The organism is Pseudomonas sp. MDV22-iso1, assembly GCF_058145095.1.
The window spans coordinates 1-57,047 of record NZ_JBYVMF010000003.1 but is presented as its reverse complement, the minus strand read 5'-3'; the positions used below and the strand labels follow the sequence as shown (position 1 = coordinate 57,047).

Genomic DNA, 57,047 nt, shown 5'->3' with positions numbered 1-57,047 from the left:
GTGTAGGAGCTGTCGAGTGAAACGAGGCTGCGATCTTTTGATCTTGTCTTGTGTGCATATCCATTCTTTCGGTAACGGCTTCCATAGGTTCCGCTCTGACAGCGGGTCACTTGGAAAAGCGCCAAGTAACCAAGCGCTTCCTGCCCCACCACTTGGCACCTCGCCTGGGCTCGGTGTACCCGAACGCAGGTATTGCCCCGCGTCTAAACCGGCATCCTTGCCGGTTTACCCGCTGCGCAATACCTGCCATAGCCCCAAATTCCAAAGCCAACACACGATCACTGTGGGAGCTGGCTTGCCAGCGATGGCGGTGTGTCAGTCACCGTAACTTTGGATGTGCCGGCCTCATCGCGAGCAGGCTCACTCCCACAGTGAACCGCAGTGACTACAAAATCTGTGTTCGACCAAAAATCCCCTGTGGGAGTGGGGTTGCTCACGATTGGGCCGGCATATTCAACAAGGATCTCACCCGATATCCCTTTCCCCGATAGATCAGATGCTTAGTCTCAACGGACGATGATGCAGTTGCCCCTCCTCAGCACAATGAAGACCAATAAAGGTCCAGTCATTGAGGAGCAGGGCATGATGGATATTCGGGGGCTGAGTTACTTCGTCGCTCAAATCGAAAATCTCAGTCAGTGGCAACGTTATGCCGAAGACGTGTTGGGCATGATGGTGCTGCCCGCGCCCGGTGGCGGATTGCACGTGAAGATGGATGAACGACCGTTTCGCATGCTGATCGTCGAAGGGGCGGGGGCGGGTTACCTGGCGTCTGGCTGGGAGCTGGCCAGCGAACGGGCTTTCAACGCCGCGTTGAAAACGCTGGATCAGAACGCGGTGCGCTGGGAGCCGGGCACGGCTGTCGAGATCGAGCAGCGTGGCGTGCAGGCTCTGGTCAGTGTTCTTGATCCGTCCGGCAATCGTCACGAGCTGAGCTGGGGCCATCGTTCTGACTGCCTGCCCTTTGTCTCGCCACAAGGCGTGCCGCGTTTTATCACCGGTGACATGGGCCTGGGGCACACCGTGCTGCCAGCGCCGAACTTCGACGCCACCCTGGCATTCGCCAAGGAGGTGCTGGGGTTCGAACTGTCGGACATCTTCAATTTCCGCCCCGATCCGTCAGCCCCGCCGATTCGTATCCATTTCCTGCATTGCCGCAACAGTCGCCATCACTCGCTGGCGCTGGCGGAGTTCGCGGTGCCTTCGGGTTGCGTGCACGTGATGGTGGAAGTGGACTCGATGACCGAAGTGGGGCGCGCCCATGACCGGCGCCTGGCCCATCAGGTGCCGCTCTCGGCCACCCTCGGCCAGCACCTCAATGACCTGATGACCTCGTTTTACATGAAGACCCCGTCCGGTTTCGACCTCGAGTACGGCTACGGCGGCCTGCAAGTGGACTGGGCTGAGCACTCGGCCTTCGAATTCACCCGCGTGAGCCTGTGGGGGCATGACTTTTCCGTCGGCCAGCAACAAGGAGATGAGCAATGAACAAGCAAATGACGGCCGCTGATGCGGTAGCGCAACTGCGCGATGGCATGACCATCGGCTTCGGTGGTTGGGGCCCGCGGCGCAAACCGATGGCGGTGGTCCGCGAGATTCTGCGATCCGATGTGAAGGACCTGACAGTGGTCGCTTACGGTGGACCGGAAGTCGGCATGCTCTGCGCGGCCGGCAAGGTCAAGAAGCTGGTGTTCGGCTTTGCCACCCTCGACGCCATCCCGCTGGAACCCTACTACCGCAAAGCGCGCGAAGCCGGTGGGCTGGAGTTGATGGAGGTCGATGAGGGCATGTTCCAGTGGGGGCTGCGTGCAGCGGCCATGCGCTTGCCGTTTTTGCCGACCCGCTGTGGCCTGGCCACCGATGTCACGCGCCTGAACCCCGAACTCAAGACCATTCAATCGCCCTATGCCGACGGCGAGGTGCTGCTGGCAATGCCGGCGCTGAACCTGGACGTGGCCTTTGTTCACGTCAACGTAGCCGACCGCTTGGGCAACACCTTGGTCACCGGCCCGGACCCGTACTTCGATCATCTGTTCGCACGCGCTGCCCAGCAGTGTTTCGTGTCTTGCGAACAGCTGCACGAGCGCCTGGAACTGAGCGCCGAGCAGGCCCGTTGCAACACCTTCGAACGCTACCTGGTCAGCGGGGTGATTCACGCACCGTTTGGCGCCCATCCGACTGCCTGCCAGCCCGAATATGGCTGGGACCTGAGTCATCTCAAACGCTATGCCGCCAGTGCCGCTGAAGAGGGCGGCTGGCAAGCCTATGTCGAGGAGTATGTGGCGGCGGGCGAGCGGGCCTATCTGGATAAAAACGGCGGTGCCGAACGCATGGGCTCCCTGGCCCTGCCGGTGTTCTGAGGAGGATGAAAATGTCGACTACCTGTGAATTTACCCTCGCCGAATTGATGATCGTCGCGGCCAGCGAAGCCTGGCGCGACAACGGCGAATTGATCGCTTCGGGGTTGGGCGTGATCCCGCGTCTGGGCGCGAGTCTGGCCAAGCTCAGCCACAGTCCGCAATTGCTGATGACCGACAGCGAGGCCTACCTGGTCGAAGAGCCGATCCCGTTGGGGCCACGGGGCGATTTCGTGCCCAAGTACTCCGGTTCGCTGAACTTCGAGCGGGTGTTCGAGTGCGTCTGGGGTGGCCGTCGCCACGCCATGATCGGCCCGACCCAGATCGACCGCTGGGGCCAGAGCAACCTGTCTTGCGTGGGCGATTACCACAAGCCCAAAGCCGCCATGCTCGGTGTGCGCGGCTTGCCCGGCAACAGCATCAACCACATCAACTCGTTCTTTGTGCCCAACCATAACGCCCGCGTGTTTGTCAGCGGTGAAGTGGACATGGTCTCCGGCGTTGGCTTCAAGGCCGAGCGCTGGCCAGAAGGGGTGCGGCGCGACCTGATGGATATCCGCTTGATCATCACCAACTTATGCGTGATGGATTTCGACGGCCCGGACCGTGCTGTCCAGGTGCGCAGCCTGCACCCTGGCGTGACCTTTGAAGAGGTGCAGGAAAGCACCGGCTTCCCGTTGCTCAAGTCGCCATCGCTCAAGGAAACCGTGCACCCGACGCCCGAGCAACTGGCACTGATCCGTCGACTCGATCCCCATGATTACCGCAGTGCGGCGATCAAGGGCAATCCAGCCGGCATTCGCGCGGCCTAAGGCGAGGGACATGAGCATGAACAGCCCTGACAGTGAATTCGTCCAGCGTGAAGACCATTCAGTCTACGAAACGCAGGAACCGGTGTTGTACGCCGTGGCGGACGGTATCGCCACACTGACCATGAACCGGCCAGGCTTCAACAATGCGCAGAACTCGCAGATGACCTATGCACTGGACGCTGCGTTTCGCCAGGCGGTCAACGATGACGCGGTCAAAGTCATTATGCTGCGCGGGGCAGGCAAGCACTTTTCCGCCGGCCACGACATCGGCACGCCGGGGCGGGACATCAACAAACCGTTCGAGCGCGCGCACCTGTGGTGGGACCACACCAACAAGCCCGGTGGCGAGCAACTCTATGCCCGCGAGCAGGAGGTTTACCTGGGCATGTGTCGGCGTTGGCGTGAACTGCCCAAGCCTACCATTGCCATGGTCCAGGGTGCCTGTGTCGCCGGAGGGTTGATGCTGGCCTGGGTCTGCGACCTGATCGTGGCGAGCGACGATGCGTTTTTCCAGGACCCGGTGGTGCGCATGGGCATTCCGGGGGTGGAGTATTTTGCCCATCCCTATGAGCTCAATCCGCGTATCGCCAAGGAGTTCCTGTTCACTGGCGATCGCATGAGCGCCGAGCGCGCTTACCAGATGGGCATGGTCAATCGGGTCATGTCTCGCGAGGCGCTTGAAGAGGGCACTTATGCGCTGGCGGCCAACATTGCGCGACAACCGCGCATGGGTCTGGCCCTGACCAAGCAGGCGATCAACCACGTTGAAGACCTGCAGGGCAAGCGCACCGCCATGGACGCCGCCTTCGCCTGGCACCACTTCGCCCACGCGCACAACGAGTTGCTGTCGGGTGACAAGCTCGGCGGTTTCGATGCCAAGGCCATGGCTCAGGCCAATAAGGCCGCCGCCAGTGGAGAGCAGGCATGAGCCGCTGGATGTCCACGCCGCTGACTGAAGCCCTGGGGTGCCGCTACCCGATTGTGCAGACCGCCATGGGCTGGGTCGCTGACGCCAACCTGGTGATCGCGACGACCCGGGCGGGTGGTTTCGGTTTTCTCGCCGGGGCGACGATTGCCGCCGATGCGCTGGAGCGCGAAATCAACAAGGTGATTGCCGCCACCGGTGGCAGCAATTTTGGCCTGAACTTCCACATGTTCCAGGAAAACGCCGCGCAGTGCGTTGACCTTGCGATCCGCTATCGCTTGCGCGCGGTCAGCTATGGCCGTGGTCCGGACAAACAGACCATTGCCCGTTTCAAGGCAGCCGGCGTGTTGTGCATCCCGACGGTTGGGGCGCTCAAGCATGCCCTCAAGGCCGTGGAACTGGGCGCTGACATGATCACCATCCAGGGCGGTGAGGGCGGTGGTCATACCGGTGGTGTGCCCAGTTCGATCCTCCTGCCCCAGGTGCTCGATGCGGTGTCGGTTCCGGTGATTGCTGCCGGGGGTTATTCCACCGGTCGTGGTCTCGCTGGAGCACTGGCGGCCGGCGCCGTGGGCATCGCCATGGGTACGCGGTTCCTGATGACCCGTGACTCACCGACGCCTTCGGCGACCCTGGTGCATTACCTCAAGGTCAGCGACCCGCAGTTGGTGCGGGTGACCACGGCGGTCGATGGCATGCGCCACCGCATGATCGAGAACCCGTTCATCAATCGTCTGGAGCAGGCCGGCCCCATTGGGCGCCTGCGCATCGCCTTGCGCAGTGCCTGGAAGTGGAAACAGCAGACCGGCATGAGTCTGGGCCATCTGTTCGGCGTGCTGCGCCAGGCCTTCAAGGAAGACCCCGGCGCGGTGTCGCAAACCGTCATGGCCGCCAACCAGCCGGTGCTGCTGCAGCGCTCGATGATCGATGGCGTGCCGGACGAGGGCATCTTGCCCAGCGGTCAGGTGGCCGCCGCCATTGGTGAACTGAAAAGTTGCCAGCAAGTGATCGAAGAAATAGCCGAGCAGGCCGAGCGCTGCCTGGATGCCCTGGTGGCTCGCCATTGCGAGCACACGCCTGCACGGGCGCAGGAAAACTGAAGCCCACCTTGAATTGAACAGGCCCGCTGAGCACTGGAGAAGACACGCATGAGTCAAGCATTTACGACACAGATCGACGCGGGCATTGCCGAGTTGGTCATTGCCAAACCGCCGGTCAACGCCCTGGCCAGCCAGGAATGGATGGACCTGGCCGAACAGATCGAAGCGCTGGGCGCCGACCCGGATGTCCGGGTGATTGTGATTCGAGCCGAGGGGCGCGGTTTCTGCGCCGGTGTCGACATCAAGGAACTGGACGCCCACCCCGACAAAATCGTGGCAGTCAACGCCGGTAACTATGCGGCGTTCAAGGCCGTGCACCGCACCCCGGTGCCGGTGATTGTCGCCGTGCATGGCTTTGTCCTCGGCGGTGGAATCGGCATTACCGGCGCAGCCGACATTGTCGTGGCCTCTGAGTGCGCCACCTTCGCCTTGCCTGAAGTGGATCGCGGGGCCATGGGCGGCGGTGCGCATCTGCAGCGTTTGTTCCCGGTGCAAAAGGTCCGTTATCTGTTCTTCACCGGCGACAAGATCGGCGCCGCCGAAGCTGCGCAGTACGGCTTTATCGAACGTGTGGTGCCCAAGGAACAACTGCGCGAAACCGCCCTTGAAATCGCCGCCAAAATTGCGGCCAAGAGTCCGGCGATGATCCGGCTGGCCAAGGAAGCCCTCAACGGTATCGAAGACGGCAACCTGGAAGACAAGTACCGCTGGGAGCAGGGCTTCACCCTGCAGGCCTACACCAGTCCGGATTCTGCTGAAACCCGCCGCGCCTTCGTCGAAAAACGCGACGCGAAGTTCTGAGAGGCTGCCATGGAACTAGCTTATACCCCGAAGCAAAAGGCCTTCCGTCAGGAGGTCCGCGAGTGGCTGGCGGCCAATCAGCCGACGACGCCCCTGGCCAACTACGACACCCGTGAAGGGTTCGAGCAGCATCGCGCCTGGGAGGCGAAGTTGTTCGAACAACGCCTGTCGATGGTCATGTGGCCCAAGGAATATGGCGGCCGTGGTTGCGACCTGATCGAGTGGCTGATTTTCGAAGAGGAGTACTACGGTGCCGATGCGCCGATGCGCATCAACCAGAACGGCCAGTTGCTGCTCGGACCGACCCTGATGGAATTCGGCACCACGGCACAGAAGCAGCGCTTTTTGCCGCGCATGGCGTCCAGTGTCGACATGTGGGCCCAGGGCTGGTCAGAACCGAATGCCGGCTCAGACATGGCCGCGATCACCAGCAAGGCTATTCGCGATGGCGATCACTATGTGCTCAACGGCCAGAAAACCTGGTCCAGCCGCGCCTTGTTTGCCGACTGGCTGTTCGGCCTGTTTCGCAGCGACCCGACCTCGACCCGGCACAACGGTTTGTCGTTCTTAATGGTGCCGCTCGATACACCTGGAGTGACCATTCGACCGATCCGGGCACTCAACGGCAAGAATACCTTCGCTGAAGTGTTCTTCGACGATGTGCGCGTACCGGTCGAGAACTGCATCGGCGCCGAAGGCCAGGGTTGGCATGTGGCAATGGCCACCGCCGGTTTTGAGCGGGGTTTGCTGTTGCGCTCGCCCGCACGTTTCCAGGCCACGGCGCGCAAGTTGGTGGAGCTTTACAAGGCCCACCGCGAGAGCGCCGATCGCGACCCGAGCATTCGCGAGGCGGTCGTCGATGCCTGGCTCGGCGCCGAAGGTTATGCGCTGTCGTCCTATCACACCGTCGGACGCATGAGTCGTGGTGCGCAGATCGGCGCCGAGTCGAGCATCAACAAAATCATCTGGTCGGAACTCGACCTGAAGATGCATGACACCGCCATGCGCATCCTCGGCGCGCACGGCGAGTTGTTGAACAGCGCGCCGCAAGCGCCGGGCGGTGCCTGGCTTGACGGTTTCCTGTTCGCGCAAGCCGGGCCGATCTACGCCGGCACCAACGAAATCCAGCGCAACATCATCGCCGAGCGAATGCTCGGTCTGCCGAAATAGGAGCCGGCCATGGACTTTACCTTTACCGATGATCAGCTCACGTTTCGTGAGGCCATCAGTCGTTTCCTGATGACCGAGGCTGCCCCCGAGATGCTGCGCGAAATCTGGGAAACCGACGTCGGGCGCTCGGCGGAATTGCGCGGCAAGATCGCCGAGCAAGGCCTGACAGCGTTGTCGGTGCCCGAGCAGTTCGGCGGCTTGGGCATGGACGATGTGGCTTGGTCGTTGATGACCCAGGAACTGGGTTACTACGCCATCCCCGACTCGCTGGCCGATACCGCCTATGTGGTGACCGGCCTGCTCAATGGCCTTCCGGCTGACAACCCGGTGAAGGCCAGTCTGTTGCCGCGCATCGCCGATGGCAGCGTGCGCGTGGCCATCGGGCATCCGATCAACCCGCTGGTGGCCGACGCGGCCCTGGCCGAGTGGCTGATCCTGGCCCACGGCGATGAAGTGCATGCGGTGCCGCGGGCGCAGGTCGATGTGCAGGCTAATGCCAGTATCGATGCGTCCCGCCGCCTTGGTCGGGTGACCTGGCAGCCTGGCCGCGACACCTTGTTGATCGACGGCGAGCAGGGGCGTGCGGTGTGGGCCGACACCTTGAATCGAGGCGCCTTGTCGGTGGCCGGTCAACTGTTGGGACTGGCTCAACGCATCCTCGATCTGTCGGTGGACTACGTGGCTCAGCGTAAACAATTCGGCAAGCCGATCGGCAGTTTCCAGGCGGTCAAGCACCACCTTGCGGATGTCGCCAGCAAGATCGAGTTCGCCAAGCCCGTGCTCTATCGCGCGGCCCACGCACTGGCCAGGGGCGAGCGCAATGTCGACGTCTATGTCTCGCAAGCCCGGCTGGCCTGCTGCGACGCCAGTTGGCTGGCGGCGCGGCATGGCATTCAGGTGCATGGCGCCATGGGTTACACCTGGGAAGTCGATCTGCAGATGTTCATGAAACGTGCCTGGTCCCTGGACCCGTCCTGGGGCGACCGCGCCACCCACAAATCCCGCGTCGCTGCCTATGTGTTCAGCGACGAAGCCCGGCTTGGGCCGGGTGCCACTTTCGAGGACTGAGCCATGCCCCAAGCTTATATAGTCGATGCCCTGCGCAGTCCCACGGGCAAGCGCAAGGGCGGTCTGGCCCATGTGCATGCCATCGATCTGGGCGCCCATGTGTTGAAAGCGCTGGTCGAACGCAATGGCATTCCCGCCGAAGACTATGACGACGTCATTTTCGGGTGTGTCGACGCCATCGGATCGCAAGCAGGCGACATTGCCCGCACCAGTTGGCTAGCCGCCGGCCTGCCGTTGAATGTGCCGGGCACCACCGTTGACCGTCAGTGCGGCTCGTCCCAGCAGGCGCTGCACTTTGCAGCCCAGGCGGTCATGAGTGGCATGCAGGATGTGGTGGCGGTCGGCGGTGTGCAGACCATGACCCGGATACCGATTTCATCGGCGATGCTCGCGGGTCAGCCCCTGGGTTTCAGCGACCCGTTTTCCGGCAGCAAAGGCTGGCAGGCGCGTTTCGGCAATCAGCCGGTGAATCAGTTCTACGCCGCACAGCGCATCGCCGATCACTGGAAAATCAGCCGCGCGGACATGGAAGTGTTCGCGCTGGAAAGCCATCGACGTGCTCTCGCGGCCGCTGATGCCGGTTACTTCGCCAGCGAGATCGTGGCCTGCGAAGGCCTGGATTTTGATGAGACGCCGCGCATCAGCAGCCTGGAAAAAATGGCCAGCCTGGAGCCGGTGAGCGCGGAATTTCCGTCGATCACCGCGGCCGTATCGAGCCAGACTTGTGACGCCTCGGCGGCGTTGCTGGTGGTTTCGGAAGCGGCGCTCAAACGCTACAACCTGACACCCCGGGCGCGCATTCATCATTTGTCGGTGCTCGGTGATGATCCGATCTGGCACCTCACGGCACCGATTGCGGCGACCCGTGCGGCGCTGAATAAGGCCGGCATGCGCATGGCTGACATCGACCTGGTGGAAATCAACGAAGCCTTCGCCTCAGTGGTTATGGCCTGGGCCAAGGAGCTCGATTACGACCCGGCCAGTACCAACGTCAATGGCGGCGCCATTGCTCTTGGGCATCCACTGGGGGCCACCGGTGCGCGATTGATGACCACCCTGCTGCACTCGCTGGAGCGCACGGGCGGGCGTTATGGGCTGCAAACCATGTGCGAAGGCGGCGGCCAGGCCAACGTCAGCATTATCGAACGGCTCTGAAGCCGCCCACACTCTAGAACAGGACAACACCCTATGGGAATCAGTGCAGGTCGTAATGTGATAATCACCGGTGCCGGTGGCGGGTTGGGCCGCGCTTATGCACTGGCGTTCGCTGCCGAAGGCGCTAACGTGGTGGTCAATGATATCCGGCGTGAGGCGGCCGAGGCCGTGGTCGACGAGATCTGCTCGAGCGGTGGCCAGGCGATCGCCAACGATGGCGATATCACCACCCTGAGCAGCGCTCAAGGCATCGTCGATGCAGCGCTCGCGGCGTTCGGTGAAGTCCATGTACTGGTCAACAACGCCGGGGTCCTGCGTGACCGGATGTTCATCAGCCTCTCGGAGGAGGACTGGGACATGGTGATGCGCGTCCACCTCAAGGGGCATTTCTGCCTGGCCAATATTCTCGGTCGGCGCTGGCGTGATTTGGCCAAGGCCGGGACACCGGTGGCGGCGCGCATTATCAATACCAGCTCCGGGGCCGGCCTGCAGGGCTCGATCGGGCAATCCAACTACGCGGCGGCCAAAGGGGGCATCGCTTCCTTGACCTTGGTGCAGGCGGCGGAGCTGGCACGCTATGGCGTCACGGCCAACGCGTTGGCTCCGGCGGCGCGCACGGCGATGACCGAAAGCGCCATGCCGGACATGGTCAAGAAACCTGAAGACGACAGCTTCGATGGCTGGGCAGCGGAGAACGTTGCGCCTTTGGTGGTGTGGCTGGGCAGCGAAGCGTCCGGGCATGTCAGCGGCCACTTGTTCGAAAGCCAGGGCGGACGGATTTCCCTTGGCGACGGTTGGCGCACGGGCGTCACCCGCGACAAGGGTGCGCGCTGGCTAGTAGCGGAAGTGGGCGAGGCGGTCGACGGGATACTCGCCGAAGCGCCCAAGGCGCAGAAGGTCTGGGGTACTTGAGGCTGGCTTAACTAAAATCCAGAACTGAGGCAAGTCCCTGTGGCGAGGGAGCTTGCTCCCGCTGGCCTGCGAAGCAGGCCCTTTTAAATACCTGCAAACCAAGGGCCTGCTGCGCAGGCCAGCGGGAGCAAGCTCCCTCGCCACGGGTATGTTGCCATTGCCATTGCCATTCCCGCTGCCTTTACTGACCCCGTCCGTTTTGACGATGTGCCCGATCCCTGCGGGCTTTATACCTGTCGACAACCTGTTTTCTGTCAGAGGTATACGTCGTGAAACAAGCCCCTCCTTATGTTCCTGGCCACCAATTACTGGCTGGCAAATCCGTTCTCATCACTGCCGCCGCAGGCGCCGGCATCGGTTTCGCCGCGGCCAGGCGCTGTGCCGAAGAGGGCTGTCGCGCCCTGATGATTTCCGATGTTCATCCCCGTCGCCTCGAGCAGGCAGTTGAGCAGCTCAAGGCCGAGACCGGTTTGCAGGCGGTGTATGGTCAGTTGTGCAACGTCACCGTCGAAGCCGAAGTGCAGGCGCTGGTCGCAGCGGCGGAGCAGGCCCTCGGCGGCGTCGATGTGCTGATCAACAACGCCGGCCTCGGTGGCTCGAAGCGGGTGACCGAAATGAGCGACGAAGAGTGGCTGCGGGTCATCGATGTGACGCTCACCGGCACCTTCCGCATGACCCGCGCCATGTTGCCGCACATGGAGCGTCGAGGGAGCGGTGCCATCGTCAACAACGCTTCGGTGCTTGGTTGGCGTGCGCAGAAAGAGCAGGCGCACTACGCCGCCGCCAAGGCCGGCGTCATGGCATTGACCCGTTGCAGTGCACTGGAAGCCGCCGAACACGGCGTGCGCATCAACGCGGTATCGCCCTCGATTGCCTTGCACGAATTTCTCAAGAAAGCCTCCAGTGAAGAGCTGCTGGCAAAGCTTGCCGACCGTGAAGCCTTCGGCCGCGCCGCAGAGGTATGGGAAGTCGCCAACGTCATGATCTTCCTGGCCAGCGACTACGCCTCCTACATGGTCGGCGAAGTCCTGTCGGTCAGTTCACAACAGGCTTGAGGATCACCCATGACCACACGATTCAGCAGTGCCGAGCAAATGCTCAAGGCCCAGGGCCTGGACCTGGGCGTCACCGACTGGCTGCAACTGACCCAGGAGCGGATCAATTTGTTCGCCGAAGCGACCGGCGACCAGCAGTGGATACACGTTGATCCCGAGCGCGCTGCCAGCGGCCCGTTCGGGGCATGCATCGCCCACGGCTACCTGACCCTGGCGCTGGCCAACCTGTTCATGCCGCAACTGATGACCATCGACAACATGGCCATGGGGGTGAACTACGGCACCGACCGCGTGCGCTTTCCCGCGGCGGTGAAAGTCGGTTCTCGGGTACGAGGCCGAGGCCAGGTCATCAGCACCGAATTGATCGGCAGTGCTGTGCAGCTGGTGGTGCGCATCAGCGTTGAAATCGAAGGCGCCGACCGCCCTGGCTGCGTGGTCGATACCATCAGTCGTTACACCTTCAATCCCCTTACCGAGTGAGCCTGTTCATGGACAAGAATGACGTTGTGATCGTTGCGACCGCGCGGACCGCGCTGACCAAATCCTTTCGAGGGTCGTTCAACGACACCGAAGCTCCGGTGCTCGGCGGCCATGTAGTGCGGGCCGTGGCGGAGCGCGCCGGTATCGAACCGGGGTCGGTGGACGATGTGATCATGGGGGCAGCGGTGCAGCAGGGCACCCAGGGCTACAACATCGGCAGGCTCTGTGCTTACACCGGCGGCCTGCCGGACAGTGTGCCGGGCATGGCCCTGGACCGGATGTGTGCGTCCGGTCTGATCAGCATCGGCATGGCCGCGAAAAACATTCTGGCCGGCGAAATGAACATCGCCATCGCCGGCGGCGTCGAGTCGCTGTCGCTGACCCAGAACAAACACAAGAACACCTACCGCAATCAGTCGGAGGCGGTGCTTGCCTGCATGCCGAGTGCCTACATCCCGATGATCGAAACCGCCGAGATTGTCGCGCGACGCTACGGCATCAGCCGTGCTGCACAGGACGACTATTCGCTGCAAAGTCAGCAACGCACGGCAGCCGCCCAGCGTGATGGGTTGTTCGACGCGGAGATCGTGCCGTTGCAAGCGCGTAAACAACTTTTCGACAAGGAAGGTCAGCCAAATGGCCATGAACAGGTGCTCGCCGATCGTGACGAGTGCAACCGCCCCTCGACCCGGCTTGAAGACCTGGCTGCCCTGAAACCGGTGTGGAAGAACGGTCAGTGGGTCGAGCAAGGTGAATTCATTACGGCCGGCAACGCCTCGCAGTTTTCCGACGGCGCCTCGGCCAGCTTGCTGATGAATCGTGGGCAGGCGGCCGAGCTGGGCCTGCAGCCGCTGGGCATCTATCGCGGCATCGCGGTGGCCGGCTGCGCGCCGGAAGAGATGGGGATCGGGCCAGTGGTCGCGGTACCCAAACTGCTCAAGCGCTTTGGCCTGAAAGTGGCCGACATCGGCTTGTGGGAAATCAACGAGGCGTTTGCCTGCCAGGTGTTGCATTGCCGCGACGCCCTGGGCATTCCCCCAGAGCGCCTGAACGTGAATGGCGGGGCCATTTCAATCGGTCACCCGTTCGGCATGTCCGGTGCACGCATGGTCGGTCACGCCCTGCTTGAAGGGCGCCGTCGCGGCGTGCGCTACGTGGTCGTGGCCATGTGCATTGGCGGTGGCATGGGCGCGGCGGGCCTGTTCGAACTCCCTTAATCACCGATTTCGTCGTTCGGCACCCGGGTAGGCCATTTGGACGATGCCCCGGGGGCCGGGCAGACGGACTATCTACACACCTCAGTCAAGAGCGGTTGCAAGCGCTGCGCCTCGGTGGTTCAGCGATTCGATCCGACAAGAATAAGAAGGTGGGCCGTATGTCTATTGTCGAGCGCCTGGATGTTGCTGCAAGGAGTCGTCCATGCGCCAGTTGATCGCTTATGGGGTGTGCATTGCAGTCGCCGCCATCGTCGCGCTGGCGTTTACCCCGCGCGGGGTCATGAACGCTGCCGATACCGCGTTGAACACCGATCGCATGCAAATCAACGGCCTGCTCAACCTGGGCAAGCGCCAGGTGGCGGTGGGCGAGCGCGGGACCATCCTGATCAGCGATGACCGCGGGCAAACCTGGCAACAGGCGAACGTAGAGCCACAACGCCAGATCTCCCTGACCGCCCTCACGGCATTGAATACCGAACAGTTGATTGCCGTTGGCCAGGACGGTTTGATCCTGCGTTCCAGTGACGGCGCCAGCAGCTGGCAGGAAGTTCACTACGAACCCGATGCCGGTGAGCCCTTGTTGGGTGTGTGGGCAGCCAGTGCTGAACAGGTCTTTGTATTCGGCAGCTACGGCAAGTTTTACCAGTCCGACGACGCCGGTCAGCGCTGGCGCGATGTGGTGCTGGAGGTTGATCGCTCGCACCTCAATGCAATGGCCGGCGGCAGTGATGGCCGGCGCATGCTGGTCGGCGAGCAGGGCCTGGTCATGCGCAGCGCCGACAACGGCCAGCACTGGCAACAGTTGCCGACGTTCTACAACGGCTCCTTGTTTGGCGTGATCCGCCTGACGGCCCAGCGTTGGGTGACCTATGGCATGCGTGGCCATGTTTTCGTCACGGATAACTTCGGTGAGCAGTGGCAGGCCATCGACGTGGGCAACACGCAACCCCTCTACGGTCATGTGCTGCTACCGGACAACGCCGGGGTGCTGATTGTCGGCGCTGGTAGTTCGATGGTGCGTCTGGATGGCCAGGGACGTTTGCTCGGCACCAGCCGGCAACCCGGCCTTGGGACATTGACGTCAGCCATTGTGGTTGGCGGCGATCAGGTGCTCGTGGCGGGTGAACGGGGTGTGTATCAAGGGAGCGGCAACAGCGTTGCCGCCCTGGGCAAAGGAGAGCAGCGTCATGAAACACGGTAAATCCTGGGTTGATCGAATGGTCGAGCGCTGTGCCGACCTGTTGCTGGCGCAACGCAAACTGCTGCTCTCGGTGTTCGTCCTGGTGACCTTGGGCCTCGGCTACAGCGCCACGCACACTCAGCTGGACCCTGGCTTCAACAAGCAGATTCCGGTGCGGCATGAGTACATGCTCAACTTCCTGGGTTTCAGTCAGTACTTCACCGGCGCCAACCGTTTTCTGGTCAGCGTGAAATGGAAGGGCGAGGGTGATATCTACAACCCGCAATTCCTCGACACGCTGCGCAAGGTCACGGACGACGTGTTCTTCATCAACGGGGTCAGCCGCGCCAGCGTCACCTCGTTGTTCACCGCCAACGTGCGCTACATCGAAATCACTGAAGAAGGCTTTTTCGGCGACGTCGTGGTACCGCCACGCTTTACCGGAACGGCCGAGGACCTGGCCCAGGTACGCAGCAACGCGGCCCGCTCCGGACAGGTCGGACGGCTGGTGGCCAACGACTTGAAATCGGCCATGGTGCGTGCCGACCTTCAGGACGTCGATCCGCAGACGGGCAAGGCCGTGAGTTACGTTGATGTCTCCAAACGCCTCGAAGACATCCGCGCCAAATACAGCAGCGATCAAGTCGAAATCAACATCGTCGGCTTCGCCAAACTGGTGGGCGATGTGGTTGAAGGTTTGATGACTGTGATCGGCTTTTTCGTCGTCGCCTTCCTCATTACAGGGCTGTTGCTGTGGCTTTATTCACGATCGTTACGCCTGACCGTGGTGGCGTTGCTGGTAGCGTTGCTGCCGGTGGTCTGGCTGTTGGGTCTGCTGCCGCTGATGGGCCTGGGTATTGATCCGATGTCGATTCTGGTGCCGTTCCTGATCTTCTCCATCGGTGTCTCCCACGCGGTGCAGATGACCAATGCCTGGAAACAGGAAGTACTCGCCGGCAAGGATTCGGTTCAGGCCGCGCGCCTGGCGTTCTGCAACATCTTCATTCCCGGTTCCCTGGCGCTGCTGATGAACGCCCTGGGTTTTGCCGTGATCATGCTGATCGACATCCCGATTGTTCATGAACTGGGCGTGACGGCGTGCATTGGTGTGATGTTGATGATCATCACCAACAAGATGATGCTGCCGATCATCATTTCCCATTTGCGCCTGGAGCGCAGCGTGCTGGCCAAAGGACGCGTCCAGCAGCAGGGCAAGCACCCGCTGTGGTGGCGGCTGTCGGCACTGGCAGAACCGCGTCCGGCGCTGGCGGTGCTGGTAGTCAGCCTGATGCTGCTCAGCGTGGCGGTGCTCAAGGCGCGACAACTGGAGGTCGGTGACATTGGTGCTGGTGCGCCGGAGTTGCGTGCAGAGTCGCGCTACAACCAGGACAACGCGAAGATCGTTGGCAGCTATTCAATCGGCCTCGATGTGCTGGCGGTGTTCGTTCAGGCCCAGGGCCTGGAAGAGGCCTGTCTGTCCCCGTCGGTGATGCGTGCGGTCGAAGCCTTTGATTTCAAGATGCGCAGCGTCACGGGTGTGCAGTCGGTGCAGAGCGTGGCCGGCTTCGGCAAGACGGTGATTGCCGGCAATAACGAAGGCAACCCACGCTGGGCGGCCATTCCGGGATCGTCCCGGGGACTGAGTCAGGGCGCCCGAGCCTACATGCCCGATGACGGCCTGGTGACCGACGGCTGCCAGCAAATGCAGATTCTGGTGTTCCTCTCCGATCATGACGGCGCCACGGTGTCGCATGTGGTCAAGGAGGCCAAGCGGATCATTGACGAGGTCCAGGTTCCGGAAATCAAGTTCCTGCTGGGCGGCGGCAACGTCGGGGTGATGGCGGCCTCCAACGACGCGGTCAAGCGCGCCGAGGTCCTGATGCTGGTGGCGTTGTTTGGTTCGGTGCTGCTGTTCTGCTGGCTGACGTTTGGCTCATTGCGCGCGGTGCTGTGCATCCTGGTGCCGCTGGCGATTGTTGCAGTGTTGTGCAATGCGTTGATGGCCATGCTCGGCATCGGCCTGAAGGTGGCGACATTGCCGGTGATGGCGCTCGGCGTCGGGGTCGGGGTGGACTATGGCATTTACCTGTATGAGCGTATCCAGCACGAAATGGTCGACGGCGCCGACCTGCGCACCGCGTTCTATCGAGCGATGTGCCAGCGCGGAACGGCAGCGGTTTTCACTGCCCTGACCATGTCGATCGGGGTCTGCACCTGGGCCTTCGCACCCCTGAAGTTTCAGGCCGACATGGGGGTGTTGCTATCGTTTATGTTTCTGGTCAATGTACTCGGGGCGATTTTCCTGCTACCGGCTTTGGCTGCCTGGTTCAACCAGGGCAAACCACTGGTGGCGGCCGGAACAGGCCGCACATCGCATGCGCAAATGATCAAATCATAACAATAAAAACGGGCATGGCCTGGGCTGTGTCCCGCGAGGAGACGGGCGATGGAAAATTCCAGTTTGAGTGTTCAGGCCTTGGCAGACATGGGCCTGGAACTGGCTGACTACGACAGGCTCATCGGCGAGTTCTACGACGGTGCGCTGGATCACAAGTTGATGGCCAAGACCCTGCGCCATGTCCGCAGCGTTTATCAGGCCAACTATGTCACCTTGATCCTGCGGGTGCCTGAACAGCCGGACCTGGGCCTGATGATCGTCGTCGGCGACATCGAAGGCGACGGTGAGGTGAGTTACTGGGCCTACCCGCAAGCGGTCACGCCGTTCAACAATCCACCGATGGACCGGGTGTTCACCGTAGACGACCTGATGACCGAGTCCGAGTGGGCCAATTCGGTCTACTTCAAGACGTATGGCACCCTCCACGACACTTACCACATCATGGGTGCCGATATTTCTACGCCTGATGGCGGCAAACTGCGCTTTCGCATTACCCGGCCGAAAGCTGCGCCAAAATTCACGTCTTCCGAGCGCACGCTGTGCGAAATGTTGTTGCCGCATTTGCGCCGTGCAATGCACGTGCACAACCTGCTCGACCGCAGCGAATCGATCAGTGAGTTGTACTCCCAGGCCATCAGCCGCTTGTCAGTGGCGACCATCGTCCTCGATCAGAATGGCAGCGTGCTGCGCCTGAATTCCGTGGCCAGCGAACTGCTGAGCCACGCCGATGGCCTCAAGCTGGTCGGCGGCCGTCTTGAGGCCACTTACCCCACCGATAACCGTGAATTGCAGCGCCTGGTGCGCAACGCCTTTGCCCGCGACGTTAACAGTGAGGCGGTCAGCACGGCGGCGGAAGCGATGTCGGTGTCCAGGCCTTCGGGACAGATCAACCTGGGCGTCGTCGTCGAAGCCATTCCGACCCAGGACTGGGCCGAGGGCAAGAGCAAACCGGTGGTGGTGGTGTATATCCGCGACGCGGTCGGTCGCTCCATGGCCAGCGAAACGGTGACCAAGCAACTGTTCAACCTGACGCGGGCCGAAACCGCCCTGGCGATGGAGCTGGCGAACGGTCTGTCGCTCGAAGAAGCCGCCGAAGTGTTGAATGTGCGCCGTAACACTGCCCGGGCGCATTTGCGCTCGATCTTCTCGAAGACCGGCGTGCGCCGCCAGACGGAGTTGGTGCGCATCATCCTCAACAGCGTGGTTGCGCTGGGAAAGCCAAAGTTGGCCATGCTGGCCACCGATAAGCTGGAAACGCCAGTATTGAAGCTGGCGCAACCGGTGCGCAACCGCGCCTGAGTGTGGTTTCTGTCCCCCAACGCCCTGGTCTTGCTTGCAAGGCCGGGGCGTTTTAGTCCGTGCGGACGATGTTGTCGGGTTCAGGCGGCACCAATACTAGCCAGCACCTTTATTGAACGAGGAAGACGTTATGCCAGTTACAGCGGTCAGCGGTTCTGCATCCGGTATTGGCGCGGCAGTCTGCCAGGCGCTACGCGCCGCAGGGCACCGCATCATCGGTATCGATCGGGCGAACGCCGAGGTTATTGCCGACCTGTCCAGCGCAGACGGACGCCAGGCAGCCATTCGTGCGGTGCTTGAGCAAAGCGCAGGGGTGCTCGACGGACTGGTCTGCTGCGCCGGAGTGGGCTCCAGCGCGATGTCCGACACCATTGTGTCGGTCAACTACTTTGGCGTCACCGAGCTGCTCGACGGTCTGGCCGATGCCTTGGCCAAGGGCGACAAACCGGCTGCCGTGGTGATCGGTTCGATTGCCGCCACCCATGCCAAGCCGGATCAGCAGCCGATGGTTGCAGCCATGCTTGCCGGCAACCAAGCCCTCGCGCTGGAACACGCCAACGCCTTGGCGCTGTCCCACGTGGCCTATGCCAGCTCCAAATACGCAGTGACCTGTAACGCCCGCAGCAAAGCGGTTAGCTGGGCCAAACAGGGCATTCGCCTGAATGTAGTGGCGCCGGGAGCGGTGGAAACGCCATTGCATCAAGCGTCCCTGGACGACCCGCGTTTCGCCAAGGCCGTTCGCGAATTCGTCGCACCGTTGGGGCGCCCCGGTCATCCTGAGGAAATCGCTCAGGTGGTGGCATTCCTGCAATCCGCGCAGGCCAGTTTCGTCCATGGCAGCGTGATGTTTGTCGATGGCGGGATGGATGCCATGGTTCGCCCCGCACATTTCTAACCTTCGCTCCAGTGAGAACAACCATGACCCAGGTGGCTTTTGTGACCGGCGCCAGCCGTGGCATCGGCCGGGAGACGGCGCTGGCCTTCGCCCGTGCCGGTTTCGATGTGGCAATCAGTGCACGCACGCTGGAGGAGGGCGAGCACACCGCCCATCGACTGTGCGATGCCCAGGGTGCGCCTTTGTCGGGCAGCCTCAACAGCACCGCCGCCGCCATCCGCGCTCTGGGGCGCGAAGTGTTGGTGGTGCCCATGGACCTGCTCGACAGTGCCTCGGTCGTGGCGGCGGGTCAGGCCGTACTGGCAGCGTTCGGGCGCATCGATGTGCTGGTCAATAACGCCATCTACCAGGGCAACGATTTGAACGCCGCGTTCATGACGCTGCAGCCGCAGACCATGGAGCGGGTGTTCAAAGGCTATGTGCTGGCGCCGTTGTTGCTGACCCAGACTGTGCTGGCGTCCATGCTCGAACAGGGCGAGGGCGTGGTGATCAACGTCACCTCCGGCGCCGGCGAAGGCGACCCACCGGTTGCTGCCGCTGACGGTGGCTGGGGGTATGCCTATGGGGCGGGCAAGGCGGCGGTGTCGAGGGTGTCCGGGGTGCTTGCCGCCGAGCTGGGCGGCCAGGGGATTCGCGCCTTTACGCTCAATCCCGGAGTGGTCACCACCGACGCATTGAAAGCCACGATTGGCGAAAACGGCTTGTTGGCCATGCGCATCGGTACCGCGCCGCCTCATGTGCCGGCCGAGGTCATGGTGTGGTTAGCCACTGCCGAGCAAGCAGTGGACTTTCAGCGTCGTACGATTGCCGCCCAACCTTTCGCCCTGGAACACGGCATCGTCGCTGACTGGCGCTGACCCCTTGGCGCAGAAGCACTCGTGTAGTGCTCATCTAGTCCATGCGGAGGATGAGCACCGGCGTCTGCTCGGTGAAGATTACCGGGCAAGTTACCGGGGATTTCCACACGAGGAACAATAACAATGACCAAGCTCGCAGCAATCAATGTCGAAACTGCTCTGGCCCCTCGCTTTGGTCGAGGCTGGCACTGCCTGGGTGAAGCGGCCGACTACCGTGATGGCCAACTGCACACCCTGGATATTTTCGGCACACGCTTGCTCGCGTTTGCCACGTCCAGCGGTCAGATCAGCGTCATTGATGCGCATTGCCCGCACATGGGCGCCGACCTGTCGCGAGGCACACTGGAAAACGATCGGGTGGTCTGCCCCTTTCACCACTGGCAATACGACGCGAGCGGCAAGTGCGTCGAGATTCCGTACTGCAAGCGCATCCCGCCGAAAGCCAAGACCCGCAGCTGGCTGACCTGTGAAGAGAACAAGCTGCTATTCGTCTGGAATAACCCGGAAGGCAAGGCCCCCGCAGACGACGTGGTGATCCCGCATCTGCCGGAGCAGGACAGCGACGAATGGCTGCACGACTGGCACACGGACAAGCTGATTATCGAGACCAACCCACGGGAACTGGTCGATAACCTGGCGGACGCCCAGCACTTCGGGCCGGTTCATGGCACACCGACCAAATACTTCGCCAACGTCTTCGAAGGTCATATTGCCCAGCAGATTTTCCATGGTGACTCGGAGCGGCTGGGCGGCGACCTGGTAGCCGAATCGGCGTACTACGGGCCCGCGACCCATTTCACCCGCATGCGTGCCGTGTTCGAGGGCATGGAAATCCACTCGATCCTGCTCAACTGCCACGTACCGATCAGCGCCAACCGTTTCGAGCTGCGCTTTGGTTGCATGGTGAAAAAGATCGACGGCTGGAGCGAGGAGCAGAGTAGGGCGCTGGCGCAGGATTATGTGCTGCGCAATCGCGAGTCGTTCTATCAGGACGTGGACATCTGGGCGCACAAGATTCGGGTCAACAACCCGGTCCTGGCGGAAGGTGACGGCCCGGTCTACCAGCTGCGCGAGTGGTACGAGCAGTTCTTCATGGACGAAGCCAGCGTGCCTGCATCCATGGCCGAGCGTCGCGAAATCATCACCGTCGGCCAGCGCTGATAACCCCCTTGATAACGCCGCCGGGCAGGAACGCACAATGAACATGAGTGGCCGTAAAACACTGGCGATCATCCTGGCTGCCAGCTTCGCCTCGACGATTGGCGGTTTGCCGTTCAATACCTTGCCGATCCTGCTCGGCTCAATGGTCGACAGCCTTGGGTTCAGTGTTCAACAGGTCGGGTTGCTGGGGGCGGTGTGTTTTGCCGGCTACCTGCTCGGCACGCTGGTGGCCGTGGTGCTGATCGACCGCTTGAACTGGCGCTGGCTGACGCTGGGGTGTGCGGCGGGGGCAGCGGCAGCGTATGGAATGTCGTCCTGGCTACCCGCCACGGCGCAGTTGCCGTTGTGGGCGGTGATTGGCTTTTTTGCCGCGCTGATGACCTGCCTGGGCATGCGCATCATGGGCGAAATGGCCAACAAGGAACGCGCCTTGGGTATTCGTCTGGGCATCGAACTGGGGGTGGTCGCCGCGGTGCTGTTCGCCCTGCCATCACTGGTGATCGCTTATTTCCATTACGCCGGTGCGGCCTTGTCGCTGGCCGCGATCATTATGTTGCTGAGCGTCAGCGCACTGGTGCTGCCCAAGCGTCAGGATTTCATGGGTGAAAAAGCGCAGGTGAGTGGAGGATCGGTGCTCTCTCGCTTTCAGTTGCCGCCTGCAGCGTATGCCGCATTAGGGTTTTTCTTCCTGTTCGGTACCGGGCAGATCGGTCTCTGGGCGTTTCTCGAGCGCCTGGGCCATGGCCTGGCGCTGCAACCGACAGAGCTGGGCATCGTATTCGCAGTGTTGAAGTTACTCGGCGGTGCTGCAGCGCTTGCCCTGGCGGTGGTGGGAGATCGCCTGGGTGTACGCGTGCCGCATGTCGTCGTGCTGGCAGTACTGGGTACAGGCCTGTTGTTGCTGGGCAACGCCGAGGGCTTCCTGACGTATGCGGCCGGCGCCTGGATCTGGGAAGTGGGATTCACCTGGGGTTGCGTCTACCAGACAGCGGCCATTGCCCGTCTGGACAGCAGCGGTCGCTCGATCATGCTGATACCCGGGGCGTTTGCTCTGAGCTCCATGGCGGGACCGGCCCTGGCCGGACAACTGGTCGGCCAGGGGTTCAACACGTTGTTGTGGGTGGCGGCCGGCTGCGCCGTGATCCCGGTACTGGCCTTCACCGGCCTGCTGGCGCGACGTTTGAAAGGGCACCTTGCACTGACGCCCCTTTAATAACCGAACCGCCAGTCACAGCTAAATGCCAGCAAGCTGTTATTTCTGCTCTTTCGATATGTTGTCTGTGCGGGCACAATGCGCATCCTTTTTTGGCTAACCTTGCCGGATGCCTCGAAATGATCAAAACGCCGTACTACCTCATCGACAAGCAGAAGCTTCTGGTCAACATGCAGAAGATCGCCTACGTGCGCGAACAGTCCGGGGCCAAGGCCTTACTGGCACTCAAGTGCTTCGCCACCTGGTCGGTGTTCGACCTGATGCAGCAATACATGGACGGCACCACGTCGTCGTCGCTCTACGAGCTCAAGCTCGGTCGCCAGAAGTTCGAAGGTGAAGCGCACGCGTACAGCGTGGCCTGGGCCGATGATGAGATCGAGGAGATGCTCGATAACTGCGACAAGATCATCTTCAACTCCATCAGCCAGCTGCAACGCTTTGCCGAGCGCTCCGAAGGCAAGACCCGCGGCCTGCGCGTCAACCCGCAAGTGAGCAGCTCCGATTACCTGCTGGCCGACCCGGCGCGTCCGTTCAGCCGTCTGGGCGAATGGGACCCGGTGAAGATCGAAGGCGTCATCGACCAGATCTCCGGTTTCATGTTCCACAACAACTGCGAGAACGGCGACTTCAGCCTGTTCGACCAAATGCTCTGCACCATCGAAGAACGTTTCGGCGAGCTGCTGCACAAGGTCAGCTGGGTCAGCCTCGGCGGCGGCATTCACTTCACCGGTGAAGGCTATGCGCTGGACGCTTTCTGCGCGCGGCTCAAGGCGTTTTCGCAAAAGTACGACGTGCAGGTCTACCTGGAACCGGGCGAAGCGGCGATCACCAACAGCGCCTCGCTGGAAGTCACCGTGCTCGACACCCTTTACAACGGCAAGCACCTGGCGGTGGTGGACAGCTCCATCGAAGCGCATCTGCTTGACCTGCTGATCTATCGCCTCAACGCCAAGCTGGCGCCGAGCGAGGGTGATCACACCTACATGGTATGCGGCAAGTCGTGCCTGGCCGGGGACATCTTCGGCGAATACCAATTTGATCGTCCGCTGACCATCGGCGATCGACTGTCGTTCATCGACACGGCAGGCTACACCATGGTCAAGAAAAACTGGTTCAACGGCCTGAAAATGCCGTCCATCGTAGTGAAACAACTCGACGGTACAGTCGAAGTGGTTCGTGAATTTGGTTACGAAGACTACCTGTCCAGCCTTTCGTAAAGCGGACAGATAAGGAGTGATAAAGCAATTGAAAAAGAACGTTCTTATCATTGGTGCAGGAGGTGTCGCCAAGGTGGTGGCCCACAAGTGCGCGCAGCACAACGACGAACTCGGTCGTATCGCTATCGCGTCGCGCAACATCTCCAAATGCCAGGCCATCATCGACAGCATCAAGGCCAAGGGTAGCCTCAAAGTTCCCGCCGACATCAAGGCCTTCTCGCTGAACGCTCTGGATGTCGAAGCGACCAAGGCACTGATCCGCGAGACCGAATCGCAGATCGTGATCAACGTCGGCTCCGCGTTCCTCAACATGTCGGTGCTGCGTGCCTGCATCGATACCGGCGTGGCCTACCTGGACACCGCCATCCACGAAGAACCGGGCAAAGTCTGTGAAACACCGCCCTGGTACGGCAACTACGAGTGGAATCACCTCGAAGAATGCAAAGAGAAGAACATCACTGCGATCCTCGGTGTGGGCTTCGATCCGGGTGTGGTCAACGCTTATGCCGCACTGGCACAGCAAACGTATTTCGACCGCATTGATTCGATCGATATTCTCGACGTCAATGCCGGTTCACATGGCAAATATTTCGCCACCAATTTTGACCCGGAAATCAATTTCCGTGAGTTCACCGGACAAGTGTGGAGCTGGCAGAACAGCCAGTGGACCAGCAACACGATGTTCGAAGTCAAACGCACCGACGATCTGCCGGTCGTCGGAGAGCAGAACCTGTACCTGACAGGTCACGATGAAGTGCACTCCCTGTCGAAAAACCTCGACGTGCCGAACGTGCGTTTCTGGATGAGCTTCGGCGAGCACTACATCAACGTGTTCACCGTGCTGAAAAACCTTGGCCTGCTCTCCGAGCAACCGGTCAAGACCGCTGAAGGCCTGGAAGTGGTGCCGCTCAAACTGGTCAAGGCCGTACTGCCTGATCCGGGTTCGCTGGCGCCTGGCTACACCGGCAAGACCTGCATTGGCGACCTGGTAAAGGGCACCAAGGATGGCAAGCCGCGCGAGGTGTTCATCTACAACGTGGCCGATCACGAGGAAGCCTACGCAGAAACCGACAGCCAGGGCATTTCCTACACCGCTGGCGTGCCACCTGTCGCCGCAGCGCTGCTGGTCGCCCGTGGCGAGTGGGATGTGCAGCGCATGGTCAACGTTGAAGAGTTGCCGGCTGAGCCGTTCCTCAAGGCCCTGGATGTCATGGGCCTGCCGACGCGCATCAAGGACGAGAATGGAGATCGTCCCTGGAACTGAAACGCCTGAGGCTCCCGACATACCGGTGAGCCTCGTTCAGTGCTCCGTTCGTCGATAAAAAACGCCGCTCAATTGAGCGGCGTTTTTATTTGTCTGGTCTCGTGCTGAGTAACCTGAGGCTCTCGAATTTGGTGGTGCAAAGTCAGAGCGCGTAGCCCAGAACTTGCCCTGACTGGGATTCCTGCGACGCAACCATCAGATGCAATGGCATGCATTCGACTTCCATGCACACGATTTCAAACCCACCCACTATTTGCACCTCTCGCTCCCCCAAAGTGGCTGCTTCATCGGCCAATGCCTTAGCCATTCTCGCGTGGTTCGCTGCGATTTCATTGAGAGTTGACACGTTCCGTCTCCCGGTGACTGACCTAGCCTAGCGCTGGCGTCCTTGATTGTTGATTTGAATGCCGTCGCGTCAGAATTCCGTTGTTCTGGGCCAGCTATCTGCGTCCTTTGCAATCCTTGAGCCAGTCATGGTCAGAAAAGTGGCGCAGCCTCCATTGACCCGATGATCGGCATGTTCAAGCCGATAACCGAAGCTTAGGTCAACTTTGCAAACTCATCTTTAAAAACGTTTCACCCCCGTCATAGAAGAAAGCTTTTTGTACGCCTTAATATGACTTTATATCGGCGTCAATTTTTATTGCTAGTTTATGTAACCAAAAGCGATTGTCTTTAGCACAATTCATTTACTCCAACTTTCAGAACCTCAGCCATAAATAACAAAGTGCCATCACGCTCTTCGGCAAGGACTACGACAACCCTAAAAAAACAATTATTTTGACGACAAAAAACAGTCATATCCTCCCTATTAAGTCGGTGATTAATCATGATCAAGATCATGGCCTGCTTTTTAATAGGAGCTGTACTCGCAGGATGCAACGGCATGGTAAAACCCGATTTTTCGGGGGCTGCCAACGATTCCTACTTCACGATTTTCTCAGGCTTTCCTCTTCCGTATATGTACATGGCGTCGGCCGTGCAATGGAATGAGGATTACGCCGTCACAACCCGGCATACGCCGCTGATTCCCAACGTGCAATACAGCTGCAGTACCGGCTGTGACCTCGTCTTCATTCGCCACAAAGCCAACGGCCGCTACCCTTCGTGGCGCGCACCGCGGGTGGGCGAGGACATTACGGCCGTTGGGTCGAGCCCGTACATGGCCACCGCTACCGGCAAGGGCAAGGTGTACCAGGCGCCTTTTCTCAATACCGATGAACACAGTGGCGACCTCTATGCCATCCACGATGCTCCGCTGGTAAAGGGGATGTCCGGTGGCCCCGTAATTGCCAACGATGGCAGCGTCGTCGGTATTAATATGGGGTTCTATTCCACGACGTTAAACGATGTCAGCGCGCATCCCGGTGTAAAAGGCGCGCAGCGGATCAGTGTTTTTATTCCCTATTCGATTATTCAACGTGAATGGCAATTGTTACAGGCTAAACTTGATAGTCCGCAGGGGACGAAGTTTGCCGCCAAGTAATCATGCAGGACTGTTGACCTGTGTGGCGAGGGCGTGAATGCCTTCGCCACCGTTACAGCGCCGCCTTCATAAATCTTTCTTAAACTCTTTATCGAGATGTTTGTCGTCCTTGTGACGTTCTTTATCGAGGTGCGTGTCCTCTTTGTCGATGACGTCTTCGTCATGCTTCACACCGTTATCGATCTCGTCGGCATCGTGATCGACACCTTTGTCAATTTCCCGATGGTCGTGACGGACACCTTTTTCGAGGAGGTCTTCGGCGTGGGCAACCCCGACAGGGGTGAGGAGGCCTGCGACGAGCAGTGGCGCAATGAGCAGCGCTTTAAGCGTCTTCATGTCGTTCTCCGTTGCGGGTGCCAGTGATTGAGCGGTTGGATAAATCTAATATTCCTTAAAGGCATAAATAGATAATTATATATTCCTTTTAATGTTGGTTCGGTCGGTGCACTTTGGGGGCCTGCACATCCGTGCGAATAACCACGACATCAGCCAGGAAGCCTCAATATGACCATCAAAGCGATCAACGTCCGCAACCAGTTCAAGGGCGTCATCAAGGAAATCGTCGAAGGCGAAGTGGTGTCCGAAATCGACGTGCAAACCGCCTCCGGCATCGTCACCTCGGTGATCACCACGCGCTCGGTGCGTGACCTGGAGTTGAAGGTCGGCAGCGAAGTGATTGCCTTCGTCAAATCCACCGAGGTGTCGATTGCCAAGTTGTGATCAGCCTCGCTTTATCGGTATCTGATAACGGTGCCTTTGAGCTTGTGACCCTCGATGGTTTCGAAATCCGTTGCTGCGGGTTGATTGTTGACGTTAGCAGGCGGCCGGGGAGTTTCCAGAAAAGGGCTGTGAGGGGGTGCCGGTTTTGTGTGGGTCTATAGATCCGTTTCTGCAGTCACGCCATACCCCTTGTAAGAGCAAAGCTTGCTCGCGATGGCGTCCTGACAGTCGCTGATTTCTGGCGGGTGTAATCAAATCAAACTGTGGGAGCTGGCCTGCCGGCGATGGCGGTCTGACAGCTGACCATTTTCTTTTCGGATGTACCCGGATCAAATTGTAGGAGCTGGCCTGCCGGCGATAGCGGCCTGATCGGCGGTGCGATTCTTGCTGGTGTACATATCCATTCCTGCGGTCACGGCTGCTATTGGTTTCGCCCTTACGGCGAGTCACTTGGAAGAGCGCCAAGTAACCAAACGCTCTTGCCCCTTTCGTACGGTGCCTCGCCTGGGCTCGGCATACCCTCGCTCCGGTCCTGCTCCGTGGGCCCGCCGCGATCGGCCATCCATGGCCGTGCGCGGCTAACCCGGCATCCATGCCGGGTTGCCCACTGCGCAGCACCTGCGCTCGGCCTGCCGATGGGGCAAGCAGATCAAAAGCAGATCAAAAGCCAAAGCGAGGCGGCCTGCCAGCCGACCTGACGCTTGAAGCCTGCGCGTTTCCCTGTGGGAGCTGAGCTTGCTCGCGATAGCGGCCTGACAGTCGCTCATTTCTGGCGGGTGCACCCAAATCAAACTGTGGGAGCTGGCCTGCCGGCGATGGCGGCCTGATCGGCGGTGAGATTCTAGCGGGTGTACATATCCATTCCTGCGGTAACGGCTGCTATGGGTTTTAAGATCGCAACCTCGTTTCACTCGACAGCTCCTGCATAGCGAAGTTTTCCCAATGACATGGCGTCATCGTTAACGTCCATCGCGAGCAAGCTCTGCTCCCACAGGGAAACGCGCAGGCTTCAAGCGTCAGGTCGGCTGTCAGGCCGCCTCGCTTTGCTTTTGATTTTGATCTCAGGCGCCCCGTTAAACCACGCTGGCCGAACGCAGGTATTGCGCAGCGGGTAAACCGGCAAGGATGCCGGTTTAGCCGCGCTGGGCCAGGGATGGCCCATCGCGGCGGCCCGCGGAGCAATGCCGGAGTGAGGGCACACCGAGCCTAGGCGAGGTGCCAAGTGGTGGGGCAAGAGCGTTTGGGTTACTTTTGCGCTCTTTCAAAAGTGACTCGCTGTAAAAGCGAAACCCATAGCGGCCGTGACTGCAGGAACGGATATGTACACCCTACAAACCTCATAGCCTGTCAGACCTCCATCGCCGGCAAGCCAGCTCCCACAGTTTGATCCAGCTGCATCAGGAAAATACTCATCGGCTATCAGACCGCCGTCGGGAGCAAGCCTTGCTCCTACAGTGAACGCCTCTATCACTCATCCTTCTCGCAATTCACCATCCACGCCACACCAAACCGATCGTTCAACATGCCAAACCGCGCCGCCCAGAACGTCTTTTCAAGAGGCATCTGCACGCTGCCATCCTCTTTCAGCGCATTAAAGACCCGCTCCGCCTCGGCAATGCTGTCGACATTCAGCGAGATCGAACACCCGGCCATGTCATCGGTGGGCCGATCCGGTGTCGTATCAGAGCCCATGATCGCCTGATCACCCACCAGCAGCCGGGTGTGCATGATCAGGTTATGCAGATCCGCCGGAACATGTTCGCGGGCGGGGCTTTCACCGAAGGTCATCATCATTTCGATCTGACCTTGCAGCGCCTGGGCGTAAAAAGTGAAGGCGGCTTTGCAGTCGCCGTTGAAGATCAGATAGGGATTGATTTTCATGTTTCAGCTCCCGGTCATTGAAGGGATTACACCGGTTTTGACGACAGGTTCGTCAGCCAATTGCGATGGACATCGACCCGGGTAGCAAAGCCCTAAATCGCAGCGAGTGCTGAGGTTTTTTTAGATGTTTTTTCTATGGAAGAGGCCAGGCTTATTGCTTCGTTCGAACGTCGCGGTGCCAGCAAGCGTTCGATGGCGCCACTGACCAGGTTCTCGAGCATTTCATCGCGCTCGGATTCCTCCAATGGAGAGTGCGTCAACCAGGTCGGCGCGCTGTTGAGTATCGACGCAATGGCATGACCGGCGGCCACCAGACCCTCGGCGCTGAAGCGTGATCGAACACCGAGCATCTTCAGCAATTTACGCTCGTACTGTTCGCGCAATTGCCGAACCCGCGCTTGCTGTTCGTCATTCAGGCAGCCGCTGTCGCGCTCTGCCAGACGGAAGTGCCAGGGCATTTCCTGATGCAGATTCAGGTGGGCGCGAATGAGGCCATGGAGCCGATCACGTTTGGCCGGCGCCTTCTGTTCGATGCGTCCCAGGGTCGCCAGCAGCTCTTCGTAAAACTCCTCGATCAGGTCGAGGAGCAAGTGCTGCTTGCTGGGGAAATGGTGATACAGCGAGCCTGGCGCGAGCCCCAGGCACGTCGCGAGCTCGCGCATGCCGACCTGACCGAAACCCTTGCAGGCAAACAGCTCCAGCACCTTGTCCCGGTATTCGGCGAAGCGCGAGCAACGCTCAGGCATAGGCATGGAAGCCACGCCCCGTTTTGCGTCCCAGGTAGCCGGCGGCGACCATTTCCTTGAGCAGTGGAGCAGGGCGGTATTTGCTGTCGTTGAATCCGTCGTAGAACGCTTCGAGAATGGCCAGCACGGTGTCCAGGCCAATCAGGTCTGCCAGTGCCAACGGACCAATGGGCTGGTTGCAGCCCAGGCGCATGCCGGCGTCGATGTCGTCGACGCTGGCCAGGCCTTCCTGGAACACCAGAATCGCTTCGTTGATCATGGGCACCAGAATCCGGTTCACCACGAAGCCCGGACGGTTGCCGGCGGTGATCGCGGTTTTGCCAAGCGTGGTGGCCATGTCCAGCGCCAGGGCGTGGGTCGCGTCGCTGGTTTGCAGGCCCCGAATCACTTCGATCAGCCCCATCACCGGCACCGGGTTGAAGAAGTGCAGGCCGATGAAACGCTCAGGATGGTTGACGCTGGCGGCCAGTTGAGTGATGGACAGCGAGGATGTGTTGGAGGCGATCACGCATTCGGTACTGACCTGTGCGGCAATCTGTTGCAGCACGCGCAGTTTCAGGTCGAGTTTTTCGGTGGCTGCTTCGATGACCAGTTGCACGTCCTGCAAGCGGCTGTAATCGGTGCTGGTGCCGATGCGTTCAAGAATGGCGAGTTTTTGCGCTTCGGTCAGGGTGTCCTTGGCGACCTGGCGATCAAGGTTCTTGCCGACCGTTGCGAGCGCTTTTTGCAGCGCGCTCTCGGAGATGTCGAGCAAGGTTACGTTGAAACCGGCCTGGGCGCAGACCTGGGCGATGCCGTTACCCATGGTGCCTGCGCCGATCACGCCAATGTTTTGCAGATTCATGTTCCAGTCCTTGCGATCAAACCGTGCGATACCTTGGCCGCCGTGGCAGCCGAAAGCGTACTATTGGCCGCGAGTCTAGAGCTGGCAGGGCCGTTGTCCTATGCCAAAACTGTTCAACGGCACTGGCGTTTTTTGCCATGCGGACACTGGGGAGTGAAACGTTCACATGCGGGAAAAGGACTCGGTCGCCGTCTACTTTGTGCAGGCCATGATTCATGAACTGGGCGCGCATCCACAGCGTCTGGAAGCGGTGCTGCAAGAGGCTGGCATCGACCCGGCACTGATCAGGCAGCCCACGGCACGCGTGCCGGCGAGTGCCTTTGCAGCGCTGTGGCTGATTCAGATCCGCGAGCTCGATGATGAGTTCTTCGGGCTCGACTCCCATGGCATGCCACCGGGCGCCTTCGCGCTGATCTGCCGGGCGCTGATTCAGGAGCCCGACCTGCACAAAGCCATGCGCCAATGCCTGGCCAACTTCTCCCTGTTCCTGCGGGACTTTCGCGGCACGCTGGCCGTGCGTGGCAAACGCGCGGTCATCAGCCTGGAATCACAGGCCAGAAGCGACGACGTCAGCCGTTTTGGCGAAGAGACGTTTCTGGTCCTGATGATCAGCCTGCTGTGCTGGCTGGGCGGGCGCCGCATCCCCATCGATCGCGCCGATTTTCGTCATGAACGCCTGCCCTTGAGCGACGACCGTCTGCTCTGGGGGCCGAACCTGACCTTCGGCGCCGAACGCACCGAGATCGAATTCGCCAGTCATTACCTGCGCCTGCCGGTGGTCCAGGACCTGGCGTCGCTAAAAGTATTCCTGCGCACGGCACCGCAATGGCTGGTGATCCGATTCCGCAATCAGCATGGCCTGGCGTCACAGGTGCATCAGCGCTTGCGCAACAGTCGCTACAGCGAGTGGCCGACCCTGCAAGCCTTCGCCCTGGAACAGCACCTGAGCCCCAGCACCTTCCGGCGAAAACTCGAGCGAGAAGGCTGTTCGTATCAGGAGATCAAGGACGAAGTGCGGCGCGGCGTGGCGTTTGAGCAGCTGCGCCAGAGCAACGCGAGCATCGGCGACATTGCTGAACGCCTGGGGTTTCAGGAACCGAGTGCATTTCATCGGGCGTTCAAGAAATGGACGGGGGAGAGTCCGGGGAAGTATCGGGCGCGGTTTCAGGATGGGATTGGCGAAACGTCTGACAGACGCGACTGATTGAGCGCGACCCCGGTGATTTCATCCGTTTCGGGCTGTACAGTCTCGGGCCTTAGTCTCTGTTCAACGCCGTTGTGACAAGGACGCTGACCCCAAGGAACTGGAGTTCGTCGACGTGACCGATATTGAAAACATTCCCCCGTTAACCGCATCCCCGATACCCAATATCTTCAGTCAGATCAGCCAATGGCTGTTGTGGCTCAATGAACGCGCCTGGCCATTGACTGTGGGTATTCTGGTGACGGCAGGGTTGTACTTATACCAATACATTCAGGCGGAACAGATCCCGTTGAGTATCACTTCGTCGGCCGTTGTGACTGCCTTACCGGTCATGTCGGCGATACTCGTGTCCATCGTTTCGATTCTGGCGGCATTCGTCGTGCTGCCGATCTTCGTGCTGTTCCATCGGTTGAATGATACGGGTCGGCGGTTGAGCGACGAGTTCACCTTGGGGCAAGCTTCCCCGGAGCAACTGAAGCGCCATCGGCGCATGTTGGGCCGCTGGGCCGCTAGCCTGTTTGTCCTCGGGCTTTTTTGTGCATCGCTGAGTGCTATCGGCTCTCAAGTCCCGAGCACCTGGTACTGGAGCCTCGCGGGGGCGATGGGCGCGGTGCTGACAATGGCCGCTTACTACTGGCTGATGACGCTGGGTGTCGAAGGCCCGATGTCGATGGATTTTCGTTTTGCCTGCCTCATGTCCGCGTTCGCCCAGATGAGCGTGATTCTAAACTTCATGATCATCGCCATCGACATCGCGGGCCACTACGTCAGCAGCTTATGGTGGATATTTCCGCTGGTGCTGGTGGAGTCGCTGGTGGTCTGGATCATCCAGCTCCTGTGCGCTCTGCTCGTGGTGAAAACGCGCAGCCATCGAAACCCGGTTGCCCTGGTGGTGTGTGCGGTCATGGTGCTGGTTATCGTCGTGGGCATGTATCCGGCCTCCGGCGCGAAACTGGGCGGCTTCGCCTTTCAGGTTTCCGCATCCGGCGCCCGTAACTGCACGATCCTGAATTTCGGCCCCGAGAGCAAAGGACTCGAGCCGATCACGGATCCCGACAGACCTGGTTTCAGTCGTCCGTTGCGCGTCATCGCCGAAGCAGACGGTACCTATTATGTGAGGTTGTGGAAGACCGACTCCAAAGCCGTGCAGTTTGTACCTCGAGCCAGTCTGGTGGGCGTTGACGTCTGTCCAGTCGCTAAACCCAAGGTCGCCGCCGCTGCAACACCCGCCCCGAACGCTGGCTGAAGTACCATGGCGTCTTGACGCCATCACCACGCCGGGTCCAGTGCCGTATGCCAGTTGCTCTTAACCGCTTCACCACCTTGCTGGATCAGGCTCGACGCGCCTTGCTGCTGGTCTGGGGCACCTCGCGTGCACTGTTTCTCGGCCTGGTGTTGGCCACGCTGGTGGCCGGTGTTCTGCCGGCGCTGGCGGCGTGGTTGGGCCAGCGCATCGTCGATGCCGTGGTGTTCGCCATGCAACTGCATGCCCAGCAGGGCAGTGCGCCATTGTGGCCGGTGGTGCGTTACGTGTTGTTCGAGGCTGGTGTGTTGGCGTTGTTGTCCGGGACTCAGCGGGCATTGTCCGTTCAGCAATCGCTGTTGCGGGTGCAGTTGGGGCAGAAGGTCAACACGATGATTCTGGAGAAGGCCCAGACGCTGTCGCTCGTGCAATTCGAGAATTCCGAGTTCTACGACAAACTGGTCCGGGTGCGGCGCGAGGCGTCGACCCGACCGTTGGCATTGGTGATGAAGTCCCTGGGGTTGATCCAGAACCTGATCGTACTGATCAGCTTCGGCGTGTTGCTGGTGCATTTTTCGCCTTGGGCGCTGGTGTTGCTGGTGGTCGGAGCGTTGCCGGTGTTCTTCGCCGAAGCGCATTTTTCCGGCGATGCCTTTCGCTTGTTTACCCGCCGTGCGCCGGAAAGCCGGCAGCAGAATTACATCGAGACGCTGCTCTCCCACGAGGCCTACATCAAAGAGGTCAAGCTGTTCGGCATTGCGCCCCTGTTGTTGCAGCGCTACCGCGATACCTTCACGCGTCTGTATGCCGAAGACCGCCGGCTGACCTTGCGCCGGGATGGTTGGGGTTTTGTCCTCGGATTACTCGGCACGGGGGCGTTTTACCTGGCTTACGCCTGGGTCGTGGTCGACACCGTCCATGGCAACATCACCCTCGGTCAGATGACCATGTACCTGGTGCTGTTCAAGCAGGGGCAAACGGCGGTGAGCAGCAGCCTGAGTGCTATCAGTGGGCTGTACGAGGACGGTCTGTATCTGTCGAGCCTGTATGAATACCTGGCCGAGCCGGTGATCGTCGATACCGGGCACTTGACCGTGGGCGCGGTACCGGGCGATGGCTTGCGTTTCGAGAACGTCGGTTTCCGTTATCCGGGGGCGAGTCGCGCGGCCCTTGAAGGCATCGATTTGCACTTGGTGCCTGGCCACAGCGTCGCGCTGGTCGGGGAAAACGGTTCAGGCAAGACCACGCTGATCAAGTTGCTGACTCGCCTGTATCGCCCCGATCAAGGCCGTATTCTGCTGGACGGCAGCGACCTGAATACGTGGCAGGAAGAAGCGTTGCGGCGGCGCATCGGCGTGATTTTCCAGGACTACATTCGTTATCAATTCACCGTCGGTGAAAATATCGGGGTTGGCGATACGCAGGCGTTCAGCGATGAAACCCGTTGGCACGAAGCTGCCACTGAAGGCATGGCGGCGCCCTTTATCAAGGGGCTGAACCGAGGCTATGCCACGCAGCTGGGACGGTGGTTTGCCGGGGGGCAGGAACTGTCGGGCGGGCAGTGGCAGAAAGTCGCCTTGTCCCGCGCCTACATGCGCCGCGACGCCGACATCCTGATTCTCGACGAACCGACTTCGGCCCTGGATCCGGCGGCGGAAGCGGCGGTGTTCGAGCATTTCAGCCAGCACACCGAGGGGCGCATGACGTTGCTGATTTCCCACCGTTTTTCCAGCGTGCGCAATGCCGACCACATCCTGGTGCTGGACCAGGGCACGATTTTGGAGCGCGGTGATCACGACAGTCTGGTCGCCACCGGAGGGCGCTATGCGCAGCTGTTTCACTTGCAGGCGCAGGGCTATCGATAACCCTCAGGAATCGTGACCGCCGTGAGCGGTCGTTGGCCCGGCGACCTGCGGCGGCCTGGCTTTCATCAAGCCGTCGAGGGCCTGCCGGTACTGCGCACCACCCAGGCTCATGCTGTTGTTGTGCGTACCGCCGGGCACCAGTAACAGGCGCTTGGGCTCGTTGGCGGCGTTGAACAGTTGCTGACTGAAGCGCGATGGCATGAACTGATCGGCCAGGCCATGGACCACCAGCAAGGGCATGTCGATGTCGACGATCTTGTCGATGGAGTCGAACTTCTGTGACAGCAGCCAGCGCACCGGCAGCCATTTCACCGGCAGATTATTGTCGGCCACCTGCGCCACTGCATCACCCAGCGAAGTGAAGGTGGACTCGATCACCAGGCCGCGGACGGGGACCGGGCCGTGGTCTTTTTTTGCCTGGGCTGCCAGGTCTGCAGCAAGGTCGATGGCCACTGCGCCCCCAAGGGAATGACCATAGATCAGGCGCTTGTTGGCATCCGGCTGCATGGCCGTGAAACGCTCCCAGGCCGCTCGTGCATCCTCGTAGACACTGGCTTCAGACGGCAAATCCCCCTTGCTTTGACCGAAGCCGCGGTAGTCGATGGCCAGCACCGAATAACCCATGGCACGCAGTTGCTCAATGCGAAACGCCTGGCCGGTCAGGTTCCAGCGTACGCCGTGCAGATACAGGATCGACGGCGCATCGCGACGCGCGGCCGGCCACCACCAGGCGTGCAGGCTCTGACCTGCCTTGAAGCTGGCGGGTTTGATGTCGAACTCCTGAACGTCTTGCGGCAAACCGCGATACCAGCGGGCGGTGCCAGGCTCGATGCGAAACAGCAATTCGCGCTCTTTGTGCTCAAGCACCCCGCAACTCGCCGGCAGGCCGACAATCAGCACGGCCATGCACGACAGCGACAGCCAGCGTCGGCGCAGAAGAGCGAGGAGGGAAGAGGTCATGTGTATCAGTCACCGGCAAGCCATCTGAAGTTCGGTTTTTAACAGAAGCGCGGCGCAGACGGGGAAATTATCGACAGACCGTGGCACCCACCCTGTAGCAGCTGCCGAGGCACGAGGCTGCGTTGCGTGTCCGCAGGACCGCCCCCGGGGGCCGCAGCGCAGCCCGACGCAGCCTCGTGCCTCGGCAGCTGCTACAGGGCGCGCGATTACTGCACCTGCAACACAATCTTGCCGATGTGATCACCGGCTTCCATTCGCGCATGGGCCTGAGCGGCGTCGGCCAGCGGGTAGACCTTGTCGATTATGGGCAGGCAGCGTCCAGCAGCCAGAACAGGCCAGACGTATTCGCGCAGCTGTTCGGCAATCGAGGCTTTTTCTTCGCGGGTACGCGAGCGCATCAGGGAGCCGGTGATGGTCGCGCGCTTGCCCAAAATGGCCATGAGATCGACGTCCTTGGCATGGGCACCCCCCAGAAAACCCAGCATCACCAGTCGACCCTCCATGCCCAGTGCCGCGATGTTCTGATTCAGGTACGAGCCGCCCATAATGTCGAGGATCACGTTGACGCCCTTGCCAGCGGTTTTGTCCTGCACGACCTGGACGAAATCCTGGTCGCGGTAGTTGATCGCCTCGGCCCCCAACGTGCGGATTGCCGCACACTTTTCTTCACTGCCCGCCGTGGCGAACGCCTTGACGCCGAATTCGCGACACAGCATCAATGCAGTCGTGCCAATACCGCTGGTGCCGCCATGGACCAAAGCGCGCTGGCCTTTGCTGGCACCGCCGATGTCGAACAGGTTGGCCCACACCGTGAAGAACGTTTCCGGCACCGCCGCCGCGTGGACCCAATCCATGCCCTGAGGAATCGGCAGTGTCTGGCTGGCCGGTGCGACGCAGAATTGCGCATAACCGCCGCCATTGGTCAGCGCACAGACCTTATCGCCGACGATGAACTCACTGACGCCCGCGCCGATGGCTACCACTTCGCCGGCCACTTCCAGGCCCGGGATCGGGCTCATGCCGGGCTTCATCGGGTATTTGCCCGCACGCTGAATCACGTCAGGACGGTTGACGCCGGCCGCGTGTACGCGAATCAGCACTTCACCGGCACCGGCGGTCGGCACGGGTTCCTGCCGAGGTTTCAATACCTCCGGGCCGCCTGGTTCGGTGATTTCGATCAAGGTCATGGTCTGGGGCAAGGTCATTTTTGCTGTCCTGATTTGAAGGGTTCCAATAGATGGGACCGTGTATTTGGGAGGGAGGTCAAAAGATCGCAGCCTTGTTTCGCTCGACAGCACCTACAGGCGTACAGGCTTACAAGGGACGGCAGGAATTGGCGTCATCCTGCAGGAAATGTCGAGCGAAACGAGGCTGCGATCTTTTGATCGTTAAAACCTCCAGCAACAACGCCACCACAATGGCCCCCGCCGCAATCTCGAACAACACCGCGTGATGGCCGCCGCTCACATTGAACAACGCCGAGTACGCAAACCCTGCAATCGCCTGGAACGTTGCGAATGACACCGTTGCGCGACTCCAGGCAACCTGCTGTTGATGATGGCTCGGGATCAACTCATGCACCCGGGCCAGCGCCAGTGGAACAATGCCTGGCGGGAATGAACCGAGAATCACCGCCAGTACCGCGAGGGTCGTGAACGAGCTGGAGATCGACAGCAGCCCCACAGCAATCGCCTGCACCACCAGCACCAGGCGAATACTCATCTTCGCCCCCAATTGATCCGCGAGAAAACCATAGCTCACCGGGCCGATGATCGCGCCGAGGCCGTACATGACCCAGATCAGCGCACCCACATGCGGTCCGGCACCCAGCCCGCGAGCCACGTAGTCGACCAGGAACACCATCGCCGGCACCAGCCCTGCGGCCATGAAGGCGTACTGGGCAAACAACAGGTACACGCCCCTATCCGTCGGGTGCCTCGTCTCGTTGACCGAGGGCAATACGCTTGCTGCGTGAGTATCCGACGGCCAGCCAAACCAGCTTGCTGCCGTCAGCACCAGGGCCAACGCGCCAAGGCCGAACCAGGTTTGCTGCAAACCCAGGCTCAGCAGCGGCGGCACAAGGGTCCCGGAACCCGCAATGCCCAAGCCGATGCCCAGAAAAATCGCCCCGCTGGCCAGTCCGCGACGGGCTGCCGGTACGTGCGGCAACACAGTCGCGGCCACCAGCACCATGATCGCGCCACCGGCAACGCCCGACAGCAGGCGCCAGCCGAAGAACCAGCTCACTGACAACGGGAAACCACAGGCGAAAAACGACAGGGTGACGATAAGCATCATCAGCCGCAGCGCGCTTTTGTTGGACGTGCGATGGGCCAGCGGTCGGCCGATCAGCGCGCCGATCAAGTAGCCCACGAGGTTGGCGGCACCGAGGTAAACCACGTCACTGGCCGAAAACCAGTGCGCCTCAATCAACGAAGGAATCAACGGCGTATAGGCAAACCGCGCCAGGCCGATGCTGACCAGGCTGGCGCAGAGACCGGCGAAGATCGGCAGCCAGATCGCACTCGGCGGGTGACTCGATGAATTGTGCATGGCAAATGTCCTGAGAGGTTCTTCCGGCCTTCAGCCTATCCCGGATCTTTGATGCAATAACGCAGCGATTCTGCGTTATCGTGATGCATCGATGCATCAACGGGGGAGTGGTTATGAATTGGGATGACGCGCGGGTGTTCCTCGCGGTGTGCCGGGAGTTGACGCTCAGGGGCGCGGCGCGGGTATTGGGGGTCGATCAGGCCACCGTCGGCCGTCGCATTACGTCGCTGGAAAAGTCCTTGAGCGCAACGTTGTTTTTGCGCACCTCAGAGGGATACGTGCTGACGGCAGTTGGCGAAGCGGCGTTGCAGGCCGTGGAAAAAATGGAGCATTCCGCGCTGCAACTGCAACGTCAGATTCAAGGCCTGGATGACCGGCTGACGGGCACAGTCCGGGTCAGCACCACCGACTCTCTGGCCATCGACTTTCTGATCCCGGCGATTGCCCGGTTGCACGCCCTGCACCCCGATGTGCGGGTGCAACTGGACGCTTCCACGCAGATTCTAAGTTTGGCCAAGCGCGAGGCCGACATCGCTGTGCGTAACACCCGGCCGGAGAACCCGGACCTGATTGCCCGGCGAATTGCCCGGTGGCCGGTGGGGCTATTTGCGTCGCAAGCCTATGTCGATACCCATGGCCTGCCGCAACCGGGTTCGGCGTTCGAGGGGCATGACCTGGTGGTGTACCAGCCGTATTTGCAGGGCAACAAGGACATGACGCTGGTGTCTGAACCGGTGACCCGCGGGCGCATCGTCTCAAGCCTGAGTTCCGGCCTGTTGGTGCGCCGTTCCATTGCCGCGGGAATCGGGCTGGGGGAAATTCCGGTGTACATGGGGGAGCGGGACGGGCTGGTGCGGGTGTGGCCGGAGCGCACACGACCGGTGCCCTACGACGTGTGGCTGGTCACCCATGCGGATCTGCGACATACCGCACGGGTGCGTGCGGTCATCGAAGAAGTGGTTGCGGGTTTTTCCGGGAGTGGTGAGTAACAAACAAATCCCCAAATCCCTGTAGCAGCTGCCGAGGCAGTTGTGGCGAGGGGATTTATCCCCGTTCCAGTGCGTAGCGCTGGTAGAAAATCCTGGGGTCGCTTCGCAACCCAACGGGGCGGTGCGACGTTTCGCTGAATCCCCTCGCCACAACTGCGGACGCCAGTCGCTAGGGTTCGGGATTGTTCTTACGGCATTTCAGGTAATTCCTGCGGCCGCAAATCAAACACCAGTACTTCGGCATCCACGCCATTGCTCAACGTCAACACCTGCTCATTGCGAACCCGCACGCCATCGCCTTCCTGCAACGGCATGCCGTTGAGCTCGACACTGCCACTGGCTACATGCACATAGGCGTATCGATTGGCGGCCAACTCGAGGGTGGCGCTCTCCTTGCCGTCGATCAGCGCGGCGTACACCCGTGCATCCTGACGCACCTTCAGCGAGCCGTTGCTCCCATCCGGCGAAATGATCAGCTGCAAGCGTCCGCGTTTTTTCTGCGTGCTGAAATGCTCCTGCTGATAACGCGGTTTGGCGCCGCTGACGTCCGGCACGATCCAGATTTGCAGGAAGTGCACCGGGCGTGTCGCCGAGTGGTTGTATTCACTGTGGGCGACGCCGTTGCCGGCACTCATCAACTGCACATCGCCAGGGCGAATCACCGAACCGGTGCCCAGGGTGTCCTTGTGTTCCAGCGCACCTTCGAGCACATAGGAGAAAATTTCCATGTCGCGATGGGGGTGCTGGCCAAAGCCTTTACCGGCCGCCACACGGTCATCGTTGATCACCAGCAGGTCGGAAAAACCCTGCTCTTTGGGGTTGCGGTAGTTGGCAAAGGAAAAGGTGTGGAAGGACTTCAACCAACCGTGATTGGCCAAGCCGCGATCGGAAGCTTTGCGAAGGGTCAGCATGATGAATTCTCCTGTGTGGACGTTGATTCGTCCGAGTGAGGAGAAGGTTAATGGTTACTGGTGGATGCAATAAGTAGACGAAAATTGAAACACTGTCCCGTTGAGGTTGACAGTAATGTGCGGTGCATCACCTATTCTTATCCAACGTCTGCGCCGCACTTGGCCATAATGACAAGCGCTCGTTCAAGCTCCTTCAGGGGGCGGCGTAATACCCGTTCCTTTTTATCGACCTCAAAGAAATCCATCCCATGAAAACAGTGGCAATGGTGCTGTTCCCCGACTTTCTCCTGCTCGACATGGCCGGCCCGATGGAGGTGTTTTCCATCGCCAACCGATACCTGGCGCAAGATCAACGTTATGAACTGGCGACCATCGGCACCGAGCATGGCGCACTGCGGGCTTCCAACGGCGTCAACATCACGGCGGATGTGCACATCGATCAAGCGAGCGACCGCTATGACCTGCTGTTGGTCCCCGGTGGGCCGGGCGCTTACAACGAAAAACACCCACCGTTGCTCGACTGGCTTCGAGGCGCGAGCCATCGAGCCGGTCGATACGGATCGATCTGCACCGGTGCCTTCGTGCTCGGGCACGCCGGCTTGCTCGACGGGTATCGCGTGACCACTCACTGGCATTACACCGAACGGCTGATCAAGGGCTTCCCCAAGGCAACCGTCGAGACCGATCAGATCTACGTGCAAGACCGCAACCTCATCACGTCCGGAGGCGTTACCGCCGGCATTGATCTCGCACTGGCTGTGGTGGCCGAAGATCACGGCAAGAAAGTCGCCCAGGACGTGGCGAAAGTGCTGTTGGTGGTGATGAAACGCCAAGGAGGCCAGGCGCAGTTCAGCCCCTTGATGGCGGCGGTGGCTCCCCACGAAACTGCCATCACACGGGTCCAGAACCATGTGCTTGAGCACCTCGATAAGCCCTTCAGCATCGATTGCATGGCCAGTCTGGCAGCCATGAGCCCACGGCATTTCGCCAGGGTCTTTGCCCGGGACGTAAACATGACGCCCATGGAATTCCTTCAGAGCGCACGCATCGACAATGCCAGAAACCTGTTGGAAACCAGTGAGTTGCCGCTCAAGACCATTGCTTTCAAAAGCGGCTTCGGCAGCGTTCGGCACATGCGTTTCCTGTTCAGTGAAAAGCTCGGTTTGACCCCGTCCCAGTACCGCGAGCAGTTCAGCTAGGGGCAATTGTCCGTTGTGCGCACCGAGATGGCCGTGACGCTCCCATCTGCGCAGTTGTGCTGTCACCGATGCCTGCCAAGATAGATGAGAACCAATTGCAATGGAGGTGCGGGAATCTAGATAGGCGTGCAATGGGCGCGCCGGACCAGATTTCAGCACGTGAAGTGCATGAACAGTCTCAGAGATTTGAACAGCGATACGGTGCTGCGATTCGGCCCGTACGCCTTTCACCTGCAACAACGGCTGATCCTGGAAGGTGATCGGCCTTTGCGCATGGGCGGTCGGGCGCTGGATATCTTACAGGTGCTGGTCGAACATGCCGGCACCGTGGTCAGCAAAGACGAGCTGATCGCCCGGGTATGGCCGACTTCCGTGGTCGAAGAAATCAGCCTGCGCGTGCACATCGCGGCGTTGCGTCGGGCGCTGGGCGACGGACAGAACGGCCACCGCTACATCGTCAACGTACCTCAGCGCGGCTATAGCTTCGTTGCCACTGTGCAGGCCGAGAGTGTGGAGGCGCTGGTCTCGCTCGAGACGGCGCAAAACCCCCAGCACAATTTGCCCGCGCGCCTTACACCGGTGACGGGGCGGGATTCGATTGTTGGCAGTCTGGTCAGGCAGTTGCCGGTTCGGCGTCTCATGACCCTGGTCGGCCCGGGAGGTATCGGCAAGACCACCGTGGCCTTGCGGGTCGCCGAACTGCTGTTGCAGCACTATCGAGATGGGGTCTGGCGGGTGGATTTCTCGGTGATCGATGACCCGGCGCGTGTGGTCGATCAGTTGACGCAAAGTCTTGAATTGCCAGTCGGAACAACCCTGGATGTCCTGGCCCAGCGTCATGCCTTGCTGGTGTTCGACAATTGCGAGCACCTGCTGGAGCGTTGCCGGACGCTGGTCGATGATTTGCTGCAGGCGGCGCCTCGACTGTCGATTCTGGTCACCAGCCGCGAACCTTTGCTGGCGGCAGGGGAGACCGTCCAGCGCCTGCCACCCCTGGCCGTCCCACCGGCCTCGGCGATGCACAGCGTTGCCGAGGTCATGGGCTATTCGGCGGTGCAGCTGTTCGTCAGCCGGGCCCGCGCCCGTCAGCAAGGCTTTGTGCTGCGTGAACAGGACCTCAAGGCGGTCCGTGAAATCTGTCGGCGTCTCGATGGGCTGCCGCTGGCCATCGAGCTGGCGGCGGCGCAAATCGATGCGCTGGCGTTGGTCGGGTTGCAGGCTCAGCTGGATAACTGTTTCCAGCTGCTGACCCAAGGGCGGCGCACCGCCGTGCCACGGCATCAAACCCTCAAAGCTGCGCTGGACTGGAGTTATGAACGGTTGAGTCAGACGGAGCAAACCGTGTTGCAACGCCTGGCCGTGTTCAACCTGTCGTTCACCCTCGATGCGGCCATCGGCGTGATCAGTTGCGAGGTGCTGAACCCCGTCCGCTTGAAGGCGCTGATGGACCGGCTTGTCGCCCAATCGCTGCTGTCTCTGGAGCGGACCAACGGCACCGGGCGCTATCGCTTCCTCAATACCACGCGCACTTATGCCCTGGAGAAGCTCGAACACAGCGGCGAACTGCGTCTGTTCGAGGCGCGTTACGCCCGTTACGTGAGCAGGGCGAGCTGGGTGTCAGGCGTGCAAGTGCCCCTGGAGCTCGTCGAGTAATTGCCGGACGTTGACCAGGTCCGGCGTGGCAAACCCTTCGCTGAAACGCTCATAAATCGGCGACAGCAATTCATGTGCTTGCAGCCGTTTTCCCTGGCGTTGCCACAGCTGTGCCAAGGCCGTCGCGCTTCGCAGTTCCCACGCCAGCGCACCCTGACTGCGCGCCACGTTCAACGCCCTGATCAAGATAGTCTCGGCCGTCTCAACCCTGCTGCAGGCGGCGGCTTCGGTCGGTTGATCCTCCGCCATCAACGCCAACGCCCTGGCCCTTAAAATCTCCGCCGTACTCCAACCGGCCGCCCCCGTGTTCGCCCTCAGCACCAACGCCTCATCCACACACCCGGTGTCCAGCGTCACCATGATTTCGTTGATCAGCCCGGCACCGGGCAATGGGACGACCTTGACCCCGGTACCACCGATCACCTGCGCATAGTGTTGCGCCCAGTTGTAGAACAGCTGGACCGAATGCTTCTGGGCTTGCTCCAGCAGTAAGCGCAACAGTTCGCGAGCAGTGCCGGTGTCGCCGTTGTACTGCGCGATCAGACAGCCCGCCAGCGCCAGGGTGTAGCAGATGGACGTGCCGTGATTGATCTGGAGCGCGATGTCCAGTGCCTGCCGGGCCGTGCGCCAGGCTTGTTCCGGCTGGCCTTGCAGCCAGAGGATGCGCGCCAGAATCGTCAGCGAGGCCACGCTCTGGTCGTATTGCACGCCAAAGCCGTGGGTGAATCGGTTGAGGTGGCCGCTCTGGGCCATGCGCTGGATCACCTGTTCAGCGTTTACCCGCGCCAGTCGCTGATTACCGGCGAAGTGCAGGGCCAGCACGCGCAAACGGTGCGTGCTCAGGGACAACACTTCTTCGCCGTGCAGTCCCAACCGGTCGAATTGCTGACTTTGCTCCAGCGCCATCTGATAGTGGCCGCAGCTGAGGTTGACCGCCATGTACCCGGACACCGCCCGCAATTCGCCGGCCACATCGTTGCACTGTCTGGCCAGGGATCGAGCGCTGACGAACGCTTCGATGGTTTCGGTCGTACCGCCCTGACTGTGGTAGCAGGAACTGCCGAGCGCGAGCTTGAGGGTCATCTGCAACAGCGGGGAGGGCGCTGACGTAGCGTCGAGCAGGGCCAGGGCCTTACGCACATAAGTGCCGTGTTCCTTGAGCAGCGACAGTTCCTGCCAGAGCGGCGTGGAGGTCGCCGTCAATTGGATGGCCAGCGCCTGGGGCCCCTCGGCGTTAAGGCCCCAGTCGAGGGCGGCGCGGATGTCCGCCAGGCTTCGGGCGTAGCGCTCGATCCACAGGTTTGTCGGGACCAACTCCCAGTCTCGCGCGGCCTGGCTCATCAGCGCCAGACAGCGTTCGGCATGGCGTTTGCGGGTATCCGGCAAGTCATGGGCCTGGTCGAGTTTTTCCAGCGCATAGCCCCGGGTGGTGTCGAGCAGGCGGTAGAACACCTCTTCGTCACCGACCTCCACATTCAGCAGGGACTTGGCCACCAGTTGCGTGATCGAGCCGAACACTTCGCACGGTTCGATCTGTCCGCCGACGATCACGGCCGCCGCGGATTCCAGGGTAAAACCGCCCCTGAACACACCGAGGCGACGCAGGCAGGTTTGCTCGCAGGGGCTGAGCAGTTCGAAACCCCAATCCAGGGTCGCCCGCAAGGTTTGATGGCGCGCCAGACTCAGGTGAGAGCCTTGAGTCAGCAGGCGAAAACTGCTCTGCAGTTGGGTCAGCAAACCGCTCAGGCCGAAGCGACCCACTTGCGCCGCCGCCAGTTCGATCGCGAACGGAATGCCGTCCAGGCGATGGCAGATGTCGATCAACAGCGGCAGGTCGGCGTCCGTCAGTTCGAAGCTGTCGTGGCTGGCCATGGCCCGTTCGACAAACAATTGCAGGGCCGAAAACGTCAGCGCCTGGTCTCGATCAAGCACCGCAATCGGCGGCGGGCAATCCAGGGATTCCAGGCGTTGAACGAACTCGCCCTCGGCCCGCAAACCTTCCCGGCTGGTGGCCAGGATGTGCACCTGAGGCGCGCCGCGCAGAATGTCTTCGCAGAGCAGTGCGACAGCGTCGATCAGGTGTTCGCAATTGTCGATCACCAGCAGCATTTGCCGCTCGCGCAGGAACGTCACGAGGCCGCTCATCGGCTCGGCATCGTGCAGGGACAAATCGAGCAGCGTGGCCAGGTGCGCGGTAATCATCAGCGGATCGTTGATCGGGGCCAGGTCCAGCAGGCGTATCCCGTCGCGGTAACGCCCGATCAGTTGTTCGGCAACGCGCAGGGCCACGGTCGTCTTGCCGATACCACCCGGGCCGACCAGGGTAATGAAACGCTGGCGCGCGAGTTGCGTCATCAGGCTGTCGACCAGTGTCTGGCGGCCGATCAGGCGGGTGTTACGGATGGGCAGGTTATGGCGGCTGGGTTCGACCGCTTCACCGACGGGATGGGGTTCGACCTGCTCCAGGGAAAATGGCGCGACAAAACTGTACCCGCGCTGGGCAATGGTGATGATGTAGCGCTGGCCGGCCTGACCGTCACCAAGGGCTTTTCGCAGGGCCGCCATGTGCACCCGCAGGTTGATGTCTTCCACGACGCTTTTGGGCCACACCCCGGCGATCAGGTCCTGTTTGCTGACCACCTGTCCTGCGTGCTCCAGCAGAATCAACAGAATATCCATGGCACGCCGACCCAGGCGCAGAGGCTGGTCGGCCTCAAGCACCAGACGTCGTCCAGGGTAGATCCGGTAAGGGCCGAAATGGATGGCCTGTGTGGGGGAAAGGGTCAACGCGACACTCCTGCTTGCATCCGTCTAGTACGCGGTTTCCGAGCATATTCCTCAGGTTTGGTCGCCAGTGCAACGAGCGGGCTGGATGACTCCCGGGTGTTCGTCGTGACCGGCGCCTTCACGTAATTGTCGCAGGCGCCGTATTGACTCAGCGTAGCGGTGGTCAGCGGCGCGTCCAGATGTTTGGCGCGCGATTGAAAATTAACAACGTTTAACTCGTCGCGGCGAGTGACAGGGCCAAAACTCTGATCTGAGTGGGCAGCGAGGCTGCGGTTTTGCGGTTTACGGATGCGCATCATTTTGGCTCCTGCAGGTTTTGCGGTGACGGCTTTGGCAGCCCGATACCGTCCAGCAACCCCACAGCCTGAAAAGGAATTCAACGCGTCTGGAGCAATCTCGGAATGAGCAATGTGGTGGTGGTCTATCACAGCGGCTACGGGCACACCCGGGTCATGGCCGAAGCCGTGGCGCTGGGCGTGGAGCGGCATTTGGGCAGTACCTGCCAGTTGGTTCCGGTGGAGGAGGTGGACGATCACTGGGACCGTCTGCACCGCGCCGATGCGATCATCTTCGGCGCCCCGACTTACATGGGCAGCGCCTCGGCGCCCTTCAAGGCCTTCATGGACGCCACGGCCGCGTTCTACCTGGCCCAACCCTGGCGCGACAAACTTGCCGCCGGCTTCACCAATTCCGGCAGCCTGTGCGGCGACAAACTCAACACCTTGCTGCAGATGGCGGTCTTCGCTGCGCAGCATTCGATGATCTGGGTCGGCCTCGACCTGTTGCCCGCGCGCTCCGGCACCGGGGTGTTCGACGGGCAAATGAATCGCCTCGGCAGCTCGCTGGGCGCCATGGCCCAGTCCAACGTCGAGCAACCCCCCGAACAGGCGCCACCGCCTGAAGATCGCTGCACCGCCGCGCATCTGGGCGAGCGCGTGGCGCGCCTCGCCGAACGCATGGCCCGTCCATTGAATTGATCTGCTGGCATTCCTGAATGATTGACGCACAACGACGCAGGCCTGCATCCGCGCCGGCAGCATCAGGCTGCGCCGAATACCTGTAGCAGCTGCCGAGCCTGCGAGGCTGCGTCCGGCTGCGCAGCAGTCGTAAAACCTGACGACACGGTGTTTCAGACAGACCGCGTTTACCGGGTTTACGACTGCTTCGCAGCCGGACGCAGCCTCGCAGGCTCGGCAGCTGCTACAGGTTTGGCGTTGTCAGGGAATTGGGCGCGAGGTTTGGACGTTCAGGCTTCGTCGGGACTATCGAGCGTGAAGTTGAGATGTGTAGGCGCAGGACACGGGCTGGCTGCGCACAGTCCGGCAGCGCCATGCAAACGGATTGATGCCTTCACTGCGGGTGAAGATGTGGCAGAAATGTGCCTGGTCGCAGAAACCGCACTCCAGGCTGATTTGCGTCAGGGACAGGTCGGTGCTCTGGATCAGTTGCTTGGCACGGGCGATGCGCTGGTGACGAATCCAGTCCTGGGGCGAGAGCCCGGTACTGCACTTGAAGGCGCGGGAAAAATGACTGCGCGAGAGGGCGCAGGCGCGCGCCAGTTCAGTCACTTCCACGGTTTCACCCAGGCGCTCGAGAATCAGTTGCTTGGCCAGTTGTTCGCGCCACGGAGTCAAACCACCGGTGTTTTTCTTTCGCGTTTCAGTGACTGCCGCGCGGGCGGTGTTTTGCTGAAAGTGAGCCATGGCAGAGGTCCGTGTCGGTGAAACTCATTCTTGTTCGCAGGGGTCTGGCTGGCGAGTTAATCGTTGTTAATTTCACTTTTATGCCGGGCGCTCTCAAGCAAACTCAGACACAATCATCCTCCTCGCGCCTGGCTGAACACCTAAGGAACCGTGCCAATGAACCGTAATGATCTACGCCGCGTCGACATGAACCTGCTGGTCATTTTCGAGGCCTTGATGTTCGAAAAAAACCTGACCCGTGTCGCCGAAAAACTCTTCATGGGGCAACCGGCGGTGAGTGCGGCGTTGGGTCGGTTACGGGACCTGTTTGACGATCCGTTGCTGCTGCGCAACGGCCGTGGCATGGAGCCGACGGCGAGGGCGCTGGCGATTCTCAAGGAGCTGCAGCCGGCGATGGACACCATCTCGGGCGCCGTCAGCCGGGCCAAGGAGTTCGATCCGACGACCAGTAGCGATGTGTTTCGCATCGGGCTGTCGGACGATGCCGAGTTCGGTCTGTTTCCGCCGTTGTTAACGCACCTGCGCGAGGAAGCCCCGGGGATCATTGTGGTGGTGCGACGGGCGAATTTTTTGTTGATGCCGGCGTTGTTGGCATCGGGGGAGATTTCCGTCGGGGTGAGTTACACCACGGACCTGCCGGCCAATGCCAAGCGCAAGACGTTGCGCGACATTCCCTGCAAGATTTTGCGCGGTGATAAACGGCCGGGCCCGCTGACGCTGGATGAATACTGTGAGCGACCGCATGCGATGGTGTCGTTTTCGGGCGATCTGAGTGGCAACATCGATCTGGATCTGGCGAAGATCGGGCGTTGCCGGCGGGTGGTGTTGGGGGTGCCGCAGTTCAGTGGGTTGCGGGCGTTGCTGGCGGGCACCGAGATGATCGCTACGGTGCCGGATTATGCGGCGTGTGCGTTGGTTGAGGGGTGTGCGTTGCGTGCTGAGGATCCGCCTTTTCCGATTGAGGCGGCGCAGCTGTCGATGGCGTGGAGTGGGGTGCATGATAACGATCCGGCGGAGCGCTGGTTGCGGTCGCGGATCAGTGATTTCATGTCCAGGCCGTTGCCTGTTTTGTCGTGACGAGTTGGTTTTCGGGGCTCCCAGGCTCTTGGATCTGTACCCGATCCCCTTGTAGGAGTGAGCCTGCTCGCGATGGCGGTCTGGCAGCCTACCCGATTCACGCGGCTGTACTCGTTCCTGTGGGAGCTGGCTTGCCTGCGATGGCGGTCTGACCGCCGACCCATTTTTTGCAGGTGTACATATCCATTGCTGCGGTAACGGCCACTTAGGGTTTCGCCCTTACGGCGACTCACTTTTTTTTCAAACGCCAAAAAAAAGTAAGCAAAAAAAGGCTCGCCCCAAGCGTACGGCACCTCGCTAAAGCTCGGTGTTCCCTCGCTCCGGTGTCCATCTGGGGGCATCGCCTACGGTCTGCTTCGCGACGACCTCCTCTCGATGTGTGCGGCTTCGCCGCACGGCGCTTCGCGCCTGCCCCCCAGATGAACACCTCCACTCGGCCTCCCGACGGGGCGGGTGGATCAAAATCAAAAGCTTGCAGGCGAGCTAACGCTCGGCCTTGAGTGGTGAAGGGCAATGGCGGTGGGGGGGGATCTTCTGTAGGAGCACAGTTTGCTCTGGGCGGCATTCCGACCATAGCGTCCGATTGACCGACCTGATTCACGCGGATGTACCCGATCAAACTGTAGGAGCGAGCCTGCTCGCGATGACGGCCTGTCAGCCGACCGCGATTCATGCGGCTGTACTCGATCCTGTGGGAGCCGGCTTGCCAGCGATGGCGGCCTGCCTCCAAACCTGATGCCCACGGATGTACCCCTGTCTAAACAGTGCGAGCTAGCCTGCTAGCGATTGCGGTGGCCCAGGCACCACCTACACCGGGCTGCGAACAGACTTACTCCAGCCATGGTGCTTTTACACCTGACACGAAAACAGCACACACATCCAATTTCCCCCGCACCCGTACCGGCACTATCCACTCATGTCCCGACTTGCATGTCGGGGGTTTGTGCGTTTTTCCGGAGCCTTGCGTTATGCCTGAATCAAACTCACTCGACACGCCTGCAAAGGGTTTTGAGGAGGTCGTGACGCTGGTGGTCAAACACCGGGTCAAGGCCGGTTTTGAAGTGCCGTATGAAGCCTGGTTGCGCAACATCGTTGCCATTGCCGGACAACAGGAAGGGCACTTGGGCGTGGACGTGGTTCGGGGCAAGAGCGCCGGCCTGGATTTCTACACGTGCGTGCTGCGCTTTTGCTCTACGGAGGCGATGCAGCGCTGGCTCGACTCGCCGCAACGGCTGGCGTTGGTGAACGAAGCCACACCGATGCTTGCCGACGGCGACCAGACCGAAGTCAACCCGGTCAACGAGTTCTGGTTCGCGCCGCAGGTCGACGCTTCGACGCCGCCGCCACGCTGGAAGCAGGCCGTGGTGACACTGTTGGTGATTCTGCCGCACACCTTGCTGGTGCCGCTGATCTGGGGGCCGGTGCTGCGCCTCAATGCCTTTCTCTCCAGCTACTTCGTCGCGACTTTCCTGATCACCCTGACCATCGTGGTGTCGGTGGTTTATCTGTTTATGCCGATGGCGACGCGCCTGTTCGCGCCCTGGCTGTCCTCTTCCACTACGCCTAAGGAAACGCGATGAACGCCGATCTGATTCTGTTCAATGGCCAATTCCATACCGTTGACCGGGAAAACCCGCTCGCCAGCGCCGTGGCCATCAGCGAAGGCCGTTTCGTCGCGGTCGGGACCGATGCGCAGGCCATGGCGTTGCGGGGTGCAAATACCCAGGTGATCGACCTCAAGGGACGTTGTGTGATCCCCGGTCTCAACGATTCACACTTGCACCTGATCCGCGGCGGTTTGAACTACAACCTGGAACTGCGCTGGGAAGGTGTGCCGTCCGTGGCCGATGCGCTGCGCATGCTCAAGGAACAGGCTGATCGCACGCCGACGCCGCAATGGGTGCGGGTAGTGGGTGGCTGGAACGAATTCCAGTTTGCCGAAAAACGCATGCCGACCCTCGAAGAACTCAACCAGGCGGCGCCGGACACACCGGTGTTCGTGCTGCACCTGTATGACCGTGCGTTGCTCAACCGTGCGGCGTTGCGCGTGGCCGGTTACACCCGCAACACGCCGAATCCGCCGGGTGGCGAGATTGTCCGCGATGCCAACGGCGATCCGACCGGCATGCTGGTGGCGCGTCCCAACGCGATGATTCTGTACTCGACGCTGGCCAAGGGCCCGAAGTTGCCGCTGGAGTATCAGGTCAACTCGACGCGCCAGTTCATGCGTGAACTCAACCGTCTCGGGCTGACCAGTGCCATCGATGCCGGTGGCGGTTTCCAGAATTACCCGGACGATTACCAGGTGATCGAGCAGTTGGCCAAAGACCAGCAACTGACCATTCGCATCGCCTACAACCTGTTTACCCAGAAGCCCAAGGAAGAATTGGCCGACTTCAAGAACTGGACCAGCAGCGTGACCCTGCATCAGGGCGATGACTTTTTGCGGCACAACGGCGCCGGGGAAATGCTGGTGTTCTCGGCGGCGGATTTCGAGGACTTCCTTGAACCGCGTCCAGACCTGCCGCAAACCATGGAAGACGAACTGGAACCGGTGGTCCGCCATCTCGTTGAACAGCGCTGGCCGTTCCGCCTGCACGCCACCTACAACGAATCCATCAGTCGCATGCTCGACGTCTTCGAGAAGGTCAATCGCGACATTCCGTTTAATGGCTTGCCGTGGTTTTTCGATCACGCCGAAACCATCACCCCGCACAACATCGAGCGGGTGAGGGCGCTGGGCGGTGGCATTGCGATTCAGGATCGCATGGCTTTTCAGGGCGAATATTTTGTCGAGCGTTACGGCGCCAAAGCCGCCGAAGCGACGCCGCCGATCAAGCGCATGCTGGCCGAGGGCGTGCCGGTGGGCGCGGGCACCGACGCCACGCGGGTGTCGAGCTACAACCCGTGGACTTCCCTGTACTGGATGGTCAGCGGTCGCACCGTCGGTGGTCTGGAGCTGCATAGCGAGGGCCTTTCCCGGCAGACCGCGCTGGAACTGTTTACCCACGGCAGCGCCTGGTTCTCTTCCGAACAGGGCAAGAAGGGCATGATCAAAGTCGGCCAGCTGGCTGACGTCGCGGCGCTCAGCGCAGACTTTTTCAGCGTCGATGAAGAAGCCATCAAGTGGATCGAATCGGTGTTGACCGTGGTGGGCGGCAAAGTGGTGTATGCCGCCGGTGACTTCGAAAAACTCGGGCCGGCCAGCGTCCCGGTGCTGCCGGACTGGTCGCCCGTGGTGAAAGTCCCTGGCCACTGGCGCCCGACCTCGCCGATGCAGGCGCAGGTTCACCATTGCAGCGGCCCCTGCGGCGTACACGCCCACAGCCACGACCGGGCACGGTTATCGAACGCGCCAGTCAGCGATTTCGCCGGGTTCTGGGGCGCTTTCGGCTGCTCGTGTTTTGCCTTCTGACACTCACAAAAAAGCGTCGACCGATTGCGTCGACGCTGTCTGTAACACCCATCCATCGAGGAGTTTTACATGAGCAATGTGCCTTACAAACGCTTGAACAAAGACGACGCGGTTGTCCTGCTGGTCGACCACCAGACGGGCCTGATCTCGCTGGTTCAGGATTTCTCGCCGAACGAATTCAAGAACAACGTGCTGGCCTTGGGCGATGTCGCCAAGTTCTTCAAGCTGCCGACCATTCTCACCACCAGCTTCGAAAATGGCCCGAACGGCCCGATGGTTCCAGAGTTGAAAGAGCAGTTCCCGGACGCGCCGTACATTCCACGTCCAGGCCAGATCAATGCCTGGGACAACGAAGATTTCGTCAAGGCGGTCAAGGCCACTGGCCGTAAGCAGTTGATCATTGCCGGTGTGGTGACCGACGTGTGCGTGACCTTCCCGACGTTGTCGGCACTGGCTGAAGGGTTTGAAGTGTTCGTGGTGACGGATGCTTCCGGCACCTTCAACGAAACCGTGCAGCAAGCCGCCTGGGCGCGCATGGCTGCAGCCGGTGCACAACTGGTGAACTGGTTCTCGGTGGCTTGCGAGCTGCAGGGTGACTGGCGCAACGACATGGAAGGCCTGGCAAACCTGCTGTCGCCGCGCATCCCGAACTATCGCAACCTGATGAACAGCTATTCGGTGCTGACTTCCAAATAAGCGAGCACCAGTAATAGTTTCAGGCAATCACGATACTGTGGCGAGGGGATTTATCCCCGTCCGGCTGCGAAGCAGGCGCAAAACCATCACACGCGGTGTACCTGATACACCTCGGTTGCAGGTTTTGGGGCCGCTTCGCAGCCGAACGGGGCGGTGCGACGTTTCGCTAAATCCCCTCGCCACAAATGTATGCCTACAGCATTACGCCAATGCGCGTCATTTCTTATGTGGCCAGCTCCATATCTACAGGTCTGCTCATACATTCTGGCGTTTTTGCAGCCAACTCAAAAAGCCGTTTTTCTTGATGTGCACCGGTTTGGCCATCAACGCCAAACGGCTGTTCTGCTGCCGCACGGCCTGCAATTTGTTCAACGCCAGACCCACCTCGCTGCGCTGCTCCATGCAGTTTCGGGTCAATGACTTGTCGATCCGGTAGATGATGCACGAGGTCAACGTGGTGAACGTGGCCATCGATGGCGTGTCGGTCAGGATGCTCTGTTCGCCCATGACCTCGCTCGGCCCCATGCGTCCGGCTTCGGTGTGTCCGTCACCGTCGGGAACGGTCGCGCTGGCCACGCCCGTGGCAATGACCATCAGGTTGTCCGGTACCTCGCCCAATTCCAGCACAACCTGGCCTGCCGCGTACTGCTGCGGGACCATGGACCGTGCCATTTCATCGCGTTCGTTTTCGCTCAGGGAGCGGAAAATTTTCACTTCGTCCAGCAAGGCACGGGCGCGGGTGGAGGGTTCGATCACGCCATCGAGCTGCCGGGAAATACCCGCCGCTTCGAGATGCCGATGCGCCAGGTCGAACAGCTGATTACGCACTTCGCTTTTCTTGCCCAGCTCGGTAATGAAGCCGCTGGCCACGTATTCGGACATGGTTTCGCCGGCCTCCTTGAGCACGGCTTTCGGCGCCGGATTCAACAACAGGCTGCTGCTGCCTTGAAGCGTGCGATCCAGTGCGTCGAGCACTCGGCGTGGGCGGATGTGGTTGGGCACTTGAATGCTGATCGAGACGCCGTGCATGTTGCTCGGCCGACTGAGGTTGACGATTTTTGCTTTGGCCGCCACCGAGTTCGGCACCACTGCCGTACTGCCGGCACTGGTGAGGAGGTGCGTGGCGCGCCAGTCGATGTCGAGTACCTTGCCTTCCACGCCGTCGATCACGATCCAGTCATCCACCTGATAAGGCTTGGTGGTGTTGAGTACGATGCCGGAAAACACATCGCTCAAGGTGCTTTGCAGCGCCAGACCGACGACGATCGCCACCACGCCTGAAGTCGCGAGCAATCCCTTGACCGGCAGCTCCAGCACATAACCGGCCGCGGCGACGATGGCGATCAGAAACACCAGCGCGCCGATGACGTCCTGCAGCAACCGACCGCTGTGACCGATGCGCCTCATCAGGATCAGGCCGATGACCTCGGTGAGCACCCGTGCCGCGTACAACCACCAGAGAATCCCCAGCGCCGTGGCCCCTGTTTGCGCCACGGAATCATCGGCAAACAGCGGTGCCTGCAACGGGCTGACGCCAGCGTTGATGATGAGCGCGCTGAACACCAGAAACAGCGCCAGGCGCACACCCACGCGAACGACGCGGTGTTTGAACGGCGCGAGGTGCCAGAGCACCGTGTCGATCACCAGCAGCAGGGCGCTCAAGGAGAGCAGGTGGGCGAGGAGGAAGGACATGGGGGGACGCTCCAGGGAGAATGTTATGCGTTCGATGTAGCCGCTGTTAAGCCTGTCAGGACAATTCGGACTCTGTAGCAGCTGTCGAACTTGTCAGGACAATACGGACTCTGTAGCAGCTGTCGAGCCTGCGAGGCTGCGTCCGGCTGCGCAGCAGTCGCAAATCCTGTACACGCGGTCTTCCTGAACGACCACATCGACTGATTTTACGACTGCTGCGCAGCCGGACGCAGCCTCGCAGGCTCGACAGCTGCTACAGGGGATCGGTGCAGCCTCGCAGCCTCGCGAGGTCGCAAGGAACTCAGTTCAAATGCGTCTTCAGTTCCAGCGCCGCCTGACGCACCGCCGCTTTCACTTCAGGAATCTGGCTCAGCGGATTCAGCAACCCGAAGTCGTGAATCATGCCGTTGTAGCGAACTGCCGTGACCGGCACACCGGCCGCATCCAGATGCCGGGCGTAGGCCTCGCCTTCATCACGCAGCACGTCGAACTCCGCCGTCTGCACCAGCGCGGCTGGCAGGCCTTTGAGCTGTTCGGCGCTGGCTTGCAACGGCGACGCATGGACCTGCGCGCGTTCGCCGGCGTCAGTGGTGTAGTTGTCCCAGAACCAGCTCATCATGCCCTTGGTCAAGAAATGGCCCTCGGCAAACTGCTGATACGACCCGGTGTCGAACCGGGCGTCAGTCACCGGCCACATCAGCAACTGGAAGCGCAATGCCGGGGTTTTCTGTTCCTTGGCCATTAACGCCACGACCGCCGCCATGTTGCCACCGACGCTGTTGCCGGCCACCGCGAGGCGCTTGCCATCGACGCCGATGTCCTTGCCGTGCTCGGCGACCCAACGGGTGGCGGCGTAGGCCTGGTTGATTGCGGTCGGGTACTGCGCTTCCGGTGAAGGCGTGTAGTCGACGTACACTGCGACGGCACCGGAGCCGACGACCAGGTCGTGGATCAGACGCTGGTGAGTCGGGTAATCGCCCAGCACCCAACCGCCACCGTGGAAGAACATGAACACCGGCAATTCACCTTTGACCTTGGCCGGACGAACGATTTTCAGGTTGATGGTTTGCCCGTCGACCTTGATGGCGCGGTCGCTGACGTCCACTCCCGACAGATCAACCTTCACTGAATTCTGCGCACCGGTCAGTACTGCACGGGCCTCTTTCGGGCTCAACTGCTCGAGGGGCTTGCCACCGCCGGCGGCGAGGGCTTCGAGGAAGGCTTGGGTGTTGTGTTCGACACCGGGGCTGCCCGCCGCAAACGCGCTGCTGACGGAAAGGGCGAGGAGGGAGGCGGTCAGGGTTTTCTTGACGAGGTTCATGTGGGCAAATCCTTTTAATGTGAGAAGAAGGTCCCGGCGGGAGCATGCGGGGTGAACACAGATTAATAGGGTGCCGGAAAAGGAAAAAGCCGCTATAAAGTGTTTGACTGTCAACCAGGACGTGACAATGAACCCTTTTGAAGATATGCGTATTTTTTGTCAGGTGATGGACTCCGGAAGCTTCACCGCGGCGGCCGATCAGCTGGGGCTTTCCAAGCAATTCGTCAGCCGACGTTTGATGCAACTCGAAGAGCGTCTGGGGGTGCGGCTGCTCAACCGTTCCACCCGGCGTCTGGACGTCACGCCGCTGGGCCAGAGTTATTACGAGTCAGCCTTGCGCCTGCTGGGTGAAGTCGAGCAAGTGGAGCAGGGCATCGCCGGGCAGACCACGGAGCCGCGCGGCACGATTCGGGTGAGTGCGCCGCTGTCGTTTGCCCTGGCTCATCTGGGGTGTTTGCTGCCGCTGTTTCTGCAGCGTTATCGCGATGTCACCGTGGAAGTCGACCTGAGTGATCGCCCGGTGGATTTGCTTGGCGAGGGGTATGACCTGGCATTGCGCATCGGAACGCTGGAAGACTCGACGCTGATTGCTCGTCGCATCGCGTCCATCGAGCGTGTGTATTGCGCCAGCCCGGCTTATCTGGCGGAGCGTGGCACGCCGCTTAAACCCGAAGATTTAATCGCCCACGATTGCCTGCCTTACGGTCATGGCCGTCAGGTGCAATGGCGTTTCGAAGGGCAGGGCAAACCACTGGCCGTGCAGGTCACCGGGCGGATGCGGGTCAACAACGGTGAATTGCTCAAAGACGCAGCGATTGCCGGTATGGGGGTTACGTACCTGCCGACGTTTATTGTCGGGGCGGCCTTGAAAGATGGCAGGCTGGTGCCGGTGCTGGATGAGTTTCGGCCGGAGCCGCTGACGTTGTCGGCGGTGTACCCGCAACATCGCCAGGGGTCGAGGCCTGTGCAGGCGTTGATCGAATTCTTGCGTGAGCGGCTGGATCAGACCGAGGTCTGAGGCACATAACGAACCCTCGTAGGAGGGGCCGCAGGCTGCGATCTTTTGGTCTTGATCTTCGAAAAAAACAAGATCAAAAGATCGCAGCCTGCGGCAGCTCCTACAGATGTGTGTGGTGCTCGGGTGACCAGCGCCCGTCAGGACCTCTTGTCATCGCCTGGCTCACCGCCGACATGCACACCACGGTCATCGCCGACTTCTCCGTTGGCATGAACGCCGCGGTCGTCGCCGACTTCTCCGTTGGCATGAACGCCGCGGTCGTCGCCGACTTCACCCGCACGATGTACCCCGTGGTCATCACCTACTTCACCAGCGCGATGTACCCCATGGTCATCCCCCGGCTCGTTGTGGGTGCCGCTGCGCCCGGACGAGGATGAGGCGGTGTTGCCGGAATGGCCCGAGCCATGGTCGCTGCCGCTGTGACCACTGCCGCTGTTGCCGCCACCACCGCTTCCGCTGTGACTGCCACCACCGCCCCCACCGCCACTACCGCTTCCGCCGTGACCACCACCATTGCCACCACCGCTTCCGCCGTGACCGCCGCCATA

At 60.8% G+C, this 57,047-nt stretch carries 51 protein-coding genes; 36 read left to right on the top strand and 15 right to left on the bottom strand.

Features of this window, described 5'->3' with window-relative positions:
- Window positions 1-582: 582 nt before the first annotated feature.
- From AC3ZVB_RS04800 to AC3ZVB_RS04695, 22 genes are all read left to right on the top strand, one after another.
- Window positions 583-1,488 (top strand): VOC family protein, encoded by a 906-nt coding sequence (locus AC3ZVB_RS04800; protein WP_490145901.1) that lies wholly within the window; start codon window positions 583-585, stop codon window positions 1,486-1,488.
- Entirely contained in the window at window positions 1,485-2,360 is an 876-nt protein-coding gene (locus AC3ZVB_RS04795; RefSeq protein WP_490145900.1) for a CoA transferase subunit A, read from the top strand. Before AC3ZVB_RS04800 ends, AC3ZVB_RS04795 begins: the two co-directional genes overlap by 4 nt.
- Before the next feature lie 11 nt (window positions 2,361-2,371).
- Complete coding sequence (locus AC3ZVB_RS04790; RefSeq protein ID WP_490145899.1) at window positions 2,372-3,169, top strand: CoA-transferase subunit beta; 798 nt, start codon at window positions 2,372-2,374, stop codon at window positions 3,167-3,169.
- Window positions 3,170-3,185: 16 nt separating this feature from the next.
- Window positions 3,186-4,097, top strand: coding sequence for an enoyl-CoA hydratase (locus AC3ZVB_RS04785; protein WP_490145898.1), 912 nt, complete (start codon window positions 3,186-3,188; stop codon window positions 4,095-4,097).
- The gene (locus AC3ZVB_RS04780) at window positions 4,094-5,194 is read left to right on the top strand and encodes an NAD(P)H-dependent flavin oxidoreductase (protein ID WP_490145897.1); all 1,101 of its coding nucleotides are present in this window, start codon (window positions 4,094-4,096) and stop codon (window positions 5,192-5,194) included. Before AC3ZVB_RS04785 ends, AC3ZVB_RS04780 begins: the two co-directional genes overlap by 4 nt.
- A gap of 48 nt (window positions 5,195-5,242) precedes the next feature.
- Complete coding sequence (locus AC3ZVB_RS04775) at window positions 5,243-5,995, top strand: enoyl-CoA hydratase family protein (protein WP_490145896.1); 753 nt, start codon at window positions 5,243-5,245, stop codon at window positions 5,993-5,995.
- 9 nt (window positions 5,996-6,004) lie between these two features.
- A complete protein-coding gene (locus AC3ZVB_RS04770) occupies window positions 6,005-7,165 on the top strand; it encodes an acyl-CoA dehydrogenase family protein (protein WP_490145895.1) in 1,161 nt (386 codons plus the stop codon).
- A gap of 9 nt (window positions 7,166-7,174) precedes the next feature.
- Window positions 7,175-8,233: an acyl-CoA dehydrogenase family protein gene (locus AC3ZVB_RS04765; RefSeq protein ID WP_490145894.1), complete on the top strand. Its 1,059-nt coding sequence runs from the start codon at window positions 7,175-7,177 to the stop codon at window positions 8,231-8,233.
- Window positions 8,234-8,236: 3 nt separating this feature from the next.
- On the top strand, window positions 8,237-9,388 hold the full coding sequence (locus tag AC3ZVB_RS04760; RefSeq protein ID WP_490145893.1) for an acetyl-CoA C-acetyltransferase: 1,152 nt from the start codon (window positions 8,237-8,239) through the stop codon (window positions 9,386-9,388).
- A gap of 33 nt (window positions 9,389-9,421) precedes the next feature.
- Window positions 9,422-10,300, top strand: a complete 879-nt coding sequence (locus AC3ZVB_RS04755) for an SDR family oxidoreductase (protein ID WP_490145892.1) — start codon at window positions 9,422-9,424, stop codon at window positions 10,298-10,300.
- Between the two features lie 269 nt (window positions 10,301-10,569).
- Window positions 10,570-11,355: an SDR family oxidoreductase gene (locus AC3ZVB_RS04750; RefSeq protein WP_194690275.1), complete on the top strand. Its 786-nt coding sequence runs from the start codon at window positions 10,570-10,572 to the stop codon at window positions 11,353-11,355.
- A 9-nt stretch (window positions 11,356-11,364) separates the two neighbouring features.
- Window positions 11,365-11,835: a MaoC family dehydratase gene (locus tag AC3ZVB_RS04745; RefSeq protein ID WP_490145891.1), complete on the top strand. Its 471-nt coding sequence runs from the start codon at window positions 11,365-11,367 to the stop codon at window positions 11,833-11,835.
- 8 nt (window positions 11,836-11,843) lie between these two features.
- The gene (locus AC3ZVB_RS04740; protein ID WP_490145890.1) at window positions 11,844-13,052 is read left to right on the top strand and encodes an acetyl-CoA C-acyltransferase; all 1,209 of its coding nucleotides are present in this window, start codon (window positions 11,844-11,846) and stop codon (window positions 13,050-13,052) included.
- 202 nt (window positions 13,053-13,254) lie between these two features.
- Window positions 13,255-14,253, top strand: a complete 999-nt coding sequence (locus tag AC3ZVB_RS04735) for a WD40/YVTN/BNR-like repeat-containing protein (RefSeq protein ID WP_490145889.1) — start codon at window positions 13,255-13,257, stop codon at window positions 14,251-14,253.
- Window positions 14,240-16,630, top strand: coding sequence for an efflux RND transporter permease subunit (locus tag AC3ZVB_RS04730; protein ID WP_490145888.1), 2,391 nt, complete (start codon window positions 14,240-14,242; stop codon window positions 16,628-16,630). The genes AC3ZVB_RS04735 and AC3ZVB_RS04730 overlap by 14 nt, the downstream gene beginning before the upstream one ends.
- Before the next feature lie 48 nt (window positions 16,631-16,678).
- Window positions 16,679-17,929 carry a helix-turn-helix transcriptional regulator gene (locus AC3ZVB_RS04725; protein ID WP_490145887.1) on the top strand — a complete coding sequence of 417 codons (1,251 nt, stop codon included), beginning with the start codon at window positions 16,679-16,681 and terminating at the stop codon, window positions 17,927-17,929.
- Window positions 17,930-18,059: 130 nt separating this feature from the next.
- Complete coding sequence (locus tag AC3ZVB_RS04720; protein ID WP_194690269.1) at window positions 18,060-18,824, top strand: SDR family oxidoreductase; 765 nt, start codon at window positions 18,060-18,062, stop codon at window positions 18,822-18,824.
- A 23-nt stretch (window positions 18,825-18,847) separates the two neighbouring features.
- A complete protein-coding gene (locus tag AC3ZVB_RS04715) occupies window positions 18,848-19,681 on the top strand; it encodes an SDR family NAD(P)-dependent oxidoreductase (protein WP_194690268.1) in 834 nt (277 codons plus the stop codon).
- Window positions 19,682-19,804: 123 nt separating this feature from the next.
- Entirely contained in the window at window positions 19,805-20,842 is a 1,038-nt protein-coding gene (locus AC3ZVB_RS04710; protein ID WP_490145886.1) for a 3-ketosteroid-9-alpha-monooxygenase, oxygenase component, read from the top strand.
- Window positions 20,843-20,879: 37 nt separating this feature from the next.
- The gene (locus AC3ZVB_RS04705; protein WP_490145885.1) at window positions 20,880-22,055 is read left to right on the top strand and encodes an MFS transporter; all 1,176 of its coding nucleotides are present in this window, start codon (window positions 20,880-20,882) and stop codon (window positions 22,053-22,055) included.
- A gap of 119 nt (window positions 22,056-22,174) precedes the next feature.
- Window positions 22,175-23,272 (top strand): carboxynorspermidine decarboxylase, encoded by a 1,098-nt coding sequence (locus AC3ZVB_RS04700; RefSeq protein ID WP_490145884.1) that lies wholly within the window; start codon window positions 22,175-22,177, stop codon window positions 23,270-23,272.
- 28 nt (window positions 23,273-23,300) lie between these two features.
- A complete protein-coding gene (locus AC3ZVB_RS04695) occupies window positions 23,301-24,536 on the top strand; it encodes a saccharopine dehydrogenase family protein (RefSeq protein WP_490145883.1) in 1,236 nt (411 codons plus the stop codon).
- Between the two features lie 142 nt (window positions 24,537-24,678).
- On the opposite strand, the gene AC3ZVB_RS04690 is transcribed toward AC3ZVB_RS04695, so the two are convergent.
- A complete protein-coding gene (locus AC3ZVB_RS04690; RefSeq protein WP_490145882.1) occupies window positions 24,679-24,882 on the bottom strand; it encodes a hypothetical protein in 204 nt (67 codons plus the stop codon).
- 540 nt (window positions 24,883-25,422) lie between these two features.
- On the opposite strand from AC3ZVB_RS04690, the gene AC3ZVB_RS04685 reads away from it, so the two are divergent.
- Entirely contained in the window at window positions 25,423-26,022 is a 600-nt protein-coding gene (locus tag AC3ZVB_RS04685; protein WP_162441098.1) for a trypsin-like peptidase domain-containing protein, read from the top strand.
- Between the two features lie 66 nt (window positions 26,023-26,088).
- On the opposite strand, the gene AC3ZVB_RS04680 is transcribed toward AC3ZVB_RS04685, so the two are convergent.
- Complete coding sequence (locus AC3ZVB_RS04680; RefSeq protein ID WP_162441097.1) at window positions 26,089-26,358, bottom strand: hypothetical protein; 270 nt, start codon at window positions 26,356-26,358, stop codon at window positions 26,089-26,091.
- A 168-nt stretch (window positions 26,359-26,526) separates the two neighbouring features.
- Between AC3ZVB_RS04680 and AC3ZVB_RS04675 the strand changes: the two genes are divergently transcribed.
- Window positions 26,527-26,742: a TOBE domain-containing protein gene (locus AC3ZVB_RS04675; RefSeq protein ID WP_038983759.1), complete on the top strand. Its 216-nt coding sequence runs from the start codon at window positions 26,527-26,529 to the stop codon at window positions 26,740-26,742.
- A 1,467-nt stretch (window positions 26,743-28,209) separates the two neighbouring features.
- Here the strand turns inward: AC3ZVB_RS04675 and AC3ZVB_RS04670 are convergent.
- The 3 genes from AC3ZVB_RS04670 to AC3ZVB_RS04660 all read right to left on the bottom strand — a co-directional run bounded on the left by AC3ZVB_RS04670 (window position 28,210) and on the right by AC3ZVB_RS04660 (window position 30,213).
- A complete protein-coding gene (locus tag AC3ZVB_RS04670; protein ID WP_162441104.1) occupies window positions 28,210-28,623 on the bottom strand; it encodes a VOC family protein in 414 nt (137 codons plus the stop codon).
- A gap of 92 nt (window positions 28,624-28,715) precedes the next feature.
- Window positions 28,716-29,375, bottom strand: coding sequence for a TetR/AcrR family transcriptional regulator (locus AC3ZVB_RS04665; RefSeq protein WP_490145881.1), 660 nt, complete (start codon window positions 29,373-29,375; stop codon window positions 28,716-28,718).
- On the bottom strand, window positions 29,362-30,213 hold the full coding sequence (locus tag AC3ZVB_RS04660; protein WP_490145880.1) for a 3-hydroxybutyryl-CoA dehydrogenase: 852 nt from the start codon (window positions 30,211-30,213) through the stop codon (window positions 29,362-29,364). The genes AC3ZVB_RS04665 and AC3ZVB_RS04660 overlap by 14 nt, the downstream gene beginning before the upstream one ends.
- 166 nt (window positions 30,214-30,379) lie before the next feature.
- Between AC3ZVB_RS04660 and AC3ZVB_RS04655 the strand changes: the two genes are divergently transcribed.
- The 3 genes from AC3ZVB_RS04655 to AC3ZVB_RS04645 all read left to right on the top strand — a co-directional run bounded on the left by AC3ZVB_RS04655 (window position 30,380) and on the right by AC3ZVB_RS04645 (window position 34,525).
- A complete protein-coding gene (locus tag AC3ZVB_RS04655; RefSeq protein WP_162441107.1) occupies window positions 30,380-31,417 on the top strand; it encodes an AraC family transcriptional regulator in 1,038 nt (345 codons plus the stop codon).
- A 115-nt stretch (window positions 31,418-31,532) separates the two neighbouring features.
- Window positions 31,533-32,663, top strand: coding sequence for a hypothetical protein (locus tag AC3ZVB_RS04650; protein WP_490145879.1), 1,131 nt, complete (start codon window positions 31,533-31,535; stop codon window positions 32,661-32,663).
- 47 nt (window positions 32,664-32,710) lie between these two features.
- Window positions 32,711-34,525 carry an ABC transporter ATP-binding protein gene (locus AC3ZVB_RS04645; RefSeq protein WP_490145878.1) on the top strand — a complete coding sequence of 605 codons (1,815 nt, stop codon included), beginning with the start codon at window positions 32,711-32,713 and terminating at the stop codon, window positions 34,523-34,525.
- A 3-nt stretch (window positions 34,526-34,528) separates the two neighbouring features.
- Here AC3ZVB_RS04645 and AC3ZVB_RS04640 read toward each other — a convergent pair whose 3' ends face one another.
- From AC3ZVB_RS04640 to AC3ZVB_RS04630, 3 genes are all read right to left on the bottom strand, one after another.
- Window positions 34,529-35,485, bottom strand: a complete 957-nt coding sequence (locus AC3ZVB_RS04640; RefSeq protein ID WP_162441110.1) for an alpha/beta hydrolase — start codon at window positions 35,483-35,485, stop codon at window positions 34,529-34,531.
- Between the two features lie 206 nt (window positions 35,486-35,691).
- Window positions 35,692-36,690: an NAD(P)H-quinone oxidoreductase gene (locus AC3ZVB_RS04635; RefSeq protein WP_162440706.1), complete on the bottom strand. Its 999-nt coding sequence runs from the start codon at window positions 36,688-36,690 to the stop codon at window positions 35,692-35,694.
- 109 nt (window positions 36,691-36,799) lie between these two features.
- Window positions 36,800-38,038, bottom strand: coding sequence for a YbfB/YjiJ family MFS transporter (locus AC3ZVB_RS04630; protein WP_490145877.1), 1,239 nt, complete (start codon window positions 38,036-38,038; stop codon window positions 36,800-36,802).
- 113 nt (window positions 38,039-38,151) lie between these two features.
- Between AC3ZVB_RS04630 and AC3ZVB_RS04625 the strand changes: the two genes are divergently transcribed.
- Window positions 38,152-39,027: a LysR family transcriptional regulator gene (locus tag AC3ZVB_RS04625; protein WP_162440704.1), complete on the top strand. Its 876-nt coding sequence runs from the start codon at window positions 38,152-38,154 to the stop codon at window positions 39,025-39,027.
- 188 nt (window positions 39,028-39,215) lie between these two features.
- Here the strand turns inward: AC3ZVB_RS04625 and AC3ZVB_RS04620 are convergent, their stop codons facing one another.
- On the bottom strand, window positions 39,216-39,938 hold the full coding sequence (locus tag AC3ZVB_RS04620) for a pirin family protein (RefSeq protein ID WP_162440703.1): 723 nt from the start codon (window positions 39,936-39,938) through the stop codon (window positions 39,216-39,218).
- Between the two features lie 248 nt (window positions 39,939-40,186).
- Here AC3ZVB_RS04620 and AC3ZVB_RS04615 point away from each other — a divergent pair, with 248 nt between their 5' ends.
- Window positions 40,187-41,137: a GlxA family transcriptional regulator gene (locus AC3ZVB_RS04615; protein WP_490145876.1), complete on the top strand. Its 951-nt coding sequence runs from the start codon at window positions 40,187-40,189 to the stop codon at window positions 41,135-41,137.
- Between the two features lie 168 nt (window positions 41,138-41,305).
- On the top strand, window positions 41,306-42,790 hold the full coding sequence (locus tag AC3ZVB_RS04610) for an ATP-binding protein (RefSeq protein ID WP_490145875.1): 1,485 nt from the start codon (window positions 41,306-41,308) through the stop codon (window positions 42,788-42,790).
- Here AC3ZVB_RS04610 and AC3ZVB_RS04605 read toward each other — a convergent pair.
- Together AC3ZVB_RS04605 and AC3ZVB_RS04600 are read right to left on the bottom strand one after the other, a co-directional pair.
- Complete coding sequence (locus tag AC3ZVB_RS04605; RefSeq protein ID WP_490145874.1) at window positions 42,755-45,577, bottom strand: ATP-binding protein; 2,823 nt, start codon at window positions 45,575-45,577, stop codon at window positions 42,755-42,757. The genes AC3ZVB_RS04610 and AC3ZVB_RS04605 overlap by 36 nt on opposite strands.
- Complete coding sequence (locus AC3ZVB_RS04600; RefSeq protein ID WP_490145873.1) at window positions 45,574-45,876, bottom strand: hypothetical protein; 303 nt, start codon at window positions 45,874-45,876, stop codon at window positions 45,574-45,576. The genes AC3ZVB_RS04605 and AC3ZVB_RS04600 overlap by 4 nt, the downstream gene beginning before the upstream one ends.
- Before the next feature lie 102 nt (window positions 45,877-45,978).
- Here AC3ZVB_RS04600 and AC3ZVB_RS04595 point away from each other — a divergent pair, with 102 nt between their 5' ends.
- Window positions 45,979-46,554: a flavodoxin family protein gene (locus tag AC3ZVB_RS04595; protein WP_490145872.1), complete on the top strand. Its 576-nt coding sequence runs from the start codon at window positions 45,979-45,981 to the stop codon at window positions 46,552-46,554.
- Between the two features lie 285 nt (window positions 46,555-46,839).
- Here AC3ZVB_RS04595 and AC3ZVB_RS04590 read toward each other — a convergent pair whose 3' ends face one another.
- Complete coding sequence (locus AC3ZVB_RS04590) at window positions 46,840-47,280, bottom strand: helix-turn-helix domain-containing protein (protein WP_490145871.1); 441 nt, start codon at window positions 47,278-47,280, stop codon at window positions 46,840-46,842.
- A gap of 156 nt (window positions 47,281-47,436) precedes the next feature.
- Here AC3ZVB_RS04590 and AC3ZVB_RS04585 point away from each other — a divergent pair, with 156 nt between their 5' ends.
- From AC3ZVB_RS04585 to ycaC, 4 genes are all read left to right on the top strand, one after another.
- On the top strand, window positions 47,437-48,357 hold the full coding sequence (locus AC3ZVB_RS04585; protein WP_162441048.1) for a LysR substrate-binding domain-containing protein: 921 nt from the start codon (window positions 47,437-47,439) through the stop codon (window positions 48,355-48,357).
- A 968-nt stretch (window positions 48,358-49,325) separates the two neighbouring features.
- On the top strand, window positions 49,326-49,937 hold the full coding sequence (locus tag AC3ZVB_RS04580) for an antibiotic biosynthesis monooxygenase (RefSeq protein WP_490145870.1): 612 nt from the start codon (window positions 49,326-49,328) through the stop codon (window positions 49,935-49,937).
- Window positions 49,934-51,772: an amidohydrolase gene (locus tag AC3ZVB_RS04575; protein ID WP_490145869.1), complete on the top strand. Its 1,839-nt coding sequence runs from the start codon at window positions 49,934-49,936 to the stop codon at window positions 51,770-51,772. The genes AC3ZVB_RS04580 and AC3ZVB_RS04575 overlap by 4 nt, the downstream gene beginning before the upstream one ends.
- Window positions 51,773-51,841: 69 nt before the next feature.
- Window positions 51,842-52,468 carry an isochorismate family cysteine hydrolase YcaC gene (ycaC, locus tag AC3ZVB_RS04570; protein WP_008032694.1) on the top strand — a complete coding sequence of 209 codons (627 nt, stop codon included), beginning with the start codon at window positions 51,842-51,844 and terminating at the stop codon, window positions 52,466-52,468.
- 255 nt (window positions 52,469-52,723) lie between these two features.
- On the opposite strand, the gene AC3ZVB_RS04565 is transcribed toward ycaC, so the two are convergent.
- Together AC3ZVB_RS04565 and AC3ZVB_RS04560 are read right to left on the bottom strand one after the other, a co-directional pair.
- Window positions 52,724-54,160: a mechanosensitive ion channel domain-containing protein gene (locus AC3ZVB_RS04565; RefSeq protein ID WP_490145868.1), complete on the bottom strand. Its 1,437-nt coding sequence runs from the start codon at window positions 54,158-54,160 to the stop codon at window positions 52,724-52,726.
- 301 nt (window positions 54,161-54,461) lie between these two features.
- Complete coding sequence (locus AC3ZVB_RS04560; RefSeq protein WP_162441052.1) at window positions 54,462-55,481, bottom strand: alpha/beta hydrolase; 1,020 nt, start codon at window positions 55,479-55,481, stop codon at window positions 54,462-54,464.
- Window positions 55,482-55,608: 127 nt separating this feature from the next.
- Here AC3ZVB_RS04560 and AC3ZVB_RS04555 point away from each other — a divergent pair, with 127 nt between their 5' ends.
- The gene (locus AC3ZVB_RS04555) at window positions 55,609-56,499 is read left to right on the top strand and encodes a LysR family transcriptional regulator (protein WP_194693520.1); all 891 of its coding nucleotides are present in this window, start codon (window positions 55,609-55,611) and stop codon (window positions 56,497-56,499) included.
- Window positions 56,500-56,636: 137 nt separating this feature from the next.
- Here AC3ZVB_RS04555 and AC3ZVB_RS04550 read toward each other — a convergent pair.
- Window positions 56,637-57,047: hypothetical protein (locus tag AC3ZVB_RS04550; protein WP_490145867.1), on the bottom strand; the 411-nt coding region annotated here is incomplete at its 5' end.

Bases quoted from the DNA above. Each gene is read 5' to 3' on its own strand.
- AC3ZVB_RS04800 (WP_490145901.1), top strand. From the start codon at position 583: ATGATGGATATTCGGGGGCTGAGTTACTTCGTCGCTCAAATCGAAAAT.
- AC3ZVB_RS04795 (WP_490145900.1), top strand. From the start codon at position 1,485: ATGAACAAGCAAATGACGGCCGCTGATGCGGTAGCGCAACTGCGCGAT.
- AC3ZVB_RS04790 (WP_490145899.1), top strand. From the start codon at position 2,372: ATGTCGACTACCTGTGAATTTACCCTCGCCGAATTGATGATCGTCGCG.
- AC3ZVB_RS04785 (WP_490145898.1), top strand. From the start codon at position 3,186: ATGAACAGCCCTGACAGTGAATTCGTCCAGCGTGAAGACCATTCAGTC.
- AC3ZVB_RS04780 (WP_490145897.1), top strand. From the start codon at position 4,094: ATGAGCCGCTGGATGTCCACGCCGCTGACTGAAGCCCTGGGGTGCCGC.
- AC3ZVB_RS04775 (WP_490145896.1), top strand. From the start codon at position 5,243: ATGAGTCAAGCATTTACGACACAGATCGACGCGGGCATTGCCGAGTTG.
- AC3ZVB_RS04770 (WP_490145895.1), top strand. From the start codon at position 6,005: ATGGAACTAGCTTATACCCCGAAGCAAAAGGCCTTCCGTCAGGAGGTC.
- AC3ZVB_RS04765 (WP_490145894.1), top strand. From the start codon at position 7,175: ATGGACTTTACCTTTACCGATGATCAGCTCACGTTTCGTGAGGCCATC.
- AC3ZVB_RS04760 (WP_490145893.1), top strand. From the start codon at position 8,237: ATGCCCCAAGCTTATATAGTCGATGCCCTGCGCAGTCCCACGGGCAAG.
- AC3ZVB_RS04755 (WP_490145892.1), top strand. From the start codon at position 9,422: ATGGGAATCAGTGCAGGTCGTAATGTGATAATCACCGGTGCCGGTGGC.
- AC3ZVB_RS04745 (WP_490145891.1), top strand. From the start codon at position 11,365: ATGACCACACGATTCAGCAGTGCCGAGCAAATGCTCAAGGCCCAGGGC.
- AC3ZVB_RS04740 (WP_490145890.1), top strand. From the start codon at position 11,844: ATGGACAAGAATGACGTTGTGATCGTTGCGACCGCGCGGACCGCGCTG.
- AC3ZVB_RS04735 (WP_490145889.1), top strand. From the start codon at position 13,255: ATGCGCCAGTTGATCGCTTATGGGGTGTGCATTGCAGTCGCCGCCATC.
- AC3ZVB_RS04730 (WP_490145888.1), top strand. From the start codon at position 14,240: ATGAAACACGGTAAATCCTGGGTTGATCGAATGGTCGAGCGCTGTGCC.
- AC3ZVB_RS04725 (WP_490145887.1), top strand. From the start codon at position 16,679: ATGGAAAATTCCAGTTTGAGTGTTCAGGCCTTGGCAGACATGGGCCTG.
- AC3ZVB_RS04720 (WP_194690269.1), top strand. From the start codon at position 18,060: ATGCCAGTTACAGCGGTCAGCGGTTCTGCATCCGGTATTGGCGCGGCA.
- AC3ZVB_RS04715 (WP_194690268.1), top strand. From the start codon at position 18,848: ATGACCCAGGTGGCTTTTGTGACCGGCGCCAGCCGTGGCATCGGCCGG.
- AC3ZVB_RS04710 (WP_490145886.1), top strand. From the start codon at position 19,805: ATGACCAAGCTCGCAGCAATCAATGTCGAAACTGCTCTGGCCCCTCGC.
- AC3ZVB_RS04705 (WP_490145885.1), top strand. From the start codon at position 20,880: ATGAACATGAGTGGCCGTAAAACACTGGCGATCATCCTGGCTGCCAGC.
- AC3ZVB_RS04700 (WP_490145884.1), top strand. From the start codon at position 22,175: ATGATCAAAACGCCGTACTACCTCATCGACAAGCAGAAGCTTCTGGTC.
- AC3ZVB_RS04685 (WP_162441098.1), top strand. From the start codon at position 25,423: ATGGTAAAACCCGATTTTTCGGGGGCTGCCAACGATTCCTACTTCACG.
- AC3ZVB_RS04680 (WP_162441097.1), bottom strand. From the start codon at position 26,358: ATGAAGACGCTTAAAGCGCTGCTCATTGCGCCACTGCTCGTCGCAGGC.
- AC3ZVB_RS04675 (WP_038983759.1), top strand. From the start codon at position 26,527: ATGACCATCAAAGCGATCAACGTCCGCAACCAGTTCAAGGGCGTCATC.
- AC3ZVB_RS04670 (WP_162441104.1), bottom strand. From the start codon at position 28,623: ATGAAAATCAATCCCTATCTGATCTTCAACGGCGACTGCAAAGCCGCC.
- AC3ZVB_RS04665 (WP_490145881.1), bottom strand. From the start codon at position 29,375: ATGCCTATGCCTGAGCGTTGCTCGCGCTTCGCCGAATACCGGGACAAG.
- AC3ZVB_RS04660 (WP_490145880.1), bottom strand. From the start codon at position 30,213: ATGAATCTGCAAAACATTGGCGTGATCGGCGCAGGCACCATGGGTAAC.
- AC3ZVB_RS04655 (WP_162441107.1), top strand. From the start codon at position 30,380: ATGCGGGAAAAGGACTCGGTCGCCGTCTACTTTGTGCAGGCCATGATT.
- AC3ZVB_RS04645 (WP_490145878.1), top strand. From the start codon at position 32,711: ATGCCAGTTGCTCTTAACCGCTTCACCACCTTGCTGGATCAGGCTCGA.
- AC3ZVB_RS04640 (WP_162441110.1), bottom strand. From the start codon at position 35,485: ATGACCTCTTCCCTCCTCGCTCTTCTGCGCCGACGCTGGCTGTCGCTG.
- AC3ZVB_RS04635 (WP_162440706.1), bottom strand. From the start codon at position 36,690: ATGACCTTGCCCCAGACCATGACCTTGATCGAAATCACCGAACCAGGC.
- AC3ZVB_RS04630 (WP_490145877.1), bottom strand. From the start codon at position 38,038: ATGCACAATTCATCGAGTCACCCGCCGAGTGCGATCTGGCTGCCGATC.
- AC3ZVB_RS04625 (WP_162440704.1), top strand. From the start codon at position 38,152: ATGAATTGGGATGACGCGCGGGTGTTCCTCGCGGTGTGCCGGGAGTTG.
- AC3ZVB_RS04620 (WP_162440703.1), bottom strand. From the start codon at position 39,938: ATGCTGACCCTTCGCAAAGCTTCCGATCGCGGCTTGGCCAATCACGGT.
- AC3ZVB_RS04615 (WP_490145876.1), top strand. From the start codon at position 40,187: ATGAAAACAGTGGCAATGGTGCTGTTCCCCGACTTTCTCCTGCTCGAC.
- AC3ZVB_RS04610 (WP_490145875.1), top strand. From the start codon at position 41,306: ATGAACAGTCTCAGAGATTTGAACAGCGATACGGTGCTGCGATTCGGC.
- AC3ZVB_RS04600 (WP_490145873.1), bottom strand. From the start codon at position 45,876: ATGATGCGCATCCGTAAACCGCAAAACCGCAGCCTCGCTGCCCACTCA.
- AC3ZVB_RS04595 (WP_490145872.1), top strand. From the start codon at position 45,979: ATGAGCAATGTGGTGGTGGTCTATCACAGCGGCTACGGGCACACCCGG.
- AC3ZVB_RS04590 (WP_490145871.1), bottom strand. From the start codon at position 47,280: ATGGCTCACTTTCAGCAAAACACCGCCCGCGCGGCAGTCACTGAAACG.
- AC3ZVB_RS04585 (WP_162441048.1), top strand. From the start codon at position 47,437: ATGAACCGTAATGATCTACGCCGCGTCGACATGAACCTGCTGGTCATT.
- AC3ZVB_RS04580 (WP_490145870.1), top strand. From the start codon at position 49,326: ATGCCTGAATCAAACTCACTCGACACGCCTGCAAAGGGTTTTGAGGAG.
- AC3ZVB_RS04575 (WP_490145869.1), top strand. From the start codon at position 49,934: ATGAACGCCGATCTGATTCTGTTCAATGGCCAATTCCATACCGTTGAC.
- ycaC (WP_008032694.1), top strand. From the start codon at position 51,842: ATGAGCAATGTGCCTTACAAACGCTTGAACAAAGACGACGCGGTTGTC.
- AC3ZVB_RS04565 (WP_490145868.1), bottom strand. From the start codon at position 54,160: ATGTCCTTCCTCCTCGCCCACCTGCTCTCCTTGAGCGCCCTGCTGCTG.
- AC3ZVB_RS04560 (WP_162441052.1), bottom strand. From the start codon at position 55,481: ATGAACCTCGTCAAGAAAACCCTGACCGCCTCCCTCCTCGCCCTTTCC.
- AC3ZVB_RS04555 (WP_194693520.1), top strand. From the start codon at position 55,609: ATGAACCCTTTTGAAGATATGCGTATTTTTTGTCAGGTGATGGACTCC.